Annotated in this window: 70 protein-coding genes, 8 tRNA genes and 1 riboswitch (2 of these 79 cut by a window edge); of the genes, 72 read left to right on the top strand and 6 right to left on the bottom strand. The window is 38.4% G+C overall.

The genetic code is table 11. The features are described 5' to 3' along the window. The 8 genes from coaA to RZ79_RS05285 all read left to right on the top strand — a co-directional run. A protein-coding gene (coaA, locus tag RZ79_RS05320) for a type I pantothenate kinase (protein ID WP_054450383.1) crosses the window boundary here: on the top strand, positions 1-48 show its 3' portion. The gene continues 876 nt to the left of window position 1, outside the view; only the last 48 of its 924 coding nucleotides appear in the window; its start codon lies off the left edge, out of view; its stop codon occupies positions 46-48. A 77-nt stretch (positions 49-125) separates the two neighbouring features. Then, positions 126-1673: a glutamine-hydrolyzing GMP synthase gene (guaA, locus tag RZ79_RS05315; protein WP_080997482.1), complete on the top strand. Its 1548-nt coding sequence runs from the start codon at positions 126-128 to the stop codon at positions 1671-1673. A 180-nt stretch (positions 1674-1853) separates the two neighbouring features. Then, on the top strand, positions 1854-2306 hold the full coding sequence (locus RZ79_RS05310; protein WP_054450382.1) for a hypothetical protein: 453 nt from the start codon (positions 1854-1856) through the stop codon (positions 2304-2306). 11 nt (positions 2307-2317) lie between these two features. Further along, a complete protein-coding gene (locus tag RZ79_RS05305) occupies positions 2318-2716 on the top strand; it encodes a lipocalin family protein (RefSeq protein ID WP_054450379.1) in 399 nt (132 codons plus the stop codon). 17 nt (positions 2717-2733) lie between these two features. Then, positions 2734-3456: a hypothetical protein gene (locus RZ79_RS05300; RefSeq protein ID WP_054450377.1), complete on the top strand. Its 723-nt coding sequence runs from the start codon at positions 2734-2736 to the stop codon at positions 3454-3456. 266 nt (positions 3457-3722) lie between these two features. Further along, positions 3723-4739 (top strand): alcohol dehydrogenase AdhP, encoded by a 1017-nt coding sequence (gene adhP, locus RZ79_RS05295; protein ID WP_034535094.1) that lies wholly within the window; start codon positions 3723-3725, stop codon positions 4737-4739. Between the two features lie 76 nt (positions 4740-4815). Beyond that, positions 4816-6204 carry a flavocytochrome c gene (locus RZ79_RS05290; RefSeq protein ID WP_054450374.1) on the top strand — a complete coding sequence of 463 codons (1389 nt, stop codon included), beginning with the start codon at positions 4816-4818 and terminating at the stop codon, positions 6202-6204. Between the two features lie 22 nt (positions 6205-6226). Beyond that, on the top strand, positions 6227-6580 hold the full coding sequence (locus tag RZ79_RS05285) for a hypothetical protein (RefSeq protein WP_054450372.1): 354 nt from the start codon (positions 6227-6229) through the stop codon (positions 6578-6580). Between the two features lie 27 nt (positions 6581-6607). On the opposite strand, the gene RZ79_RS05280 is transcribed toward RZ79_RS05285, so the two are convergent. Continuing rightward, a complete protein-coding gene (locus RZ79_RS05280; RefSeq protein ID WP_054450370.1) occupies positions 6608-7240 on the bottom strand; it encodes a carbonic anhydrase family protein in 633 nt (210 codons plus the stop codon). A 97-nt stretch (positions 7241-7337) separates the two neighbouring features. On the opposite strand from RZ79_RS05280, the gene RZ79_RS05275 reads away from it, so the two are divergent. The 5 genes from RZ79_RS05275 to RZ79_RS05255 all read left to right on the top strand — a co-directional run bounded on the left by RZ79_RS05275 (position 7338) and on the right by RZ79_RS05255 (position 11087). Next, complete coding sequence (locus RZ79_RS05275) at positions 7338-8228, top strand: RluA family pseudouridine synthase (protein ID WP_054450366.1); 891 nt, start codon at positions 7338-7340, stop codon at positions 8226-8228. Next, a complete protein-coding gene (locus tag RZ79_RS05270) occupies positions 8221-8982 on the top strand; it encodes a DUF1003 domain-containing protein (protein WP_053791948.1) in 762 nt (253 codons plus the stop codon). Before RZ79_RS05275 ends, RZ79_RS05270 begins: the two co-directional genes overlap by 8 nt. Further along, on the top strand, positions 8982-9380 hold the full coding sequence (locus tag RZ79_RS05265; RefSeq protein WP_034535177.1) for a hypothetical protein: 399 nt from the start codon (positions 8982-8984) through the stop codon (positions 9378-9380). The genes RZ79_RS05270 and RZ79_RS05265 overlap by 1 nt, the downstream gene beginning before the upstream one ends. A gap of 175 nt (positions 9381-9555) precedes the next feature. Beyond that, complete coding sequence (locus RZ79_RS05260) at positions 9556-10098, top strand: GNAT family N-acetyltransferase (protein ID WP_034531473.1); 543 nt, start codon at positions 9556-9558, stop codon at positions 10096-10098. Between the two features lie 74 nt (positions 10099-10172). Further along, entirely contained in the window at positions 10173-11087 is a 915-nt protein-coding gene (locus tag RZ79_RS05255; RefSeq protein WP_053795706.1) for a cation diffusion facilitator family transporter, read from the top strand. A gap of 70 nt (positions 11088-11157) precedes the next feature. On the opposite strand, the gene RZ79_RS05250 is transcribed toward RZ79_RS05255, so the two are convergent. After that, entirely contained in the window at positions 11158-11502 is a 345-nt protein-coding gene (locus tag RZ79_RS05250; RefSeq protein WP_054450365.1) for a hypothetical protein, read from the bottom strand. A gap of 157 nt (positions 11503-11659) precedes the next feature. Here RZ79_RS05250 and RZ79_RS05245 point away from each other — a divergent pair, with 157 nt between their 5' ends. The 3 genes from RZ79_RS05245 (at position 11660) to RZ79_RS05235 (ending at position 13634) form a co-directional block, all read left to right on the top strand. Next, a complete protein-coding gene (locus RZ79_RS05245; protein WP_034531476.1) occupies positions 11660-12316 on the top strand; it encodes a metal-dependent transcriptional regulator in 657 nt (218 codons plus the stop codon). Positions 12317-12401: 85 nt separating this feature from the next. Continuing rightward, positions 12402-13166: a threonine/serine exporter family protein gene (locus RZ79_RS05240; protein WP_167540462.1), complete on the top strand. Its 765-nt coding sequence runs from the start codon at positions 12402-12404 to the stop codon at positions 13164-13166. A 6-nt stretch (positions 13167-13172) separates the two neighbouring features. Further along, a complete protein-coding gene (locus tag RZ79_RS05235) occupies positions 13173-13634 on the top strand; it encodes a threonine/serine exporter family protein (protein ID WP_225428487.1) in 462 nt (153 codons plus the stop codon). A 24-nt stretch (positions 13635-13658) separates the two neighbouring features. Here RZ79_RS05235 and RZ79_RS05230 read toward each other — a convergent pair whose 3' ends face one another. After that, positions 13659-14027: a DUF1634 domain-containing protein gene (locus RZ79_RS05230; protein WP_054450361.1), complete on the bottom strand. Its 369-nt coding sequence runs from the start codon at positions 14025-14027 to the stop codon at positions 13659-13661. Positions 14028-14038: 11 nt separating this feature from the next. Then, entirely contained in the window at positions 14039-14872 is an 834-nt protein-coding gene (locus tag RZ79_RS05225; RefSeq protein ID WP_053795701.1) for a sulfite exporter TauE/SafE family protein, read from the bottom strand. Positions 14873-15027: 155 nt separating this feature from the next. Between RZ79_RS05225 and RZ79_RS05220 the strand changes: the two genes are divergently transcribed. Then, on the top strand, positions 15028-15696 hold the full coding sequence (locus RZ79_RS05220) for a phosphatase PAP2 family protein (RefSeq protein WP_054450359.1): 669 nt from the start codon (positions 15028-15030) through the stop codon (positions 15694-15696). A 32-nt stretch (positions 15697-15728) separates the two neighbouring features. On the opposite strand, the gene RZ79_RS05215 is transcribed toward RZ79_RS05220, so the two are convergent. Continuing rightward, positions 15729-16538 carry a lp_1002 family arylesterase gene (locus RZ79_RS05215; protein WP_054450354.1) on the bottom strand — a complete coding sequence of 270 codons (810 nt, stop codon included), beginning with the start codon at positions 16536-16538 and terminating at the stop codon, positions 15729-15731. Between the two features lie 55 nt (positions 16539-16593). Here RZ79_RS05215 and RZ79_RS05210 point away from each other — a divergent pair, with 55 nt between their 5' ends. From RZ79_RS05210 to rpoC, 16 genes are all read left to right on the top strand, one after another. Further along, positions 16594-17091, top strand: coding sequence for a GNAT family N-acetyltransferase (locus RZ79_RS05210; protein ID WP_054450352.1), 498 nt, complete (start codon positions 16594-16596; stop codon positions 17089-17091). Between the two features lie 39 nt (positions 17092-17130). Then, positions 17131-17310: riboswitch (Lysine riboswitch) on the top strand. Positions 17311-17415: 105 nt separating this feature from the next. After that, entirely contained in the window at positions 17416-18873 is a 1458-nt protein-coding gene (locus RZ79_RS05205; RefSeq protein ID WP_054450346.1) for an amino acid permease, read from the top strand. A 117-nt stretch (positions 18874-18990) separates the two neighbouring features. Beyond that, positions 18991-19632 carry a deoxynucleoside kinase gene (locus RZ79_RS05200; RefSeq protein WP_054450344.1) on the top strand — a complete coding sequence of 214 codons (642 nt, stop codon included), beginning with the start codon at positions 18991-18993 and terminating at the stop codon, positions 19630-19632. A gap of 277 nt (positions 19633-19909) precedes the next feature. Continuing rightward, positions 19910-21193: a serine--tRNA ligase gene (gene serS / locus RZ79_RS05195; protein ID WP_054450342.1), complete on the top strand. Its 1284-nt coding sequence runs from the start codon at positions 19910-19912 to the stop codon at positions 21191-21193. Positions 21194-21424: 231 nt separating this feature from the next. Next, positions 21425-21497: transfer RNA gene (locus RZ79_RS05190), tRNA-Val, on the top strand. Between the two features lie 3 nt (positions 21498-21500). After that, a tRNA-Lys gene (locus RZ79_RS05185) sits at positions 21501-21573 on the top strand. A gap of 35 nt (positions 21574-21608) precedes the next feature. After that, positions 21609-21692, top strand: a tRNA-Leu gene (locus tag RZ79_RS05180). 21 nt (positions 21693-21713) lie between these two features. Next, positions 21714-21787, top strand: a tRNA-Thr gene (locus tag RZ79_RS05175). Between the two features lie 4 nt (positions 21788-21791). Beyond that, a tRNA-Gly gene (locus RZ79_RS05170) sits at positions 21792-21863 on the top strand. A gap of 13 nt (positions 21864-21876) precedes the next feature. Then, a tRNA-Leu gene (locus RZ79_RS05165) sits at positions 21877-21962 on the top strand. Positions 21963-21986: 24 nt separating this feature from the next. Further along, positions 21987-22060, top strand: a tRNA-Arg gene (locus RZ79_RS05160). 12 nt (positions 22061-22072) lie between these two features. Beyond that, a tRNA-Pro gene (locus RZ79_RS05155) sits at positions 22073-22146 on the top strand. A 125-nt stretch (positions 22147-22271) separates the two neighbouring features. Next, entirely contained in the window at positions 22272-22739 is a 468-nt protein-coding gene (locus RZ79_RS05150; RefSeq protein ID WP_054450341.1) for a CtsR family transcriptional regulator, read from the top strand. Between the two features lie 15 nt (positions 22740-22754). Next, entirely contained in the window at positions 22755-25253 is a 2499-nt protein-coding gene (locus RZ79_RS05145; RefSeq protein ID WP_054450339.1) for an ATP-dependent Clp protease ATP-binding subunit, read from the top strand. A gap of 266 nt (positions 25254-25519) precedes the next feature. Further along, a complete protein-coding gene (rpoB, locus tag RZ79_RS05140) occupies positions 25520-29128 on the top strand; it encodes a DNA-directed RNA polymerase subunit beta (protein ID WP_054450337.1) in 3609 nt (1202 codons plus the stop codon). A gap of 17 nt (positions 29129-29145) precedes the next feature. After that, a complete protein-coding gene (gene rpoC / locus RZ79_RS05135) occupies positions 29146-32808 on the top strand; it encodes a DNA-directed RNA polymerase subunit beta' (RefSeq protein WP_054450335.1) in 3663 nt (1220 codons plus the stop codon). Positions 32809-32846: 38 nt separating this feature from the next. On the opposite strand, the gene RZ79_RS07355 is transcribed toward rpoC, so the two are convergent. Continuing rightward, entirely contained in the window at positions 32847-33506 is a 660-nt protein-coding gene (locus RZ79_RS07355) for a prepilin peptidase (protein ID WP_054450332.1), read from the bottom strand. Positions 33507-33678: 172 nt separating this feature from the next. Between RZ79_RS07355 and rpsL the strand changes: the two genes are divergently transcribed. The 39 genes from rpsL to RZ79_RS04935 form a co-directional block, all read left to right on the top strand. Further along, a complete protein-coding gene (gene rpsL / locus RZ79_RS05125; protein WP_034531492.1) occupies positions 33679-34092 on the top strand; it encodes a 30S ribosomal protein S12 in 414 nt (137 codons plus the stop codon). A 40-nt stretch (positions 34093-34132) separates the two neighbouring features. Beyond that, the gene (gene rpsG, locus RZ79_RS05120) at positions 34133-34603 is read left to right on the top strand and encodes a 30S ribosomal protein S7 (RefSeq protein WP_034531493.1); all 471 of its coding nucleotides are present in this window, start codon (positions 34133-34135) and stop codon (positions 34601-34603) included. A 107-nt stretch (positions 34604-34710) separates the two neighbouring features. Continuing rightward, positions 34711-36801, top strand: a complete 2091-nt coding sequence (gene fusA, locus RZ79_RS05115) for an elongation factor G (RefSeq protein WP_041152918.1) — start codon at positions 34711-34713, stop codon at positions 36799-36801. A gap of 400 nt (positions 36802-37201) precedes the next feature. After that, positions 37202-37510: a 30S ribosomal protein S10 gene (gene rpsJ, locus RZ79_RS05110; RefSeq protein ID WP_034531495.1), complete on the top strand. Its 309-nt coding sequence runs from the start codon at positions 37202-37204 to the stop codon at positions 37508-37510. Between the two features lie 34 nt (positions 37511-37544). Then, positions 37545-38180: a 50S ribosomal protein L3 gene (gene rplC, locus RZ79_RS05105; protein WP_034531496.1), complete on the top strand. Its 636-nt coding sequence runs from the start codon at positions 37545-37547 to the stop codon at positions 38178-38180. Positions 38181-38197: 17 nt separating this feature from the next. Continuing rightward, positions 38198-38821 (top strand): 50S ribosomal protein L4, encoded by a 624-nt coding sequence (rplD, locus tag RZ79_RS05100; RefSeq protein WP_034531497.1) that lies wholly within the window; start codon positions 38198-38200, stop codon positions 38819-38821. Then, positions 38821-39108: a 50S ribosomal protein L23 gene (gene rplW, locus RZ79_RS05095; RefSeq protein WP_034531498.1), complete on the top strand. Its 288-nt coding sequence runs from the start codon at positions 38821-38823 to the stop codon at positions 39106-39108. Before rplD ends, rplW begins: the two co-directional genes overlap by 1 nt. A 25-nt stretch (positions 39109-39133) precedes the next feature. Next, positions 39134-39973, top strand: coding sequence for a 50S ribosomal protein L2 (rplB, locus tag RZ79_RS05090; RefSeq protein ID WP_054450330.1), 840 nt, complete (start codon positions 39134-39136; stop codon positions 39971-39973). A 63-nt stretch (positions 39974-40036) separates the two neighbouring features. Beyond that, a complete protein-coding gene (gene rpsS / locus RZ79_RS05085) occupies positions 40037-40312 on the top strand; it encodes a 30S ribosomal protein S19 (RefSeq protein ID WP_034531502.1) in 276 nt (91 codons plus the stop codon). A gap of 16 nt (positions 40313-40328) precedes the next feature. Then, a complete protein-coding gene (rplV, locus tag RZ79_RS05080; RefSeq protein WP_034531503.1) occupies positions 40329-40676 on the top strand; it encodes a 50S ribosomal protein L22 in 348 nt (115 codons plus the stop codon). A 12-nt stretch (positions 40677-40688) separates the two neighbouring features. After that, entirely contained in the window at positions 40689-41360 is a 672-nt protein-coding gene (gene rpsC, locus RZ79_RS05075; protein ID WP_034531504.1) for a 30S ribosomal protein S3, read from the top strand. A gap of 2 nt (positions 41361-41362) precedes the next feature. Next, positions 41363-41797 (top strand): 50S ribosomal protein L16, encoded by a 435-nt coding sequence (rplP, locus tag RZ79_RS05070; RefSeq protein ID WP_034531505.1) that lies wholly within the window; start codon positions 41363-41365, stop codon positions 41795-41797. Further along, complete coding sequence (gene rpmC, locus RZ79_RS05065) at positions 41787-41981, top strand: 50S ribosomal protein L29 (RefSeq protein WP_034531506.1); 195 nt, start codon at positions 41787-41789, stop codon at positions 41979-41981. The genes rplP and rpmC overlap by 11 nt, the downstream gene beginning before the upstream one ends. 24 nt (positions 41982-42005) lie before the next feature. Beyond that, positions 42006-42266 carry a 30S ribosomal protein S17 gene (gene rpsQ, locus RZ79_RS05060; RefSeq protein WP_034531507.1) on the top strand — a complete coding sequence of 87 codons (261 nt, stop codon included), beginning with the start codon at positions 42006-42008 and terminating at the stop codon, positions 42264-42266. A gap of 52 nt (positions 42267-42318) precedes the next feature. Next, positions 42319-42687: a 50S ribosomal protein L14 gene (gene rplN / locus RZ79_RS05055; RefSeq protein ID WP_054450328.1), complete on the top strand. Its 369-nt coding sequence runs from the start codon at positions 42319-42321 to the stop codon at positions 42685-42687. 32 nt (positions 42688-42719) lie between these two features. After that, positions 42720-43028: a 50S ribosomal protein L24 gene (gene rplX / locus RZ79_RS05050; protein ID WP_034531511.1), complete on the top strand. Its 309-nt coding sequence runs from the start codon at positions 42720-42722 to the stop codon at positions 43026-43028. Positions 43029-43056: 28 nt separating this feature from the next. Continuing rightward, positions 43057-43599 (top strand): 50S ribosomal protein L5, encoded by a 543-nt coding sequence (rplE, locus tag RZ79_RS05045; RefSeq protein WP_034531513.1) that lies wholly within the window; start codon positions 43057-43059, stop codon positions 43597-43599. Positions 43600-43617: 18 nt separating this feature from the next. Beyond that, complete coding sequence (locus RZ79_RS05040; protein WP_034531514.1) at positions 43618-43803, top strand: type Z 30S ribosomal protein S14; 186 nt, start codon at positions 43618-43620, stop codon at positions 43801-43803. A gap of 33 nt (positions 43804-43836) precedes the next feature. Further along, complete coding sequence (rpsH, locus tag RZ79_RS05035) at positions 43837-44235, top strand: 30S ribosomal protein S8 (protein WP_034531516.1); 399 nt, start codon at positions 43837-43839, stop codon at positions 44233-44235. 31 nt (positions 44236-44266) lie between these two features. After that, entirely contained in the window at positions 44267-44806 is a 540-nt protein-coding gene (rplF, locus tag RZ79_RS05030) for a 50S ribosomal protein L6 (RefSeq protein WP_034531517.1), read from the top strand. 54 nt (positions 44807-44860) lie between these two features. After that, positions 44861-45217 carry a 50S ribosomal protein L18 gene (rplR, locus tag RZ79_RS05025; protein ID WP_080695536.1) on the top strand — a complete coding sequence of 119 codons (357 nt, stop codon included), beginning with the start codon at positions 44861-44863 and terminating at the stop codon, positions 45215-45217. 20 nt (positions 45218-45237) lie between these two features. Continuing rightward, positions 45238-45741 carry a 30S ribosomal protein S5 gene (gene rpsE / locus RZ79_RS05020; RefSeq protein ID WP_034531520.1) on the top strand — a complete coding sequence of 168 codons (504 nt, stop codon included), beginning with the start codon at positions 45238-45240 and terminating at the stop codon, positions 45739-45741. Between the two features lie 14 nt (positions 45742-45755). Continuing rightward, the gene (rpmD, locus tag RZ79_RS05015) at positions 45756-45938 is read left to right on the top strand and encodes a 50S ribosomal protein L30 (protein WP_034531522.1); all 183 of its coding nucleotides are present in this window, start codon (positions 45756-45758) and stop codon (positions 45936-45938) included. A gap of 25 nt (positions 45939-45963) precedes the next feature. Beyond that, positions 45964-46395: a 50S ribosomal protein L15 gene (gene rplO / locus RZ79_RS05010; protein ID WP_034531523.1), complete on the top strand. Its 432-nt coding sequence runs from the start codon at positions 45964-45966 to the stop codon at positions 46393-46395. Beyond that, entirely contained in the window at positions 46396-47712 is a 1317-nt protein-coding gene (secY, locus tag RZ79_RS05005; RefSeq protein WP_034531525.1) for a preprotein translocase subunit SecY, read from the top strand. 30 nt (positions 47713-47742) lie between these two features. Further along, the gene (locus tag RZ79_RS05000) at positions 47743-48393 is read left to right on the top strand and encodes an adenylate kinase (RefSeq protein WP_280635893.1); all 651 of its coding nucleotides are present in this window, start codon (positions 47743-47745) and stop codon (positions 48391-48393) included. Between the two features lie 159 nt (positions 48394-48552). Next, on the top strand, positions 48553-48771 hold the full coding sequence (gene infA / locus RZ79_RS04995; protein ID WP_034531529.1) for a translation initiation factor IF-1: 219 nt from the start codon (positions 48553-48555) through the stop codon (positions 48769-48771). 33 nt (positions 48772-48804) lie between these two features. Beyond that, positions 48805-48921, top strand: a complete 117-nt coding sequence (gene rpmJ / locus RZ79_RS04990) for a 50S ribosomal protein L36 (RefSeq protein WP_034531530.1) — start codon at positions 48805-48807, stop codon at positions 48919-48921. A 27-nt stretch (positions 48922-48948) separates the two neighbouring features. After that, positions 48949-49314 (top strand): 30S ribosomal protein S13, encoded by a 366-nt coding sequence (gene rpsM / locus RZ79_RS04985; protein ID WP_034531532.1) that lies wholly within the window; start codon positions 48949-48951, stop codon positions 49312-49314. Positions 49315-49337: 23 nt separating this feature from the next. Further along, positions 49338-49727: a 30S ribosomal protein S11 gene (gene rpsK / locus RZ79_RS04980; RefSeq protein WP_034531534.1), complete on the top strand. Its 390-nt coding sequence runs from the start codon at positions 49338-49340 to the stop codon at positions 49725-49727. A 73-nt stretch (positions 49728-49800) separates the two neighbouring features. Continuing rightward, positions 49801-50751 (top strand): DNA-directed RNA polymerase subunit alpha, encoded by a 951-nt coding sequence (locus RZ79_RS04975; RefSeq protein ID WP_034531535.1) that lies wholly within the window; start codon positions 49801-49803, stop codon positions 50749-50751. Positions 50752-50772: 21 nt separating this feature from the next. Continuing rightward, positions 50773-51156, top strand: a complete 384-nt coding sequence (gene rplQ, locus RZ79_RS04970) for a 50S ribosomal protein L17 (RefSeq protein WP_034531537.1) — start codon at positions 50773-50775, stop codon at positions 51154-51156. A 176-nt stretch (positions 51157-51332) separates the two neighbouring features. Beyond that, positions 51333-52160, top strand: coding sequence for an energy-coupling factor transporter ATPase (locus RZ79_RS04965; protein ID WP_054450605.1), 828 nt, complete (start codon positions 51333-51335; stop codon positions 52158-52160). After that, on the top strand, positions 52130-53005 hold the full coding sequence (locus tag RZ79_RS04960) for an energy-coupling factor transporter ATPase (protein WP_054450326.1): 876 nt from the start codon (positions 52130-52132) through the stop codon (positions 53003-53005). Before RZ79_RS04965 ends, RZ79_RS04960 begins: the two co-directional genes overlap by 31 nt. Then, positions 52998-53792 carry an energy-coupling factor transporter transmembrane component T family protein gene (locus RZ79_RS04955; protein WP_054450325.1) on the top strand — a complete coding sequence of 265 codons (795 nt, stop codon included), beginning with the start codon at positions 52998-53000 and terminating at the stop codon, positions 53790-53792. Before RZ79_RS04960 ends, RZ79_RS04955 begins: the two co-directional genes overlap by 8 nt. Positions 53793-53801: 9 nt before the next feature. Next, positions 53802-54602, top strand: coding sequence for a tRNA pseudouridine(38-40) synthase TruA (gene truA, locus RZ79_RS04950; protein ID WP_054450324.1), 801 nt, complete (start codon positions 53802-53804; stop codon positions 54600-54602). A 121-nt stretch (positions 54603-54723) separates the two neighbouring features. Then, positions 54724-55167, top strand: a complete 444-nt coding sequence (gene rplM, locus RZ79_RS04945; protein WP_034534424.1) for a 50S ribosomal protein L13 — start codon at positions 54724-54726, stop codon at positions 55165-55167. A 13-nt stretch (positions 55168-55180) separates the two neighbouring features. Continuing rightward, positions 55181-55573, top strand: coding sequence for a 30S ribosomal protein S9 (gene rpsI / locus RZ79_RS04940; RefSeq protein WP_034531546.1), 393 nt, complete (start codon positions 55181-55183; stop codon positions 55571-55573). Positions 55574-55712: 139 nt separating this feature from the next. Then, positions 55713-55982: the start of an ECF transporter S component gene (locus tag RZ79_RS04935; RefSeq protein ID WP_054450323.1), read on the top strand. 327 nt of this gene lie beyond the right edge of the window; 270 of the gene's 597 nt are visible here — the first part of the coding sequence; the start codon lies at positions 55713-55715; its stop codon lies beyond the right edge, outside the window.

Raw genomic sequence — 55982 nt, 5'->3', positions numbered from 1 at the left:
AAAACAGACAACCATCGTATCGATAAAATTTTGCTTAGAAAGTACTAGATTTAATTTGACGCCATTCATTTTTCTATGTATGATAAATACAATTTAATGATTGGAGAGTGAATGGTTTGGCTGAAATGGATTTATCATCGTTTGATAAAATCTTGGTGCTTGACTTTGGAAGTCAATACAATCAATTAATCACCCGTCGTATCCGTGATTTTGGTGTGTATTCTGAATTAAAGCCCCATGATATGACCATCGACGAAATCAAGGCTTTTAACCCTAAAGGGATTATCTTCTCTGGAGGTCCTAACAGTGTTTATGCTGAAGATGCATTGACTGTTGATCCTAAAATTTTCGAAATGAATATTCCAATTCTAGGTATTTGCTATGGTATGCAACTAATGGCATATAACCTAGGTGGAGGACAAGTTGATGGAGAAGACCATGGACAATATGGTCACGCTGACATCGACATTACGTCTGATAATGCGGAACTATTCAAAGATTTGCCTAAGGAAGAACCAGTTTGGATGAGTCATGGAGACCTTGTACGTAAGGTTCCAGATGGCTTTGAAAATGTGGCAACTGCTGACGGTTGCCCAATTACTGCAATGCAAGATACCGCTAGAAAGTTCTATGGGATTCAATTCCATGCGGAAGTTAGAAATACCAAGTACGGTACTGACATCCTAAAGAACTTCGTGTTTAACGTTTGTGGCGCAGAAGCTAACTGGTCAATGAATGACTTTATTGACTTACAAATCAAGCAAATCAGAGAAGAAGTTGGCGACAAGAAAGTTATCTTAGGTCTATCCGGTGGGGTAGATTCAAGTGTAACTGGTGTGTTATTGAACAAGGCCATTGGTGATCAACTAACTTGTATCTTTGTTGACCATGGTTTACTTCGTAAGAACGAAGTGAAGGAAGTAATGGATAGTCTAGAAGGTAAGTTTGGTCTAAACATCATCCAAGTTGATGCAAGTAAACGTTTCTTAGACAAGTTATCCGGTGTTACTGATCCTGAACAAAAGAGAAAGATTATCGGTAATGAATTTATCGAAGTCTTCAATGAAGAAGCTTTGAAGCTTAAGGATGTTGATTTCTTAGCTCAAGGTACCCTATACACTGACGTTATTGAAAGTGGTACTAACACCGCTGAAACTATCAAGTCACACCATAACGTTGGTGGTCTACCAGAAGACCTACAATTCAAACTAATCGAACCAGTTCGTTCATTATTCAAGGACGAAACTAGACGCTTGGGTGAAGAAATGGGAATGCCAGACTACTTAGTATGGCGTCAACCATTCCCAGGTCCTGGTCTAGGTATTCGTGTTATCGGTGAAGTTACTGAAGACAAGCTAGAAATTGTTAGAGATAGTGACTACATTTTACGTCGCGAAATTGCCGCTGCTGGATTAGATAAGGATATTTGGCAATACTTCACCATTTTACCTGGCTTTAGAAGTGTTGGTGTAATGGGTGATGGTCGTACTTATGACTACACCATCGCAATCCGTGCAGTTAATTCCATTGATGGAATGACTGCTGATTTTGCTAAGATTCCTTGGGATGTCTTGTCAGAAATTTCAACTAAGATCACAAACGAAGTAGAAGGGGTAAACCGTGTAGTATACGATATTACTAGTAAGCCACCTTCGACAATTGAATGGGAATAATAAGTTCCTACATGAAAAGAGCTCAACAATTGAAATTGGGCTCTTTTTTTGTATATTAGTGTCTTACTTCCTTAAGAAAAGTTTAATATTCTTATCATTTTCTTATTTTTCTATTTTTTATGGTAATATTTATAATTGATTTATTTATTTCATATACATAAATATTAAGGGGGATGAATTATGAAATTAAATAAAATTATTGCAACGCTTTCCGTTGCAACAATTTTGGGTGGTAGCGCTATTGTTTCTACTCAAATGGTACAACCAGGTGTGACTGCAAATGCAGCTAAGCGCCACAAGAAACATGAGAAGTCTGCCTGGAAACACGGTATGCCAAAGGCACTAAGAGGTAAGTATGAAACAAAGCACTTTGGTGCTGATCTAGTGGAAACATTGGATATGAGAGCCAAGACATTTACTTCATGGGAAGCAGGAATGCCACCATTGGACAACTACCATTTAAGATACAAGGTGGTTGGTCACAACAAGTTTACCATTCTATATGATACTCATGCTGGTAGTAGCTTTAGAGCGTCAAAGAATTCTAAGATTACAATCACCAAGATTAATAAGAACCACTTAAAGGTTCAATATGATCATCACATCTACCGCAAAGTAAAGGAATTAAAATAGGGTGAACAAATATGAATAATCTAAAAGCTAAATTCAAGAATTTAAACAGAGCTCAACAATGCGTATGGATTGGTGGAATCATCGTTGTCGTCCTATTTATTTTCAACGTTGGTAAGAGTACTTTCGCACCAAATCAATTAAGCGGTAGTTATACTGCCACTATCAATGCGGGATTTATGACTTCTAAAGATACAATGAAGTTTGATGGAAACACAGTAACCGAATTAAGAAAGTATGGAAAAGACATTAAGAGTACATACTCTATCGACGGAAACAACATTACTTTCAAGTTTAACGATGGTACTGTAGGTCATGCGAAATTATCAGACGACAGAAAGTCATTTAAAATTACTAGTGCAGAAGGTTTAGCAGCATTAGGTACCGGTATTAAATACACCAAAGATGAGTAATTAAAGGGGATAATAAAATGATTAGTGCAAAAAAAGTATTTGCCACATTTGCTGTAGTGTTTACTTTAGGAGGAGCTGTTAGTTCATTAACTAGTGTTGAAACAAGTAATGTAACTGCACATGCCGCTAAGAAACACGTTAAGAAAGTAAACCATAAGACAAGTAAGGATACTTTCTATCATGTTGCTACAATCTATAATGATGAGATTGGTTCATATTCGATGTGGTCACCAATTGGTGATCCGGCAGTTTATGCTTTAAATCTTCCATACAACAAATATTCAAAGAATCTCTGGCATAGCAATGAAAGACCAGTTAAGGCAAACTACAAAGAATTACAAAAATCTGTGAAAATGAATATCAAAAAGTGGACAACTTTAGATCCGTACATTTATGGAAATCAAAAAAGATTTAGAGATAGGCTATATGATAAAGTAGTCCAAATTAACGGTTATGCATTGTACATTGGCGCAATGCAAAAAAATATCATTCCGTTACTAAAGAATCATATCGATAAAAAGGATTATGATAAATTAGCTTCTATTCAAAGAAAATCAGAAAGTATTAATAAGAGTAAAAAGTATAAAGCATTACTTAAACATACAGATAAGTATTATATTCATGGTAATGAAGTATTAAACAGTGATAAAAAGTCTTATAAAGAATACAGAAGTAGTTGGGAATTGAACAAAGAATATCTAAGAGTTCTTTCTAAAGTATTTGGCTACCTAAAATATTAATAAAAAAGCTTAACCATTTTGGTTAAGCTTTTTTATTTATTTTATTTTTTGACCATCACCATTAATGACATAAAAAAATAAATTAGGATAGAATTTTTGAAAAATGATAGAACCCTTATGAATAGTGATACTTTTCACAATGTTAGAGCTAAATGATAAAAATGTCATTAAAAATTTATTATTTTTAGCTTTATTATCTGACTATAAGGTGTTACATTATATGTGAAAACAATATCAAGTTTGTATTTATGAAGGAGATTTTATCAATGAAAGCTGCAGTAGTAAGAGACAACTCAGATGGATATGTAGATGTTAAAGATGTTGAACTTCGCCCAATTGAAAATGGTGAAGCTCTAGTTCAAGTTGAATACTGTGGTTTATGCCACACCGACTTACACGTTGCCAATGGAGACTTTGGTGACCAAGCTGGCCGTATTATCGGTCACGAGGGTGTAGGTAAAGTTATTCAAGTTGCCGATGATGTAGATAATCTAAAAATTGGTGATCGTGTATCAATCGCTTGGTTCTTCAAGGGATGCGGTCATTGTGAATACTGCCTAAGTGGTAGAGAAACATTATGTCGAGAAGTTAAGAATGCTGGTTTTACTGTTGACGGTGCAATGGCTGAACAAGTAATTGTTGATGCTAAGTACGCTGTTAAGGTTCCAGAAGGTTTAGACCCAATCGAAGCTACTTCATTAACTTGTGCCGGTGTTACTATGTACAAGGCACTAAAAGTTGGTCACACTAAGCCAGGTCAATGGGTTGAAATGGTAGGTGCCGGTGGTTTAGGTAACCTAGGTGTTCAATTCGCCAACAACGTCTTTGGTGCAAACGTTATCGCCGTTGCTCGTGGTAACAACCTAGAAAAGGCCGAAGAACTAGGTGCTAAGAAGGGTATTGACTACCGTTCAGAAAACCTATCAGAAAAGGTTAAGGAAGAAACTAATGGTGGTGCCCACGTTTCAGTTATCACTGCTGTTAACCCAATCGCCTTTGATCAAGCTATCAATGCTTTACGTCCAGACGGTCACCTAGTTGCCGTGGCGCTACCAAAAGGTAACATGGACCTAAACATTGCCCAAACTGTATTGAACGGAATCCACGTTGAAGGTTCACTAGTTGGTACCAGAGAAGATCTACGTGAAACTTTCCAATTCGGTGCTGAAGGTAAGGTTAAGCCAATCGTTCACACTAGAAAGCTATCAGAAATTAACGATGTTATCGACGAAATGAAGAACGGTAAGATTGTTGGTAGAATGGTTATCGATTTTACTAAATAATTTTTAACTAATTAAAGCATTGTCTTTTGGACAATGCTTTTTTTGTACTAAAATAATGACATTAGGAGGTTTGGTTATGGCTAAATATATTTTTCATCCAAATGACATCAAAGAACTAAAGAAACAATATGATGTAGCAATCGTTGGTTCTGGTGCCACAGGATTAATTAGTGCAATTCAAGCTGCAGAACTGGGTCTAAAACCTGTCGTATTAGAAAAGATGGATAAGTTAGGTGGTAACTCGACCAGAGCTTCTTCTGGAATGAATGCTGCTGAAACTTCCGTTCAATTACAACACCACGTGGTAGACAGTTTTCAAGACTTCTACAATGATACATATATTGGTGGTGGCAAACAAAATAATGTTGATTTATTGAAATACTTTACCGAACATGCTGCGTTAACCGTTGATTGGTTAGCTCAACACGACATCAAACTAGATGACTTAACAATTACTGGTGCGATGAATACTAAGCGTACTCATCGTCCAAGTTCACAAGCTCCGATTGGTGCTTATTTAGTAACTAGTTTCCTACAAATCATCGAAAAGATGGGCATCGAAGTTTACAACAATGTTGATGTTACCAAAATTGATAAATCTGGTGCTAACATCTCAGGTGTTGAAGTTAAGGATGCCGATGGCAACGTTCATTCAATCAAGTCCGGTGCGGTCATTCTAGCTACCGGTGGTTTTGGTGCGAACAAGCAACTAATAGGTCAATACCGTGATGACCTGACTCATTACCGTACCACTAACCAAGAAGGAGCAACCGGCGATGGTTTAAAACTAGCCAGTAATGTTGGGGCAGCTTTGGTAGATATGGATAAGATTCAAGTTCATCCAACTGTTCAACAAGATAATGATCATGCCTTCTTAATTGGTGAAGCTATTCGTGGCGAAGGTGCCATTTTGGTAAATACAAAGGGAGAACGCTTCGTTAATGAACTGGACACTAGACAGAAGGTAACTGATGCAATTAACAAACAAGACACTAAGCATGCTTATTTAATTTTAGATGAAGAAGTGGTCAATCATGCTCAAGCAGTGAAGTTTTATGATTCTATGGGTATGGTAATTCATGGAGATACTATTATCGACTTAGCAAGAAAAATTGGTGCTGATGAAAAGAAATTGTCAGATACAATTGCAAAATGGAACCAGGCTGTTGAAGATGGTAAGGATGACCTTGGCCGTACCACCGGAATGAGTCGCCAATTAATTCATCCAGATTATATGGCCATTCACATTGCTCCAGCCGTTCACTACACAATGGGTGGCATTAAAATTAACCACTTCACTCAAGTTCTAGACAAGAACAATGACGTGATTAATGGTTTATTTGCTGCTGGAGAAACGTCTGGAGGTTTGCACGGTAATAACCGAATTGGTGGTAATTCAATAGCGGAAACAGTGGTATTTGGTCGTCAATCCGGACAACAGGTTTATAAGTATTTAACAAAATAATAAAAATTAAGGAGGGTTGTATATGCATAGTGATATGGCCGAGTGGGTCGCTGCGATTGCTGAAGCGTCCTCAGTATTCGTTGCACTTTTTCTACCGTATTATAATCAACACGTGGAAAATAAACGCAAACTAAGAAATGTAAAAATGTTAATTCATAGAATGGGGAAAAGCTCTATGAATGGAGATGAAGATGCAATGGAACATCTTCAAACTATTTTAACAACAGCATATCTAAAAAATATGAATTCTAAGACTGAAGATGTAATCAATGATGGTCAACAAATACTAGATATCATGAATATGTCTGAGGGGAAACCAAATGCGGAACAAAAGAAGCAAATTAGAGAATTGTTAAAAGAAATTGATGAAATATAAAAAAAGAAGCCACTTTAGTGGCTTCTTTTATTTGTTGTAATATTGAACATTTCTTTCATTTAATGGTTGGCAATCACGATTGTTTTTGCCGAATTGAGCAATGAACCAGTCGACTTGTTTTGGGCTTACCGTCAGATTTGAATTATCAATGACTAACCATTCAATACCCTCTGTTAAAGGAGGAGTGGTTAGTGATCCTTGATAGTGGAAACCGGTAGAAAGACTGGAAATCCAGTTGGTTAGTTTTAATGACACACTGTGGCGATTGCCTTCTTCAAAGTTATTGATAATATCTTGTAACTCTGCGTTAGCGTTTCCCAAGGTAGGAAATATTGCCACTACTACAGTTTGGCCAATTTCATTTTCATGAACTAGATGAATTTCAATTGGATTTATCTTACCGTCGACGATATGTTCAGCAGGAGCATGAAAATGCACTTGTTTGAATTTGAAGTCGCGATTAAAGATGGTAGCTTGGCCCATTCCAGTCAAACGAATGGTAGTTTGGTCATCAATTTCTGTATTTAATTGATAGAACTCATTGGCATGAATTGGCAGATAATCAGCAAGATGTTGACTATCATGAGTTGATAACATAATTGGTGATTGGCATTTACCAAATTCATTCTTCCAATTATTTTGTTCACTATAATCTAACATATGATATGTATCTTCTTTCCATTAATAATATGAGTTTGCTTTTCTAGTATGTTAATATAACATACATGGTAATTAATACAACTCGGAGGAAATTATTGTGCAATTCACATGGCAAAATCAAGATGAACAAAATGCTGGTATCAAGAAGTTTTTAGGTGCCCATGGCGTCTCGCATCGGATGTATAATGATGTTAAATCAACTGGGACAATTCTAGTGAATGGTAACGTAGTTGGTTTGGATTATAAGCTTGCTGTGGGCGACGAAGTGACGGTAATCTTTCCACCGGAAACAAGTGACGATGAGGTTGCATTCAGTGATGAGCCCATCGATGTCATCTATGAAGATGATAATTGGTTGGTGGTGAACAAACCAGCTGGCTTAACCAGTGTGCCAGGACCATCTAACCGTGTCGATACGTTGGTCAACCGCATTAAAGGCTATTTGAAAAAACAGGGTAGTACTGATTTGAGGCCCCATCTAATTACGCGATTGGATCGTTTCACATCTGGCATTGTCTTGGTCGCCAAGAACCGTTTAGCCAATAGTCTAGCTAATCAACAGGTCGCGCAACACAAGATTGATAAGATGTACTACGCTGTTGTGGACGGTATCGGTCTAAATGATCATGGGATGATTGATAAACCAATCGGCCGTGTCGGTGACAATTTCAGAAGAGAGGTCACCGAAGATGGTCAAAAAGCCAAGACCGAATACTGGAATGTTAGCGAGTTTGATGATGCCACACTAGTGCGTTTGAAACTCCACACTGGTAGGACCCATCAAATCAGAGTTCACATGACATCACTAGGTCATCCACTATTGGGGGATGAATTATATCAAGGCCCACTTGATAGAGGAATTGAGCGCCAAGCGCTTCATGCTTACTACATACAGTTTAATGATGAGCTAGCAAATCAAGTTCGCACTTTTGAAGTTGAATTACCAGCGGATATGAAGTCTGTGGTGAAGGAGGATTATAATGACTGAAAAAGCCAAATTAGTACATTGCATTGTCGATGATGCACAACTATATTCTGATGAAGGTTTCTACTTAGGAGACTTGGCCCAACCGATTTCTAATGCGGTCAAGGCCGATTATCCAGGAGCTAAGGTCACCAGTTTTATCTGTTCTCACCATCTATTGAAGTATCGAATGTCCAGGGTGGACTCATTAATCAATGCTGACTTGAAACAAAGTCAAAAGATTAACCGTAAGTTAACCAAGGCACTACAAAGCGATAACTATGAAATCAGAGACGTCAACGAAGCACTGCAACAAAGCCTAACATTTGGACAAAAGATTTCCGATGCCGTCGCTAGATTCGGTGGTAGTTGGACCTTTATCTTCATCTTTATCGTCATCTTGATTATTTGGATGGTCATTAATGGTTTGGCACTATTCGGTGTCCACTTTGATCCTTATCCGTACATTCTATTAAATCTATTCTTGAGTTGTTTCTCAGCAATTCAAGCACCCATCATCATGATGAGTCAAAACCGTGCCGCTGAACGTGACCGTTTGCACTCAGAAAATGATTTTCATGTTAACTTAAAGTCTGAACATGAACTAAGAATTATTCACGCTAAGCTAGACCACTTAACCCAAAATCAATTACCTCATGATTTGGAAGTTGAAAAATTACAACTACAAATCTTAGGTGAAGTCAGAAGTGAGTTAGCTAAGTTGCGTGATGAAAACACTAAATTAAAAGAAAAACTAAAACAACAGGAGAATCAATAATGGAAGATAACATTCAATTAGGTGCAGACGTTTTCAATAAGATGATGTTTGTACTTGAAACACCAGTTACACAAGACAACCACAAGTACTACAAATTCATGGATCAAGAAATGCAAGAAATTGCCGACAACATCTGGGCAATGCCAGCATACATGAAGGAAGACGATGACTTCTCAATGTTCTTCATCATCACGGAAATCGAAAGTGGTGAAACAGTCGTTGCTTTCTCAGAAGGTAGTCTACAAGATGGTAACTTCTCATTAGGAGAACCAATGGTTTCTGGAAAGGGACTTAATATTTTAAACGAACATGATGAAAAAAGAGCAGCCTCAGTTCTTCATTTCTTAAACCAAATTTCCAAAGCAGCTGAAGGAAATTGGCGAATGATTGAGGACTAAAATTACTGATTTTTAACATGTTCCAAACGTGCGTCATGATGGGCTTTATGAGAGTTTTCATAAAAGTCCATTTTTTTGTAAAAAAGTCTTTGCTTTTTGGAAAAATGGTGGTAATATTTTCTAGTCGCTAAGATGCTAAATATTTAAATCAAACACAAAAAGGGGGGCTTAGATCATGTTAATGAGAAGAGCACAAATCGAAGATTTTAACGCAATTGAACAAATTATTTTCGAAGGGAAGGAATTGCTTGCCAAACAGGGTGTGAACCAATGGCAAACAGGCTACCCAAATGCAGAATCATTAATGAATGACATCGTAAACGGATGGACTGTTGTACTTGAAGAAGATGGTGAAATCTTAGGCACAGCTGCCGTGATTGACGGACTAGACACTAGTTACGAAAATCTTGATGGTCAATGGTTGACTGACGGCCCTTACCTATCAATTCACCGCGTTGCAGTTTCCAACAGACACCACGGTAGAGGATTAGCTCAAAAGTTATTTGAAGGAATCTTCAATGCAGTGGAAAAAATGGACAACGTTCAAAGTGTTCGTATTGACACAAACCCACTTAACTTGGGCATGCAACATGTCATCAAGAAAGCTGGTTTTGTAGAAACTGGCAGAGTAGTTCCAATCTCTGCAACAGACCCATCAAACGTCGTAATGAACTACGCATACGAAAGAGTAATTAAACAACCAATGTTAATTGCCTAAGCTGATTTTTTTAAATCAGCTTTTTTTGTATTCTGACAAAAGGTATAATGAAATTGAACAGAGGAGGTGGCATCATGCACGAACATGAACATAACGATGTTAACGCCATGTCGCAACGTCGTTTCTTCACGGTGACAATCTTAAACTCATTAATTACTTTAATTGAGTTTTTAGGGGGAGTTTTTTCAGGAAGTTTGTCACTATTATCAGATGCTTTTCATAATTTCGCGGATTCTGCATCAGTAGTAGGTAGTTATTATGCACACCGAATTAGTCAAAGACCCCAAAATCAATTGAATACCTTTGGTTACAAGCGAGCTCAGATTATCTCAGCGTTTCTAAATTCACTATTTCTAGTGATTATCTCCGTTGTCCTAATCGTTGAAGGGGTGCAAAAACTATTCAAACCAGAACAGATTAACGGGAACTTAATGCTAATTGTTGCTGTGGTTTCGACAGTTGCTAATTTGGTATCCACACTACTACTAAGTCGTGGTTCAAAGCATAACCTAAACATTCGAGCTACATACCTACATCTATTGAGTGATACTTTAGCTTCACTTGGTGTTATCCTAGGTGGGATTTTAATTAAGTTATTCGATTGGGTGCTAGTGGATCCAATCATCACAATCATTGTGGCACTATACATTTCAGCTGAAGCATACCCAATCATCAAAAAGACCGTTAAGATTTTGATGCAGGGCTCGCCAATGGTGGATTGCTATGCAATTCAAAAGGACATGATGAACATTGAAGGAATTACCGGAGTTCACCACGTCCACATCTGGTCGGTAGATGAAAACAGTATCGTATTCTCAGCCCACATTAACATGCGAGACATGCTAATTTCTGAGGCTGAAAAGATTTATGATCCTGTTGCCAAACTTTTACATGATAAGTACGGCATCGAACACGTCACACTTCAAGCCGAAGTGGAACGCGGGAAGAAAGAGGATTTATATCTCGATTCCAGAAACGATATTGATTAATGGATAAAATAAAAAAGGCGCTTTTCAAAACGAAAAGAGTCTTTTTTGTTTTGAAAAACGTCCTTTTAAATTATACCCCGTGAGGAGCAGCAACAAATTGTTTGTCATACCACTCATCCCAAGTGATTTCGCTACTACCATTGGCGAAGTATTGCATATCCAATTCTCCCAATAACTTGGCATAGCTATGACTACAATAAATGATGGTGTCCTTGGCAGCATGTTCTACTGATTCGAACTTGTTGCGGTAGACCTCCTGATTGATTTGCCATAACATCGATTGGTCAGGAACCTGACTTAAAATCTCCATGTTTTGGCTTCTGTAACAGCGAACATAAAATCCGCTGAATGACTTGATACTAGTAACTTTGGCTTGTTCGCTAAGCTCATCGAAATGGAATAACTTTTCTCCCATAAAAACGCCTCACTTTCGTATCGTAGATATTAATATTTAATATCTCGCCCTAATTATATAATTTTCCCCGAAAAATAGAAATAAAAATGGTAAAATAATATATAAAGTTGTAAGATACTCTTTAGTAGATTTGAATTTAGGAGACATGGATATAAAAATGACCCCAAAAAAAGAGGACTATTTAAAAATTATTTTTGAGCTAGGTGGAACCAAAGAAAAGGTATCCAACAAGAGGATTGCCATTAGTTTGGACATTGCACCAGGATCAGTTACTGAAATGGTTAACAAGCTATTAGATGAAGGATTAGTTGAACACGAACCATACTCTGGAGTGTCCTTAACTGACGACGGAATCAAGTTAGCTGAAGTCCTAGTTAGAAAACACCGTATTTGGGAAAGTTTTTTAGTAAACGAACTAGGATATCCACTTCCAGATGTTGATAAAGAAGCTGAAGTGTTGGAACATTCTACCAGTGGTAGATTGCTAGAAGCAATGTACAAAAAATTGGGGAACCCATCTCACTGTCCACATGGAGGAGTTATTCCAAACATGTCAGGACACTATAAAGAAGATAGCCATCGCCTATTAAACGATGCCGATGACGGCGAAACAGTAGTAGTTGATCGTTTCATCGATAATCATGACCTACTAACTTACTTAGGCGACATTCAATTAGATATTGGCGACAAGCTTAAGGTAATTAAGCATTCACCGTTCGAAGGACCTGTAACAGTCCAAAATCTAACTGATAATCAAGAAAGTGATATTAGCTACAAGGCTTCTCACTACGTATTTATAAGAAATGCTGATTAATTAAAAGACTGAATTGAAAAATTCAGTCTTTTTTATTATCATCATAATCAATGTTATAATTAGAAAAACATTAGATGACACGGAGGTGAGATGGTTGAACGAAAGACAAAGAAGTAAGTTAGTCGTTGAGACCTGTCTACTTGCTGGAAAGATTATGATTGAAAATGGATCTGAAATGGTCAGAGTTACCGATACCATTGATCGAATTTCAAGAAATGCCGGGGCCACCGAGGCCAGGGCGTACGTTACTTTGACCGGGATTATCATGTCGGCAACTCCTGACATGGGTTCACAGGTCACAGCAATTGATAAAAGAACGTTTGATTTGGAGAAGGTATCAACGGTTAATGATTACTCTCGTCAGTTCGCTGATAAGAAAATCTCACTTGGTGAATTCTATCGCCGCTTAAAGAAAATGGACAAGGATGTTAGACCATTCCCATTCTGGCTTCAAATGATTGGTGCATTTATGGTTAGTTCCACTCTGGAAGTGGTATTTAGAAGTAATTACACCGATTTCTGGGCGGCCGGATTCGTTGGGATGATGGGTTGGTGCATCTATTGTTTGACCGATCACTACACGGACATTCGTTTCTTAAATGAATTTATTGCGGCTATTTGTATCGGCTTTATGTCGATTCTGATTATTCGAGCCGGTATTGCCAAGAGTGCCGATGATTTAATCATCGGGGGCTTGATGCCACTAGTTCCGGGAGTACCAATTACCAATGCGGTAAGAGATACGTTATCCGGTAACTTGGTATCGGGTCCATCAAGAGGAATTGAAGCGATTATGAGCGCCTGTGCACTAGGCTTTGGTGTGGCAATGGCAATTAAGATTTTGGGGTGATTTATATTGGTAACCGTAATTATTTATAGTGTGTGCGTTTATTTCGCCACCATCGGATTTGGTTTATTAATTAATCTACCCAGAAAAGCATTGAACATGGCCGGAATCGTTAGTTTGATTGGCTGGTTAGTCTTTCATATCGTTAACATTCACATGGGCGGATACTTAGCCGCAGATATTTTAGGAACCTTCACTGTTGGGATATTGAGTATCTTTGCATCGCGCTACAAGAAGATGCCGGTCATTATCTTCAATATTCCTGCGTTGGTGCCATTAGTTCCTGGGGGTCAAGCTTACCAAGTTATGAAGTGCCTAGCAATTGGTAACTATGCGCTGGCCAAGTCCAACTTGATCCAAGTCATCTTCATTGCTGGTGGAATCGCATCTGGTTTTTTGTTTGCGGAATTTTTAAATCAACTATACTTAAGATTGAAAAAATATTTCATAACAAAAAAAGCAACGAGATAATCTCGTTGCTTTTTATTTTGCGTTTTATCCGAAGAAAAAACTGATGATTAAAATGATTAGAACGAATGTGGTAATCCAGACGTATAGCATATCCTTTTCCTTGTAGAAGGAATAGATTGATACGATTACTCGTAATACGGGAGTAAGGATTAGACAGAAGATTCCAAGCATCATAATCGCGTATGGTTTTAATGTCGCAATGCCACTAAAGATGGCTTTAAAAGTTGTAGGAAAGGCGTCGTGAGCATATCCAGACTTACCAGTGATTAGGAGTAGTAATAATCCAATAATCATGATTGTAGCTGAGATGACAACACCGACACGTAAAATCTTTCCGATTACTAATTCGATACGATTCATTTCTTCTTTAGTTGCTGGTTGTTGTGTATTCATGATCTAACCTCCTAGAATCCTTTGTATAACATGCTACATGCGATGTAGAACATGATAGGGACGAAGATAATACGAATCCATCTAGCAGGAAGCACTTGCATGATACGAGAACCGATTGTCGCGCCGACTAGAATTCCTAGTGCTAATGGCACGGCAACTTGTGGCAAGATTGAACCGTTGAAGAAGTAAACAGTTGCAGAAGCTGCTGCAGTAACTCCCATCATTAGGTTACTAGTTGCACTTGATGGTTTTAAAGGCATCTTCATGAAGGTATCCATAGCGATTACCTTGAAGGCACCTGAACCAATTCCTAGTAGACCGGAAGCAAGGCCAGCACCAAACATTACGGATAGACCGCCGGGGATGTTTTCCACCTTGTAGTCGATTTGTTTCTTTTCAGCCTTATCGTAGTAACTTGAGTTAAGACGAAGTTTTTCAGCTAATTTATCATCTTTGGTGCTTAGATTGGACTTGTTTTTGTTCAATAATTTCTTGACCATGTTAAATGCGGAGAATAGTAGTAATAGTCCAAATAGTATGTAAAGGTATTTAGGCTCTAGAATTCCTGTAAGTAAGGCCCCAGATAGTGCACCAATAGTAGTGGCAATTTCTAAAAACATTGCAACACGTAGGTTTAATACTTCATCTTTTAGATAAGCGATAGTAGAACCAGAACTAGTGGCGATGACCACAACGATACTGGCCCCGATGGCATATTTAATATCTAAATGGAAGAAGAGTGTTAGGACAGGGGTGACGATAATTCCACCACCCAATCCTAGGACAGCGCCACCGATACCCGCTAAGACACCGATGACAATCATTAGAATGACTGTTTCAATCATTTGTAGCTCCTCCTAAAATTATAAATTACTTAATATTATAACAATTATTAGTTTCATTGCACTTATTCAAAGTTCCAAAATTAGAAAATACCCTTAAGAATAGCGTTAGCTGTGGTATAATGACATTAAAAAGTGATTAGGAGGATCGATGCATTATGATCATCGATAAGGATTACACCCGCGGTATTAGGCTTTTCGTTGGGTTAGTTTTATCATTATTTATTACTGCATCGGTAATGATTGACTCAGGCTACCTAAGATTTCTTGACTCAATTTTTATCGGTCAAATCCAAAAAACTACTGGCGGATTCAAGGACACAATCATGCACATGGTTACCACTTTAGCTAGTCCCAAGATGGATATCATCTGGATTTTCGTTTTGGCATTCTTTATGTGGGGATTCAAGTTTAAGCTTCAAGCTTTATGGGGAATCTTTACTTTAGCTGGTGCTGACGTAATTGGATTCATCGTTAAAAACATTGTTAGACGTGATCGTCCAGTGTTCCACAGCGCATCTGATACTGGATTTAGTTTCCCAAGTGGACACGTATTAGGTATCTTTATCGTCATTGCGGTTGTATGGATTGTTATTCTTCCACATATCCAAAGTAACTTAATCAGAAGATTACTATATGTACTAACATTCCTATTTGTCCTATTGGTAATGGTATCTAGAATTTATCTAAATGCCCACTTCCCAACAGACACTGTTGGTGCCGTAGTAATCGGCTACACTTGGGTACAAGTATCTGAAATGTTATATGTAAGATATGCGCCAAGATTAAAACAACACTGGCGTCCAGTTTTACATTCATATCTATAATAAAAAAGAACTGATGAATGTCATCAGTTCTTTTATTTTGCCCAAATCTCGTCTAACCAGGTAATAGCAAGGTCAAACCACTTGGCGACACGGGCGTTATTGGAGTCTTCATTCCAGGATGTAATGTTATTAGCGAGTCCCATTCCGTGAGGACCATGGTGGAAGATGTGGAGTTCGTTATCTACATTGTATTCATTTAACTTGATGGAATACTTAAGCGCGTTTTCCACAGGAACGAATGGATCGTCGGCGGTGTGCCAGATAAATGTTGGCATGTTTTTAGATGAAACGTGTTCGTCAGCTTTTACTTGTTGGTCATCTGATACCCAATTTAGGATACTTTCCTTATCCTTGGGGAAACCACAAGTTAAGTTAGTCACAGGGTAGCTTAAGATAACCGCGTTTGGTTTTAAAATATCTGCGTTATCCACACCGGCTAGTTTTTGCATCCAATCGGTGTGGTAAAAGTCATTATAGAGACTACAAATATGACCTCCAATGGAGAAGCCGGCAATTACGATGCGGTTTTCATCGACATTGAATTCATTGGCATGTTCTCGAATGTATTTAATGCTGTTGGCCAATTCCTCTAGTGGATTTGGCATTAGTGGCATTGCTTCTTGTTCGAATGTGTATCTTAGATAGAAACTTTGGTAACCGTTGGCACTAAAATTAAGTGCGAAACTTTCCGCTTGGTGGAGTGAAATGTGGGTGTAAGATCCACCGGGAACGACGATTACGGCAGGATATTTGTATTGATTAGTTTGCACATCTGCAGATTTAAGATATCCTTGAAGAAAAGCGTTTGAGTTTTGACGAATCGATTCTCTTATGATTCTCATGTAAGCACCTCTCAAATATGTTTTACATACATTTTAACGCAAGGAGATAATGATTGTGGATGAAAAGAACAATTCACCAAAAAAAGAAGTGGCAGTCACTGAGTTACGCACAGATGACTTTTCCGACTATTATGAAATGATGCGAGACGAAAAACTAGCAAAAAAGACCGGTTTTGAGCCAGTTAACGATGAAAGAAAGGCCCACATGTTATTTGAATCTGAAAATGATACCAATAAAACATATGCAATTCGACTTATCAACGGTGGAAAACTAATTGGAATTATCAATATTTTTCCGGAAATTGGGGATAACTTTGAACCAGATTACGAAAATATCGAATTAGGTTACTTTATTAACACAAGTTATCAACAGCGTGGATACATGACATATGCATTGGGCGAAGTTTTAAATCATCTAAAGGCACCTGTAAAGGTAGTTGAAGCAACGGTTGAAGCTCGCAATTTACCTTCACAAAAGGTTTTGCACAGTTTAGGTTTTTCACAGGTGGATGAATACGATGACAATCTCGTTTTTGAAATGAAAGTAAAATAGTATTGTAATCAAGTCCACATTAATATATAATATTATAGAAATCTAAGAAGAGGCGCAGCTGACAAGAGTAATCATCATGAGTCGATAAAGCGACTATGATTGAAGGTGAAAGGGGATGCCTGCCGAAACGACCGTTTCCTTTATGAGACGAGTTCGTTGGGTTCTAGCTTAAGAGGCTAGAGACTGTCGTGGTTCATTCCACGGAGTGCTTTGTGATCAATAATTAAAAGAAATTATTATGGTCTCTTCTTGTGTTTACAGGAAGGGACTTTTTTAGTTATTATCGGCACCTCTTAGAAATACTTATAGAGGGTGAAATACATCATGAGTGAAAACTCAAATAATCATGTAAAGAGAGGCTTAAAGACTAGACACGTTTCTATGATTGCCTTAGGTGGTTCAATCGGTACCGGTCTATTCGTTGCCTCTGGTTCAGTTATTAGTCAAGCTGGACCTGGTGGAGCATTAGTTGCTTATTTATTAATGGGACTGATGGTTTACTTTTTAATGACCAGTTTAGGTGAAATGGCAACCAACACACCTGTCTCTGGTTCATTCGCGGCTTACGCAGGTAAGTACGTCGACCCAGCTCTTGGATTTGCGATGGGTTGGAACTACTGGTTCAACTGGGCCATTACCGTTGCCGTTGATATCTCAACTGCAGCATTAGTAATGAAGTTCTGGTTACCACACATGCCAGGTTGGATTTTCAGTGCGATTACCTTAGCACTAATCCTTTGTGTGAACGCATTATCAGTTAAGTCATTCGGTGAAACAGAATTCTGGATGTCATTGATTAAGGTTATTACAATCTTTATCTTCTTAGCTGTTGGTGTTTTGACTATTTTTGGTATTATGGGTGGCCACTACATTGGTCTATCTAACTTCACATATAAACAAGCCCCATTTGTTGGTGGTATTCCAATGATTTTAGCGGTATTCGTTGTCGCTGGTTTCTCATTCCAAGGAACTGAATTGGTTGGTATTACTGCTGGTGAATCAGATAACCCAAGAGAAGCCGTTCCACGTGCCATCAAGGATGTTTTCTGGAGAATTATCTTATTCTACATCCTAGCAATCTTCATAATTGGTGCAATTATCCCTTATACTAGTCCTGATCTATTGGGATCAAGTGCCACCGATGTTGCAATTAGTCCATTTACAATCGTATTTAAGCGTGCCGGTTTAGCTGCCGCTGCTTCTGTTATGAACGCTGTTATCTTAACTTCAGTTATTTCATCAGCTAACTCAGGAATGTATGCTTCAACTAGAATGCTTTACTCAATGGCTCACCAAGGATTCGCTCCTAAGGCTATGGGTAAGACTAATCGTCGCGGTATTCCTGTTGGTGCTTTAGCTGTAACTACTGTGATTGCCTTACTTACTTTCATTACAAGTATTGAAGGTCCACAAATTTACCTATGGTTAGTTGCTGCTTCTGGTCTTACTGGTTTTATCGCCTGGGTCGGAATTGCACTATCACATTACCGTTTCAGAAGAGCCTTCATCAAGCAAGGTCATTCACTAGACGAATTGAAGTATCATGCTACTTGGTTCCCAATTGGACCAATCATTACTTTAATTCTATGTATCCTGGTTATCTGTGGTCAAAACGTAACCTCATTTGCTAACTGGGATTGGGAACAAATCGGAATTACTTACATCTCAGTACCACTTGTATTAATCCTATACATTGGTTACAAGATTAAGTACAAGACTCATCTAATTCCGCTAGACAAGGTTGATGTATCTCCTTCTGATTTAAGAGATGAAGAAAAATAATATAATGAAGATGCTGTTTTAACGGCATCTTTTTTGTTTGCCATCAATTTCTTCATATTCAAAACGACTTGAATGTATTAAAATAGTATATTAGAAAACGAAATTAAGGAGATTATTATGATAGTACTTGCTGGAACCATTGGAGCCGGAAAAACCTCTTTAACTAAGATCCTATCTGCTCATCTTGATTCAACAGGATATTACGAATCAGTGGACGATAACGAAATTCTTCCTTTGTTTTATAAGGATCCTAAGAAGTATGCATTTTTATTGCAAATCTACTTCTTAAATACTCGTCTAAACAATATTGAAAAGGCCCACAACGAAAAGTTAAGCGTTATGGACCGTTCTATCTACGAAGATTCATTACTATTTAGATTGAATGCTGATATGAAACGTGCTACTTCAACTGAAGCTGATATCTACGATTCATTGTTGGAAAATATGATGGAAGAAATTCCTGGTTCATTGAACCAAAAAAATCCTGACTTATTAATCCACATCAACATTTCATTCGATACCATGTTAAAACGAATTAAAAAACGTGGTAGAAGTTATGAACAAGTTGATAAAGATCCAGAACTATACAACTATTACCAAGACTTAAATAGTCGTTATAACGACTGGTATGACAACTACGACTTATCTTCTAAGATGCAAATTGACGGTGACAAGTTTGACTTTATCGAAAACGATGAAGACTTAGCAGCAGTTCTAAAACAAATTGACGAAAAAATTGCTGAATTGAACTTAAAATAGTTGCCAATCACATTTTTTTATAATATTATTGAGTCAACAAATAAACGCAAGGTATGTTTTTAAGTAGACAGTAAAGAGATGCAATGGTCGGTGTGAATTGCAAGTCGAAATTCCGGCATACGCAAAAGCGGGTAGGTAATGCTACACGGCAGGTGACCGTTATCTCCAAACGAGTGTTTAGCACATGCTAAGAACTTGGGTGGTACCGCGAAAAGAAGACCTTCGTCCCAATGGATGGAGGTCTTCTTTTTTATTTGCAAAATTGGAGGTATTTACTATGTTAGATATGAAAATGATTCGTCAAAACGCTGACTGGGTAAAAGAAAAGTTAGCTACTAGAAATATCAAAGCTGAAACAATCGATGAACTATTAGGTTACGATGGAAAGCGTCGTGAACTAATCGTAAAAAGTGAAGGATTAAAAGCTAAGAAAAACGATGTATCAAAGAAAATTGCGGAAGCAAAGCGTAATAAGGAAGACGCTTCTGACGCAATCGCTGAAATGCAACAAGTAGGTAAGGAAGTTAAGGAATTAGATGAACAACTTGAAAAGGTTGAACAAGATCAACAAGACCTAGCTGCACACTTACCAAATATTCCAGCTGATGATGTTCCAGTTAGTTTGACTGAAGAAGGCGCCGTTGAACTAAGAAAATACGGTGAACCTCGTAAGTTTGACTTCGAACCAAAACACCACTGGGACCTAGGTGAAAAATTAGGTATCTTAGACTTTGAAGCAAGTGCTAAGGTTGCCGGTAGCCGTTTTGTTTACTACATGGGTGCAGGTGCACAACTAGAACGTGCCATCTACAACTTCTACTTAGACCAAAATGCTAAGGCCGGTTACAAAGAAGTATTACCACCATACATGGTAAATTCAGCATCAATGTTTGGTACTGGTCAATTTCCTAAGTTTAAGGAAACAAAGGCTGGTTTCGAAATCGCTGACAGTGATTTAACAATGATTCCTACTGCCGAAGTACCATTGGTTAACTACTACAGAGATGAAGTAATGGATGCAGACAAACTACCAGTTAAGTTCACAGCATTATCACCAGCATTTAGATCAGAAGCTGGTAGTGCCGGAAGAGATACTAGAGGTCTAATCCGTTTACACCAATTCAATAAGGTAGAAATGGTTCAATTCACTAAACCTGAACAATCATGGGATGCACTAGAAAGCATCACTGCCCATGCCGAAGACCTATTGAAGATGTTAGGTATTCCTTACCACGTAATTACACTAACTACTAGTGACATGAGTTTCACTGCTGCAATGACCCATGACATTGAAGTATGGATGCCAGCTCAAGGTCGTTACCGTGAAATCTCAAGTTGTTCAAACACAACTGATTTTCAAGCGCGTCGTGCACATATCCAATACAGGGATGAAAATGGTAAGCTACAATACGTTCACACGCTAAATGGTTCTGGTTTAGCTGTTGGTAGAACTGTAGCTGCTATCTTAGAAAACTTCCAAAATGAAGATGGATCAATTAACATTCCAGAAGTACTACAACCATACATGGGTGGTAAGACTAAGATCGAAAAAGAAGACTAATTGAATAGTTATAACTAAAGCGATAATCGAAAGATTGTCGCTTTTTTATTTTTTTGAAAAAAGGGGTAGACAGACAGAATAAATTTAGATATAATATTTTTTGTTGAGTTAAAGAGAACGGCTCAGAAGTAAGTCATATCAACATTAAGTAAAATTTCTTGTTGACATTGATTGCTAGAAATGATATTATTAAATAGTTGTCTTGTTAAGAGATAACTCGAAAGACCTCATGGAGGATTAGCTCAGTTGGGAGAGCATCTGCCTTACAAGCAGGAGGTCACAGGTTCGAGCCCTGTATCCTCCATATGAGCCGTTAGCTCAGCCGGTAGAGCATCTGACTTTTAATCAGAGGGTCGGCAGTTCGAACCTGCCACGGCTCATTGGCTCTATGCCATATACATTTTAATATAATCATGCGGGCGTGGCGGAACTGGCAGACGCGCTAGATTTAGGTTCTAGTTTCCTTATGGAAGTGGGGGTTCGAATCCCTTCGCCCGCATTTGCAATTTGCATAATTGCTGCCGACTTAGCTCAGTTGGCTAGAGCGCTTCACTAGTAATGAAGAGGTCGGGTGTTCGAATCATCTAGTCGGCATTATGCGGAAGTAGTTCAGTGGTAGAACATCACCTTGCCATGGTGGGGGTCGCGGGTTCGAATCCCGTCTTCCGCTTTTGCATAGTTCTGCCGGGGTGGCGGAATTGGCAGACGCACAGGACTTAAAATCCTGCGGTTAGTGATAACCGTACCGGTTCGATCCCGGTCCTCGGCATTTCAAATAATTTAATACTATTATGCACCCATAGCGCAACTGGATAGAGTGTCTGACTACGAATCAGAAGGTTGTAGGTTCGACTCCTACTGGGTGCATTTTTTTATTTTCGGGAAGTAGCTCAGCTTGGTAGAGCACCTGGTTTGGGACCAGGGGGTCGCAGGTTCGAATCCTGTCTTCCCGATAATATAACCAAAAGAGAAAGCATTAATTTGTTTTCTCTTTTTTGTTTTTCGTTAAAAATCTTTGCATTTTCAATATAAGTCCGTATAATTATAGTCAGAATTAGTCAAAGAAAGAGGTGGTATTATGCAGGGTAAGAATATTTCAGATATTATTGAGAAGTATTTAAAGGAAATGATTGCTGAAGACGAGAGAGTCGAAATAAGTAGATCTGATATTGCTAGCCATTTCGATGTGGTTCCATCACAAATTAATTACGTTATTAAGACTAGGTTTACCATTCAAAATGGATACGTAGTCGAAAGTAAGCGTGGTGGCGGTGGATACATTCGCATTGAAAAGGTGAAGCTGCTTGATAATATAGATATTTTAGATACGCTGATTAATGCCATTGGCGATGGTTTAACGCAACGTGAAGGTAAGGCAATTATCAACACTTTGGTGTTAAATGATCTAATTACTGACAATGAAGCCGATTTAGTGTTAGCATCTATTAACAAGCAGACACTATCCATTGGCAACAAACTACTTGAAAATGAGATTAGAGCGAATATAATGGTCGCAATATTGGATCATTTAAGATACAAAAGCTAGAAAGCGAGGCACGATATGGATAACATTTTTACTCCAAGCGCAAAGAACGTATTGATTTTGGCACAAGAACAAGCCAAAGTGTTTGGCCACCAAGGAATTGGGACGGAACACTTATTACTAGCTTTATCAATGGAAGATAACGGCATCGCAAAGTCAGCTTTAAAGCAATGCGATGTGCACGAAGATGATATTAAAGGCGAAATGGAAATATTGGTTGGATACGGTAACCTTACCGATTCAGACAAGGACACATACCTACCATACTCTCCTAAGGCTGAAGCAATTTTGACCTTATCTGGCCAAATTGCGAAGAAATACGGTGCAATTAAGATAGGAACAGAACACTTATTACTTGCTATCCTAGATACTCCAGACACTTTAGCTGCTAGAATTCTAGTGGCATTAAACGTGGTCGAAGTAAACGATGTAAAGAAGGTACTATTACGTAAGATGGGATTCCCAGGTGATTCAAGTTCAAACTCAAAGAATATTCCACTACCAGGAAGCAGAGCAGCTCGTAACAACGGAACTACACCTACATTAGACTCACTTGCGACTGACCTAACTAAGTCAGCTAAGGATGGTCTAATCGATCCTACCATTGGTAGAGACGATGTTATCAAACGTGTAATTCAAATTCTTAGTCGTCGTACTAAGAATAACCCAGTGTTAATCGGGGAAGCAGGGGTAGGTAAGACTGCCGTTGTTGAAGGTTTAGCATTAAAGGTTGCTCACAGACAAGTTCCAGAAGACATGCAAAACAAGCGTATCATGATGCTTGAAATGGGAACTCTAGTCGCTGGTACTAAGTACCGTGGTGAGTTTGAAAAGCGTCTAATGAAGATTATCAGTGAAATCAAGTCAGTGGGTAACGTAATCCTATTCATTGATGAACTACACACTCTAATGGGTGCCGGTGGTGCTGAAGGAGCTATAGATGCTTCTAACATCCTAAAACCAGCACTTGCTAGAGGAGACCTTCAAACAATCGGTGCTACTACTTTGGATGAATACCAAAAGTACATCGAAAAAGATGGCGCATTAGCTAGAAGATTCGCAACTGTTTCAGTTGATGAACCTACTAGAGATGAAGCTGTCGAAATCCTAAAGGGAATTCGTCCTAAGTACGAAAGCCACCATCAAGTAAAGATTACTGATGACGCTATCGAAAAGGCCGTTGATTTATCAAGCAGATACATTAGCAACCGTTTTCTACCTGATAAGGCAATCGACTTGATGGATGAAGCTGCCGCAATGGTTAGAATTAACAACTTAGACGAAAACAATCCATTAGAAGAACTAGAAAACAAGATTAACGAATACAGTGCTCAAATGGAAAGTGCCATCGAAGAACAACGCTTCGAAGATGCCGTTTCACTTCGTCAAAAGGAACAAGAACTACAAGAAGAACTAAAGACTAAGCGTCAAGAAACCGCTGATATCAGAAAGCAACGTCAAGAAGACCACAACTTTGATATCGAAGAAACTGGTGAAGATGTCGCTAAGGTTGTCTCAGAATGGACTGGTGTGCCAGTAACTAAGATGACTAAGGCTGACAGCAAGCGTTTGGTTAACCTAGAATCAATCCTACACAAGAAGATTATTGGTCAAAACGAAGCCGTTTCTGCCGTATCACGTGCAATCAGACGTGCTAGAAGTGGTATCAAGGATCCAAACAGACCAATCGGTTCATTCATTTTCTTAGGACCTACCGGTGTTGGTAAGACTGAATTAGCTAAGGACTTAGCTGAAGAAATGTTTGGTTCAAAGGACGACATTATCAGAATTGATATGTCAGAATACATGCAAAAAGAATCCGCTTCTCGAATGGTTGGTTCAGCTCCAGGATACGTTGGATACGATGAAGGTGGCCAATTGACCGAAAAGGTAAGACAACATCCATACTCAGTTGTTCTATTCGATGAAGTAGAAAAGGCTCATCCAGATGTCTTCAACTTGCTACTACAAGTATTAGATGATGGATACCTAACAGATTCTAAGGGTAGACATGTCGACTTTAGAAACACTGTCTTGATTATGACTTCTAACTTAGGTGCTAGAACACTACGTGATAAGAAGACCGTTGGTTTTGGTGCTGAACTAGATCATGACGATGAAAACTACAAGCTAATGAGAAAGACAGTCGAAGAACAAATGAAGAGATTCTTCAGACCAGAATTTTTAAACCGTATCGATGAAACAATCATCTTCCACGAACTAAACGAAAAACAAGTTCAAGAAATTGTTAAATTAATGTCTAACGATTTGTTGAAACGAGTTCACGACTTAGGCATCAACGTGAAGATGACCCCAGCAGCAATCGAATTGATTGCTAAGAATGGTTTCAATCCTGAATACGGTGCTCGTCCAATTCGTCGCGCATTGCAAAATGATGTCGAAGATAAAGTTTCTGAAGAAATTCTTTCTGGTGAAATTAAACCAGGGGATGACGTTTCAATCGGAGCATCTAAAGGCAAGATTACAATCACTAAAAAAGAAGCCGTTAAGGCATAATAAAAAAGAGGGAATTATCCCTCTTTTTTTATTGTCTAAATCTTGACTTTATATACCTTCGAGAGTATCATACAAATATATAACTACGAAGTGAAATGTGTGTCGGCGATCTATTGTCCGTCAGACACGCCTATATTAACCAAAAATAAGCTTCAATTTGAATTGCTTATTTTGGTTTTTTTTTGCTCATTTTTAGATAAAAAGGGTAAAAAAATGCATTTGTAACACAATTGTAATATTTCACTTGCGTAGAAATTTTTGGAGGGGTGAAGAACTTGGCAGGACATTTAGTTAAATATGGTAAACACCGTATTCGTAGAAGTTACTCTCAAATCAAGGAAGTTCTTGATTTACCTAATTTAATTGAAATTCAAACCGATTCATACAAGTGGTTCTTAGATGAAGGTTTGCGTGAAATGTTTAACAGCATTATGCCAATTGATGATTTCCAAGGAAAACTATCCTTAGAATTCGTTGATTACCAATTATTAGAACCTAAGTACACTGTTAATGAAGCAAGAGATCATGAGGCTAACTACTCAGCTCCACTTCATATCACATTGAAATTGACCAATCATGAAACTGGTGAAATTAAGACCCAAGATGTATTCTTTGGCGATTTCCCATTGATGACTGATCAAGGTACTTTCATTATTAACGGGGCAGAACGTGTAATTGTTTCACAATTAGTTCGTTCTCCTGGTGTATTCTTCCACAAAGAAGAAGACAAGAATGGACGTATCAGCTATGGTACTACTGTAATTCCTAACCGTGGTGCCTGGATGGAATTCGAAACTGACGCAAAGAACTTATCATACGTTCGTATTGATAGAACTAGAAAGCTACCAATTACTGAACTAGTTCGTGCATTAGGTTTCGGTTCAGATGACGAAATTACTCAAATTTTGGGTAGCAATGATAGTCTTTCATTGACTCTTGAAAAAGATGTCCACAAAGACACAGAAGATTCACGTGTTGAAGAAGCATTAAAGGACATTTACGAACGTCTACGTCCGGGTGAACCTAAGACTGCTGATTCATCTCGTAGCCTATTGACTACTCGTTTCTTCGATCCAAAACGTTACGACATGGCTCCTGTTGGTAGATACAAGACTAACAACAAGTTAAGCCTAAAGACTCGTTTACTAGGATTAACCCTTGCTGAAACTTTAGCTGATCCAGATACTGGAGAAATTATTGCTAAGAAGGGTACTGTAATTGATAAGAATGTCATGAAGGAATTAGCTCCATACTTGGACCGCGAAGACTTTAAGGCATACACTTTCAACCCTTCAGAACAATCAGTTGTTCCAGAACCAATGACTGTACAAATCATCAAAGTACAATCAGAAAAAGACCCAGATCATGTTGTTAACATGATTGGAAACGACAACATCTCATTGGATTACCATCACATCACTCCAGCAGATATTATTTCTGCTATCAACTACTTCTTCAACTTGCAAGAAGGAATTGGTGAACCTGATGATATTGACCATTTAGGTAACCGTCGTATCCGTTCTGTTGGTGAATTACTACAAAACCAATTCAGAATTGGTCTAGCAAGAATGGAACGTGTAGTAAGAGAACGTATGTCAATTCAAGACACTACTACTGTTACTCCACAACAATTAATCAACATTCGTCCTGTAGTAGCTTCAATTAAGGAATTCTTTGGTTCATCACAATTGTCACAATTCATGGACCAAACTAACCCATTGGGTGAATTAACTCATAAACGTCGTCTATCTGCATTAGGACCTGGTGGTTTGACCAGAGACCGTGCCGGATACGAAGTTCGTGATGTTCACTACACTCACTATGGTCGTATTTGTCCTATTGAAACTCCTGAAGGTCCTAACATTGGTTTGATTAACTCACTTTCAAGTTATTCTAAGGTTAACAAGTACGGTTTCGTTGAAACACCTTACCGTCGTGTATCATGGGATACTCACAAAGTAACTGATAAGATTGATTACTTATCAGCTGACGAAGAAGATAACTTCGTAGTTGCTCAAGCTAACTCTCCATTAAATGAAGACGGATCATTCAAGAACGATGTTGTTATGGCTAGATACAAGTCAAATAATATTGAAACTAAGATTGAAAACGTTGACTACATGGACGTTTCTCCTAAGCAAGTAGTTTCAGTTGCCACTGCATGTATTCCTTTCTTGGAAAATGATGACTCCAACCGTGCCTTGATGGGTGCCAACATGCAACGTCAAGCTGTTCCTTTGGTTAACCCACATGCACCACTAGTTGGTACTGGTATCGAATACAAGGCGGCTCATGACTCTGGTGTTGCTTTAATCTGTAAACATCCAGGTACTGTTGAATACGTTGATGCTGATGAAGTACGTGTTAGAAGAGAAGACGGTTCATTAGATACTTACAAACTAATGAAGTTCCAACGTTCCAATGGTGGTAAGAACTACAACCAACGTCCAATCGTTCGTGTAAACGACAAGGTTGACGCTGATGAAATTCTAGCTGACGGTCCTTCAATGGAAAACGGAGAACTTGCTTTAGGTCAAAACCCAGTTGTTGCGTTCATGACTTGGCAAGGTTACAACTTCGAAGATGCCATCGGTATTTCAGAAAGATTAGTTAGAGAAGATGTATACACTTCAATTCATATTGAAGAATACGAATCAGAAACTAGAGATACCAAACTTGGACCTGAAGAAATGACTAGAGAAATTCCTAACGTTGGGGAAGACGCTTTAAGAAACCTTGACGAAGAAGGAACTATCAGAATTGGTGCTGAAGTACATGATGGTGACATTTTAGTTGGTAAGGTTACTCCTAAGGGTGTAACAGAATTATCAGCTGAAGAACGTTTACTACATGCTATCTTCGGTGAAAAGTCTAGAGAAGTCCGTGATACTTCACTACGTGTACCTCACGGTGGTGGCGGTATCGTTCAAGACGTTAAGGTCTTCACTAGAGAAAATGGTGATGAATTAGCACCAGGTGTAAACAAGATGGTTCGAGTTTACATTGCTCAAAAACGTAAGATCCAAGTAGGGGACAAGATGTCTGGTCGTCACGGTAACAAGGGTACTGTTTCCATTGTTATTCCTGAAGAAGATATGCCTTACTTACCAGATGGTACTCCAATTGATATTCTATTGAGTCCCATGGGTGTGCCTTCACGTATGAACATTGGACAAGTTCTTGAATTACACTTAGGTATGGCTGCTAGAAAACTAGGTATCCACGTAAGTACACCGGTATTCGACGGTGCTCGTGATTCAGATATCTGGGATGCTGTTAAGGAAGCCGGTATGGCTTCAGATGGTAAGTCAATTGTATACGATGGTAGAACCGGTGAACCATTTGATAAACGTGTTGCAGTTGGTGTAATGCACTACTTGAAACTTGCTCACATGGTTGACGATAAGATCCATGCTCGTTCAATTGGACCTTACTCACTAGTTACTCAACAACCACTTGGTGGTAAAGCACAATTTGGTGGACAACGTTTTGGTGAAATGGAAGTTTGGGCCCTAGAAGCTTATGGTGCCGCATACACACTACAAGAAATCTTGACTTACAAGTCAGATGACGTTGTTGGTCGTGTTAAGACATACGAAGCTATTGTTAAGGGTGAACCAATTCCTAAGCCAGGTGTTCCTGAATCATTCCGTGTTCTTGTAAAAGAACTTCAAGCTCTAGGATTAGACATGAAGGTTCTTAACGAAGACAACAAAGAAATCGAACTTCGTGATTTAGACAGTGAAGAAGACGACGGTGTTGTTAACGTTGATGCTTTAAGCAAACTAGCTGAAAAGCAAAAGAAAGAACAAGAAGATAAAGATGAAGAAAAGTCTGAACAAGACGACAAAGCAAACACCAACTTTAAGGAATAAAGAAAGGGGACTATCCATTGGTCGATGTAAACAAATTTTCAAGCATGCAAATTGGATTAGCTTCTTCTGATAAAATTCGTAGTTGGTCATTTGGTGAAGTTAAAAAGCCAGAAACTATCAACTACAGAACTTTAAAACCAGAAAAAGATGGTCTATTCGACGAAAGAATTTTCGGTCCTACAAAGGATTGGGAATGTGCTTGTGGTAAATATAAACGTATTAGATACAAGGGTATCGTCTGTGATCGTTGTGGAGTAGAAGTTACACGTGCTAAAGTACGTCGTGAACGTATGGGTCACATTGAATTAGCTGCTCCAGTAACTCACATTTGGTACTTTAAAGGAATTCCAAGTCGTATGGGTCTTGTATTAGACATGAGCCCACGTGCCTTGGAAGAAATTATCTACTTTGCTTCATACGTTGTTACAGATCCTGGTGATACTCCACTAGAAAACAAGCAACTAATCTCAGAACAAGATTACCGTGAAAAGAAACTTGAATATGGTAACCGTTTCGAAGCTAAGATTGGTGCTGAAGCAATTAGAACTTTATTGAACAATGTTGATATCAATAAAGAAGTTGCTGAATTAAAAGATGAACTAAAGAAGGCTACTGGTCAAAAGCGTGTTAGAGCGGTTAGACGTCTAGATATTCTAGAAGCCTTCCTACAATCAGGTAATGACTTGTCATGGATGGTAATGGAAGCAATTCCAGTTATTCCACCTGACTTAAGACCAATGGTACAACTAGAAGGTGGCCGTTTCGCCACTTCTGACTTAAATGACTTGTACCGTCGTGTTATTAACAGAAATAACCGTCTAAAGAGATTATTAGATTTACATGCTCCTGGTATCATTGTTCAAAATGAAAAACGTATGCTACAAGAAGCTGTTGATGCTTTAATCGATAACGGTCGTCGTGGTCGTCCTGTTGCCGGTCCTGGTAACCGTCCACTTAAGTCACTATCACACATGCTTAAAGGTAAGCAAGGTCGTTTCAGACAAAACTTACTTGGTAAGCGTGTTGATTACTCTGGTCGTTCTGTTATTGATGTTGGACCATTCTTGAAGTTCAACCAAATGGGACTTCCAGTTCCAATGGCCATGGAATTATTCAAGCCTTTCATTATGAAAGAACTTGTAAAACGTGGTAGTGCTTCAAACATTAAGTCTGCTAAACGTCAAATCGAACGTAAAGATGAAGAAGTATTCGATGTATTGGATGACGTAATTAAGGAACATCCAGTATTACTTAACCGTGCGCCTACATTGCATAGATTAGGTATTCAAGCATTCGAACCAGTATTGGTTTCAGGTAAATCAATGCGTCTTCACCCATTAGCTTGTGAAGCTTATAACGCCGATTTTGATGGTGATCAAATGGCCATCCACGTTCCTTTATCAGACGAAGCTCAAGCTGAATCAAGACTATTGATGCTAGCTGCTACTCATATTCTTGCTCCTCGTGATGGAAACCCAATCGTTGCTCCTTCTCAAGATATGGTTATTGGTAACTACTACCTAACTATGGAAGAAGAAGGCCGCGAAGGTGAAGGTATGATCTTCAACACACCTGAAGAAGCAAGACTTTCATACCAAAGTGGTTTAACTCACTGGCATACTCGTGTTGGTATTGCTGCTTCATCAATGAGTGAAAAACCATTCACTGATGAACAAAAGGACAAGATTTTGGTAACAACTATTGGTAAGATTATCTTTAACGGTATTCTTCCAAAGACATTCCAATACTTGAACGAACCAACTGATACTAACCTACATGGTCACTTATCTGACAGTTTCTTCCTAGAACCTGGTGAAGATATCCATGAACACTTGAAGAATGCTCCTCTAAACGGTGCCTTCAAGAAAGGTTTCTTATCAGACATCATTGCTGAAGTTTACAAGCAATACAAGGTAACTGAAACTTCACAACTACTAGATAGAATGAAGGACTTAGGTTACAACGAATCAACTAAGTCAGGTTTAACTGTTGGTATCACTGATGTTACTGACCTTAAGTCAAAACCTCAAATTATTGCTGATTCACACAAAAAAGTTGAAAACGTTACAAAACAATTCCGTCGTGGTTTAATTACTGACCAAGAACGTTACGAAAGAGTTATCGGTATCTGGAGTGATGCTAAGGATGAAATTCAAAACGACTTGTTGAAGAACTTCGATCCTCAAAACCCTATCTTTATGATGAGTGACTCCGGTGCCCGTGGTAACATCTCTAACTTTACTCAATTAGCTGGTATGCGTGGTTTGATGGCTGCACCTAATGGTGAAATCATGGAATTACCTATCACTGCTAACTTCTGTGAAGGTCTATCAGTTCTTGAAATGTTCATTTCAACCCACGGTGCCCGTAAGGGTATGACTGATACTGCCTTGAAGACTGCCAACTCAGGTTACTTAACTCGTCGTCTAGTTGATGTGGCTCAAGATGTTATTATCAGAGAAGAAGATTGTAACACTGATCGTGGAGTTATCGTAGCTGCATTGAAGCAAGGTAACGAAATGATTGAACCTCTATACGACAGAATCATTGGTAGATATGCTATGAAGACAGTTAAGAACCCAGAAACTGGTGAAGTAATTGTTAAGCATAACCAAATGATTAACGAACCTGAAGCTGAAGCAATTGAAGCTGCTGGAATTGAAGAAGTTGAAATTCGTTCAGCATTCACTTGTAATACAGTTCACGGGGTTTGTGAAAAATGTTACGGTCGTAATTTAGCTACTGGTTCACCTGTAGAAGTTGGTGAAGCAGTTGGTACTGTTGCTGCTCAATCAATTGGTGAACCTGGTACTCAATTAACTATGCGTAACTTCCATACCGGTGGGGTTGCTGGTAACGCCGATATCACACAAGGTCTTCCTCGTGTTCAAGAAATCTTCGAAGCTAGAAACCCTAAAGGTAAAGCAGAAATTACTGAAGTTACAGGTACTGTATCTCTAATTGAAGAAAACCCTGCTGAAAGAGTGAAGGAAGTTACTGTTAAGGGTGACGCCGACACTAGAACTTACAAGGTTCCAATTAATGCTCGTATGAACGTGGCTGAAGGTGACTTCATCCGTCGTGGACAAGCTATTAACGAAGGTTCAATTGATCCTAAGGAACTAATCAAAGTTCGTGATTCACTATCAACTGAAGTATACTTGCTAAGTGAAGTTCAAAAGACTTACCGTATGCAAGGGATAGAAGTTAGTGATAAGCATGCTGAAATCATGGTTCGTCAAATGCTACGTAAGGTAAGAATCATGGACTCAGGTGACACTGAAGTTCTACCAGGTACTTTAATGGATATTAATGACTTTAAGGAAGCTAATGCTGACGCAGTTATTTCTGGTAAGATTCCAGCAACTGCACGTCCAGTTATCTTAGGTATTACCAAGGCTGCCCTAGAAACTAACAGTTTCTTATCAGCTGCATCATTCCAAGAAACTACTCGTGTTCTAACAGATGCTGCTATCCGTGGAAAGAACGATCCATTAGTTGGTCTTAAGGAAAATGTTATTATTGGTAAGCTAATTCCAGCTGGTACTGGAATGAAGACTTACGGTGAAATCAACGCTAAAGTTGAAGAACAAGAATCACCAAAAGTTGATTCAAACGACGTTTACTCAATTAGCCAAATTGAAAAACGTATGAATGAAGAAGACGTAAATAACCAATAATTTACAAATTAAAAATAGCAATCGCTGAATAGCGGTTGCTATTTTTTTATACATAGAAACATCAAATAGGATAAATATATAAATGGAATAAACGGGATTTTACCACTGATTTGTTTAATAAACGGATAGGCAAATAGTGCGAAGAGACTTGCAACAAAGATAATTAATAGAATGTGGTTACCGATTAATAGAAACAAAATCGCAAACAGATCAATATCTGCTTCACCGATAAAGTGGAAGTTGTAGTTTAAAAGATAGAAGAAAAAATAAATCGGCATTAATATCAAAATTCTAGAGAATGGGAGAGCAAAAATAAAAACAATTAATAACAGTGAGTGTAAAATAATACTTGAAACCATTTGCTTGTGCATATCTTCTAGACTTAAGTAGAAAAGATAGACAATGATAAGCAATGGCAGCATACTTCTGGTTTCAATAAATATTAATGGAAAGATTGTTCCTAAGAAGACTTCGTTTACAAACGAGAAGCTCGAGTAGGTATTATGACAGTACCTGCATCTACCATTATTGAGTAGATAAGAGAAGATAGGGACTAAATCAATCACTTCTAGTCGATGTTTGCAGACATCACAATGGGAAAATCCGACCAAACTTTCTTGATGTTCTAGTCGATAGAATAGGGCAGTGAGAAATGATCCAAAGGAAGAGCCCAGGATAAATAAAATGAATAAAAACATATTTAAAACCTCCAATAATATTCACGAAAGAATTCTTAAGTTTCATTGACACAAATATGACGTCGTGATAATATTATTAAGTGCTTATTCATCCGGTGAACTTTTACATAAAAAAGAACCACCTGGATGTGTGGACTTAAAAATAAATTTTTTTGGAAGGAGGAATTTTTAGATGCCTACTATTAACCAATTAGTACGTAAAGGTCGTCATTCTAGAAGTTCTAAATCAAAAGCCCCAGCTTTAAACCATGGGTACAACAGTTACAAGAAGAAGCAAACTAACAACCCTGCTCCTCAAAAACGTGGAGTAGCTACCCGTGTTGGTACTATGACTCCAAAGAAGCCTAACTCAGCTCTACGTAAGTACGCCCGTGTTAGACTTTCAAACTTGATTGAAGTTACTGCATACATTCCTGGTATTGGTCACAACCTTCAAGAACATAGTGTTGTTTTAATTCGTGGTGGTCGTGTTAAGGATTTACCTGGGGTACGTTACCACATCGTTCGTGGTGCTCTAGATACTGCCGGTGTTGCTGACCGTCGTCAAGGTCGTTCAAAATACGGTACTAAGAAGCCTAAAGACTAAAACATTTATTCCGCTATAAGAAAACAAGGAGGATTTTTAAATGCCAAGAAAAGGAAATGTTCAAAAACGTGAAGTTCTTCCTGATCCAATCTACAACTCAAAATTGGTTTCAAGCTTAATTAACCGTTTGATGTTAGATGGTAAGAGAGGAACTGCATCAGAAATTTTATATGGTGCATTTGATCTTATTAAGAAAGAAACTGGAAATGACCCAGTTGACGTATTCGAAGAAGCTATGAACAACGTTATGCCTGTACTAGAAGTTAAGGCTCGTCGTGTTGGTGGATCAAACTACCAAGTTCCTATCGAAGTACGTCCTGACCGTCGTGTTACTCTAGGTTTACGTTGGATTGTAAACTACGCACGTCTACGTGGTGAACACACAATGGTTGAACGCCTAGGTCGTGAACTTATGGATGCTGCTAACAACACAGGTGCTTCAGTTAAGAAACGTGAAGACACTCATAAGATGGCAGAAGCTAACCGTGCATTTGCTCACTACCGTTGGTAAAATAAACGTACAAACTTATTTGTACATTTAATGAGTGGCTAATGTGTTATTATATTAGCCACTTTTTTACAAAAGAGATTTATTTTTGAGAGGAGAAACTTTTTATAATGGCTAACAAACGTGAATTCCCATTAGAAAAAACTCGTAATATCGGTATCACTGCTCATATTGATGCCGGTAAGACTACTGCTACTGAACGTATTTTGTACTACACTGGTAGAATCCACAAAATTGGTGAAACTCATGATGGTGCTTCACAAATGGACTGGATGGTACAAGAACAAGAACGTGGTATCACTATCACTTCAGCTGCTACTACTGCACGTTGGAAAGATACTCGTATCAACATCATCGATACTCCAGGACACGTGGACTTCACTGCCGAAGTTGAACGTTCACTACGTGTTCTAGATGGTTCAATTACTATCTTGGATGCTGCTGCTGGGGTTGAACCTCAAACAGAAACTGTTTGGCGTCAAGCTTCAGAATACGAAGTTCCTCGTATCGTATTCGCTAACAAGATGGATAAGCTAGGTGCTGACTTCGAAGCTTCTGTAGAATCTCTACACGAACGTCTAGATGCTAACGCACACGCTATCCAAATTCCTATCGGTAAGGAAGATACTTTCCAAGGTGTTATCGACTTAGTAGAAATGAAAGCATACATCTACGATCTAGATGAAAATGGTTCAAACTATGATATCGTTGATATTCCTGATGAATACAAAGAAAAAGCTGATGAAGCACGTGCTAACTTAATCGAATCACTTGCTGACATCAACGACGGAATCATGGAAAAATACCTTGAAGGTGAAGAAATCTCTGTGCCTGAAATCAAGGCTGCCATCCGTCAAGGTACTCTTAACCTAGAATACTACCCAGTATTAGCTGGTTCAGCATTTAAGAACAAGGGTATCCAAATGTTAATGGACGCCGTATTGGACTTCTTACCATCACCACTTGATGTTCGTCCATACAAGGCTACTGATCCTGAATCAGGTGAAGATATTGAACTTAAAGCTGATGACAACAAGCCATTTGCTGCCCTAGCATTTAAGGTCGCAACTGACCCATTCGTTGGTCGTTTAACTTTCATTCGTGTATACCAAGGTACTCTAGAATCAGGTTCATACGTTCTTAACGCAACTAAGGACAAACGTGAACGTGTTGGTCGTTTACTACAAATGCACTCAAATGATAGAACTGAAATCCCAGAAGTATTCTCTGGTGATATCGCTGCCGCTATTGGTTTGAAGAACACCACTACTGGTGACTCACTAACTGATCAAAAGCACCCATTACACCTAGAATCAATGGTATTCCCAGATCCAGTTATTTCTGTGTCTGTTGAACCTAAGACTAAGGCTGACCAAGATAAGATGAACATTGCCCTACAAAAGCTATCAGAAGAAGATCCTACATTTAAGGCTGAAACTGATAACGAAACTGGTGAAACTATTATCGCCGGAATGGGTGAACTTCACTTGAACATCATCGTTGACCGTATGAAACGTGAATTCAAGGTTGAAGCTACTATTGGTCAACCACAAGTTGCCTACAGAGAAGCATTTACTAAGCCAACTAAGGCTCAAGGTAAATTCGTTCGTCAATCTGGTGGTAAAGGTCAATATGGTGACGTTTGGATTGAATTTACTCCAAATGAAACTGGTAAAGGTTTCGAATTCGAAAATGCTATCGTTGGTGGGGTTGTTCCTCGTGAATACATTCCTTCAGTTGAACAAGGTCTAAAAGAATCAATGGAAAACGGTGTTCTAGCTGGTTACCCATTGATTGACGTTAAGGCTAAGTTATATGATGGTAGTTACCATGATGTCGATTCATCAGAAGCTGCATTTAAGGTTGCTGCATCATTAGCATTAAGAAATGCTGCTAAGTCAGCTGGCCCAGTTATCCTAGAACCAATCATGAAAGTTGATATCGTGGTTCCAGAAGAATACATGGGTGATGTTATGGGACAAGTTACTGCACGTCGTGGTAACGTTGATGGTATGGAAGTTAGAAACAAAGCTCAACTAATCCATGCTATGGTTCCACTATCAGAAATGTTTGGTTACGCAACTACATTGCGTTCAGCATCTCAAGGTAGAGGTACTTTCTCAATGACATTCGATCACTATTCACCAGTTCCAGCCGCAGTTCAAGAAGAAATTATTGAAAAGAACGGTGGAAGCAAGTAATTAGTGTTTCTAAATTAAGAAGTGTTGATTAATTTCAACGCTTCTTTTTTTACATAGAAAATTTAGTTATTAAAAACAATTTAATTCAATAATTTAGTTAAATGATCATATAAACATAATTATTGCAGAAAAAATAAAAAATTTTCAAATTTTTTAAAAAAGTTTTATTGAGAAAAAACGAAAATATTTTTAATAAAATGAGTGAAAACCCTTGAAACACCGCAGAAAATCTAGTATTATATACAAGTACCTGTTCGAGGGGTTAGTATGCTCTCAAGCAGATATGAGAAAAGCGTTGATGTGGGAGGTTGCGACACACCCGGCCACTTTGTCATGAAGGGTGCGCCGGTAATTTCCACGGAGTTAGTCGTATTTAAAATACAGACGAGGAGGGAAAATAATGGCAAAGCAAAAGATTCGTATCCGTTTAAAGGCATATGAACATCGTACTTTAGATCAATCAGCTGAAAAGATTGTGGCTACTGCGCAAAGAACTGGTGCTAGTGTTTCTGGTCCAATTCCATTGCCAACAGATAGAACTGTTTATACTGTTCTAGCTTCACCACATAAGTTTAAGAAGTCACGTGAACAATTTGAAATGTTGACTCACAAACGTCTTATCGACATCTTAAACCCAACACCAAAAACAGTTGATTCACTAATGAAGCTTGATTTACCAAGCGGTGTTGATATCGAAATTAAACTATAATTAATCAAAATTACAATATATCGGAGGTGTACTCATGACCAGAAAAGGAATCTTAGGTAGAAAAGTCGGAATGACTCAAGTTTTCACTGAAAACGGTGAATTAGTACCAGTTACTGTTGTAGATGTAACTCCAAACGTTGTTCTACAAACTAAATCAACTGAAACTGATGGATACAACGCTATCCAACTTGGTTACGAAGACAAACGTGATGTTTTAAGTAACAAACCAGAAAAAGGTCATGTAGCAAAAGCAAATACAAATCCTAAGCGCTTCATTAAAGAAATCAGAGATGTTGAGCTTAGCGATTACAATGTAGCAGACGAAATCAAGGCAGACATTTTTGAAGCCGGTGACATCGTAGATGTAACAGGTATTACAAAGGGTCATGGTTACCAAGGTAACATTCATAAAGATGGTCAAGCTAGAGGTCCTGAAACTCACGGTTCTAGATACCACCGTCGTCCTGGTTCACTTGGTGTAATTATCAACCGTGTTACTAAGGGTATGAAATTACCAGGTAGAATGGGTAACAAACAAGTTACTATTCAAAATCTTGAAGTAGTTAAGGCTGATGTTGACAACAACGTAATCCTAATTAAGGGTAACGTTCCTGGTGCCAACAAGTCATTCCTAACTGTTAAATCTGCAGCTCGCGGATCACAAAAATAAGAAAGGAGGAACCATAAATGACAAGCGTAGCATTATACAAACAAGATGGTAGTAAGAACGGAAATGTTGAATTAAACGATGAAATTTTTGCTATCGAACAAAACGACAGTGTTGTATTTGACGTTGTTTTGATGCAAAGAGCATCAATGCGCCAAGGTACACACGCTGTAAAGAACAGAAGCGCTGTTAGAGGTGGTGGTAAGAAGCCATGGCGTCAAAAGGGTACTGGACGTGCTCGTCAAGGTTCAATCCGTTCACCACAATGGCGTGGGGGTGGAATTGTCTTCGGACCAACTCCTCGTTCATACAGCTACCACTTACCAAAGAAGGTTAGCCGTCTAGCTATCAAATCTGTTCTATCAGAAAAGGTTGCTAACGACAACTTCGTAGTTGTTGACTCATTAAGCTTTGATGCTCCTAAGACTAAAGACTTCTCAGAAGCACTAAACAAGCTAAATGCTTCAACTAAGACATTAGTAGTCTTGGAAGAAGACAACAAGAACGCTGTATTATCAGCTCGTAACCTAAAGAACGTTGAAATTGTTTCAGCTAAAGGTTTAAACACATTGAGCGTTGTAAACAGTGACAAGATTGTCATCACAAAGGCTGCTCTTTCTCAAGTAGAGGAGGTGCTCGCATAATGGAATCACGTGATATTATCCTACGTCCCGTTATTACAGAACAATCAACTGCTATGATGGACGAAAAGAAATACACTTTTGATGTTGACTTACGAGCAACTAAAACACAAGTGAAGAACGCAATTCAAGACATCTTTGATGTTAAAGTTGCAAACGTAAATATTATGAATCTTAAAGGTAAGCTAAAGCGCCAAGGTCGTTTCTCAGGTTACACTAAGAAGCGTCGTAAGGCGATCGTTACTTTATCAAACGATTCAAAAGAAATTAACTTATTTAGCAATAAATAAAATATCAATTTAGGAGGAAAACACCGTGGCTATTAAAAAATACAAGGCAACCAGTAATGGTCGTCGTAACATGACTAGCATTGACTACAGTGTTTTGACTACTTCAAAACCTGAAAAGTCATTATTGGCTCCTAAGTCACACACTGCTGGTCGTAACAACTATGGTCATATGACTGTTCGTCACCGTGGTGGTGGTAACAAGAATCAATACCGTATTATTGATTTCAAGCGTAACCATGACGACGTTGATGGTATCGTTAAGACTATTGAATACGATCCAAACCGTACTGCTAACATTGCGTTAGTTGTTTACACTGACGGTATCAAGTCATACATTCTAGCACCTAAGGGTCTAAAAGTTGGCGACAAGGTTCAATCAGGACCAAACGCTGATATCAAACCAGGTAATGCATTAGCATTGAAGGATATCCCTGTAGGTACTGTTATTCACAATATCGAATTAAAACCAGGTAAGGGTGGACAATTAGTTCGTTCTGCTGGTACTTCAGCTCAACTATTGGGTAAGGAAGGAAAATACGCACTAGTTCGTCTAGCATCAGGTGAAGTTCGTATGATTCTTTCAGTTAACCGTGCAACTGTTGGTAGCATTGGTAACGAAGAACACTCATTAGTTAACATTGGTAAAGCTGGTCGTAACCGTTACAAGGGCCAACGTCCACACGTTCGTGGTTCTGTAATGAACCCTAATGATCACCCTCATGGTGGTGGTGAAGGTAAAGCTCCAGTTGGTTACCCATCACCATTATCACCATGGCACAAGAAGACTGTTGGTAAGAAGACTCGTAGTAAGAAGGCTCGTTCCAACAAGTTCATCGTTCGCCGTCGTAAGGGATCAAAGATGTAATAAATTAAGTTATACCTTCGGGTATACACTTCCCTATACTGATTTTGAAGAGGAGGTTTCATAATGTCTCGTAGTTTAAAAAAGGGACCTTTTGCCGATAAGCATCTTTTAAAGAAAATCGATGCTCAAAAAGACCAAGACAAGAAAGACGTAATCAAGACATGGTCACGTCGTTCAACAATCTTCCCTAGTTTCATTGGCTACACTATCGCTGTTTATGATGGAAGAAAGAACGTTCCAGTTTATATTCAAGAAGATATGGTAGGTCACAAACTAGGTGAATTCGTACCAACTCGTACTTTCCATGGACATGGAAACGACGATAAGAAAACTGTTTAAGCAAGGAGGATAACAAATGGCTGAACAAGTTACATCAGCAAAAGCTACTGCTAGAACTGTTCGCATTGCCGCACGTAAGGTCCGCCTTGTAGTTGATCTTATTAGAGGTAAAAGCGTTTCAGAAGCAGCTGCAATCTTGAAGTTCACTCCAAGAGGAGCTTCACCAGTTGTTTCAAAAGTTTTAATGTCAGCTGTAGCAAATGCAGAAAATAATTTTGATTTAGATCGTGAAGACTTGGTAGTAAGCGAAGTTTTTGTTAATGAAGGACCAACTTTAAAACGTTTCCGTCCAAGAGCAAAAGGTTCTGCTTCTCCAATCAACAAACGTACTAGTCATATCACAGTTGTAGTATCAGAAAAATAGGAGGGATTAGCCGTGGGTCAAAAAGTAAATCCTACTGGATTACGTGTCGGAGTTATTCGCGATTGGGACGCAAAATGGTACGCTGAAAAAGCTGACTTTGCTAACGATCTTAACGAAGACCTAAAAATCCGTGAATACATTAGTAAGAGACTCGCTGACGCTTCCGTATCAAGAGTTGTTATCGAACGTGCTGCAAAGCGTGTTAACGTTTCAATTCACACTGCTAAACCAGGTATGGTTATCGGTAAAGGCGGATCAGAAGTCGAAAATCTTCGTAAAGAATTAAACAATTTAACAGGTAAGAGAGTTCACATCAACATCATCGAAATCAAGAAACCTGATTTAGATGCAAAACTTGTTGGTGAAAACATTGCTCGTCAATTGGAAGGCCGTGTAGCATTCCGTCGCGCAATGCGTCAATCAATGCAACGCTCTCGTCGTGCCGGTGCTAAGGGTATCAAAACTCAAGTTGCTGGTCGTCTAAATGGTGCAGATATGTCACGTGTGGAAGCATACGCTGAAGGAACTGTTCCATTGCATACACTAAGAGCAGACATCGATTACGCTTGGGAAGAAGCTCACACTACTTACGGATCAATTGGTGTAAAAACTTGGATCTACCGTGGTGAAGTTTTACCACAAGCAGTTAACGATGCTCAAGAAAACGATAAAGGAGGGAAATAAACATGCTAGTACCAAAACGTGTTAAGTTCCGTCGTGAACACCGTGGTAAGTTACGTGGTCATTCAAAGGGTGGAAACACTGTTTCATTCGGTGAATTTGGTTTACAATCAATCGATTCACATTGGATCACTAACCGTCAAATCGAAGCTTGTCGTATTGCTATGACAAGACATATGAAGCGTGGTGGGAAAGTTTGGATTAAGATTTTCCCTCACAAGTCATACACTGAAAAAGGTGTAGGGGTTCGTATGGGTAATGGTAAAGGTTCTCCAGCAGGATGGGTTGCTCCAGTTAAACGTGGAAAAGTCCTATTCGAAGTTGGTGGAGTTTCTGAAGAAGTAGCTCTAGAAGCTTTACGTTTAGCTTCAGCTAAACTTCCTGTTCGAACAAAGATTATTAAACGTGAGGAAGTAGGTGGCGAATCAAATGAAGGCTAAAGAAATTAATGAACTAACCACTGCTCAAATGCATGAAAAAGAACAAAGCTATAAAGAAGAACTATTCAACCTTCGTTTTCAATTAGCTACTGGTCAATTGGAAAACACTGCAAGATTGAAGCAAGTTCGCAAGAACATTGCACGTATCAAAACTGCTTTGCGTCAACAAGAACTAAACAAATAGAATACGATAGGAGGTCAATGTAATATGGAACGTAATATGCGTAAGGTCTACAGAGGCCGTGTTGTTTCAGACAAGATGGACAAAACCATCACTGTTGTTGTTGAAACTTACAAAACACATCCTACTTACGGAAAACGTGTTAAGTACTCAAAGAAGTACAAGGCTCATGATGAAAACAATGAAGCTAAAATGGGCGATGTTGTAGAAATTATGGAAACACGTAAGCTATCAGCTACTAAGAATTTCCGTCTAGTTAATATCGTTGAAAAAGCTGTTATTATCTAACATAAGAATTTTATCGTATTCTGAGTAAATACCGGAAGGAGGGTATTAGCTAATGATTCAACAAGAAAGTCGTTTGAAAGTTGCTGATAACTCAGGTGCTCGTGAACTTTTAACTATTAAAGTTTTAGGTGGATCAAGCAGAAGATATGCAGGTATCGGTGATATCGTTGTTGCTACTGTTAAACAAGCAACACCAGGTGGCGTTGTCAAAAAGGGTGACGTTGTTAAGGCTGTAATCGTAAGAACTAAGTCAGTATCACGTCGTGCAGATGGTTCATACATCCGTTTCGATGAAAATGCTGCCGTACTTGTTCAAGATGATAAAAGTCCAAAGGGAACTCGTATTTTCGGACCAGTTGCACGTGAACTACGTGACAACGAATTCATGAAGATCGTTTCTCTAGCCCCTGAAGTACTTTAATTAATCAATGTCAACCAAGGAGGTGCCAAGAAATGTTTATTAAAACCGGTGACAAAGTTCGCGTTATTAGTGGTAAGGATAAAGGTAAAGAAGGTACTGTTACCAAGACTATCGCTTCAAAAGATCGCGTAATCGTTGAAGGCATTAACATTGTTAAGAAACATCAAAAAGCTTCACAAGCTAACCCACAAGGTGGCATTAATGAAGTTGAAGCTCCTATTCATGTTTCAAACGTTATGTTAATTGATCCATCAACTAACGAACCAACTAAGGTTGGATTCAAAATTGAAAATGGTAAGAAAGTTCGTATTTCTAAAAAATCAAACAAATCAATCGATTAAAATTTAATTGAAAGGAGGATACCTTTCCATGTCAAACCGTTTACAAGAAAAGTACAAAAATGAAATTACAAAAGCATTAGTTGAAAAGTTTAACTACTCTTCAGTTATGCAAGCTCCAAAAATTGAAAAGATCGTTCTAAACATGGGTGTTGGTGACGCTGTTACTAACGCTAAGAACTTAGACGAAGCTGTTTCAGAATTAACTCTAATTTCTGGTCAAAAACCTCTAGTAACTAAGGCTAAGAAATCAATCGCCGGCTTCCGTTTACGTGAAGGTATGTCAATTGGTGCCAAAGTTACTCTACGTGGTGAACGTATGTATGACTTCTTAGACAAGTTAGTTAACGTTTCATTACCACGTGTTCGTGATTTCCATGGTGTTAACAACCGTTCATTCGACGGTCGTGGTAACTACACTCTAGGTGTTCGTGAACAATTAATTTTCCCAGAAATTAACTACGATAACGTTAACCGTGTACGTGGATTAGATATCGTTATTGTTACAACTGCTAACACTGACGAAGAATCCAAAGAATTGTTAACTCAATTCGGTATGCCATTTGCAAAATAATAGGAGGGTATAAATAATATGGCTAGAAAAGCATTAGTTGTAAAAAGTGAACGTCCTGCTAAATTCTCAACAAGAAATTACACTCGTTGCGAACGCTGTGGTAGACCTCATTCAGTTTACAAGAAGTTTCATTTATGCCGTCTATGCATCAGAGATCTTGCGCACAAAGGCCAAATCCCTGGTATGAAGAAGGCAAGTTGGTAAAATTAACTATAATTAGATAGGAGGTCTACGTTAATGTCCATGACAGATCCAATCGCTGACTTATTAACTAGAATTCGTAACGCCAACATGGCTCGTCACGATTCAGTTGAAGTTCCAGCTTCAAAAATCAAAAACAACATTGCTGAAATCTTAAAACGTGAAGGTTTTGTTCGCGATGTTGAATACGTTGAAGACGACAAACAAGGCGTTATCCGCGTATTCCTAAAATATGGTAAGAACAATGAACGTGTTATCACTGGTTTGAAGCGTATTTCAAAACCTGGTCTACGTTCATACGTAAAATCTGATTCAATTCCTAAGGTATTAAATGGTTTAGGTATTGCAATTATCTCAACTTCTGAAGGTGTTATCACTGATAAAGAAGCTCGTGCTAAAAAAATTGGTGGAGAAGTATTAGCTTACATTTGGTAATACTTTTTGCTTGAATTGGAGGTGTAATGAAATGAGTCGTATTGGTTACAGAAAGATTGTTTTACCTGAAGGTGTTGAATTATCAACTGAAGGTAACAACGTAACTGTTAAAGGTGCTAAGGGTTCACTAACTCGTGAATTCTCACCAATTATCAAGATGAACGTTAATGATAACGTTGTAACTTTTGAACCAGCAGTTAGATACGATAACAAGACCCGTGCAATGCACGGTACTATGCGTGCTAACTTAAACAACATGGTTGAAGGTGTATCAAATGGTTTTACTAAGACACTTAAGCTAGTCGGTGTTGGTTACCGTGCTCAAGCTAAAGGTTCTGTCCTAGAATTAAACGTTGGTTACTCCAACCCTGTTGAAATGGAAATCAATGATGATCTTAAGGTTGAAACTCCAGATAGTTTAACTATTACTATCAGCGGTATCAACAAGGAACACGTTGGTGACTTTGCAGCTCGTGTTCGTGCTGTTCGTTCACCTGAACCTTACAAAGGTAAAGGTATTCGTTACGAAAACGAAGTTGTTCGTCGTAAGGAAGGTAAGACAGGTAAGTAATGAGTTACATCTCATTGCTTAACTATTTTAATTAATATTTAAGAGGTGACTATTTTGATTAATAAACCAGATAAAAACAAGACACGTCAACGTCGTCACTTGCGTGTCCGTAACAAAATCTCTGGTACTGCTGTGTGCCCACGTTTGAACGTTTACCGTTCTAACAAAAACATCTACGCTCAAGTTATTGATGACGTAGCGGGTGTTACGCTTGCTAGTGCCTCAACTCTAGACAAAGAAGTTAACGGTTCAAACAAGACTGAACAAGCATCATCTGTTGGTGCTTTAGTTGCCAAACGTGCCGTTGAAAAAAATGTTAAAAATGTTGTTTTCGACCGTGGTGGTTACTTATACCATGGACGTGTACAAGCTCTTGCTGAAGCTGCACGTGAAAACGGACTAGAATTTTAATAAAAGGAGGAATAACCGCAATGGCTGAATTTATTGATCCAAATAAATTAGAACTTGAAGATACTGTCGTATCAATCAACCGTATTACTAAGGTTGTTAAAGGTGGACGTCGTCTACGTTTTGCTGCTTTAGTTGTTGTTGGTGATAGAAATGGTCACGTCGGATTTGGTACTGGTAAAGCTCAAGAAGTTCCAGATGCTATCCGTAAGGCTGTTGAAGATGGTCGTAAGAACTTAATTAGTGTTCCTAAGGTTGGTACTACTATTCCTCATGAAATTATCGGTACTTATGGTGGTGGTAAGATCATGTTAAAACCTGCTGAAGAAGGTTCTGGTGTTGCCGCTGGTGGTGCCGTTCGTTCAGTTATGGAATTAGCTGGTATTGACGATGTTACAAGTAAGCGTTTAGGTTCAGATACTCCAATCAATGCTATTCGTGCTACTTTTGAAGGACTAAAAGCATTGAAGAGTGCAGAAAAAGTTGCTACTTTACGTGGCGTTTCTGCTCAACATTTAGCAGAATAAGGAGGGGTTAGAAGATGGCTCAATTAAAGATTACTTTAACTCACAGTGCAGAACACCGTCTCCCCAAACAACGTAAAATTGTTAAGGCGCTAGGTTTAGGTCGTATTAACAGTACTGTTGTTAAACCTGACAACGAAGCAACTCGTGGAGCATTGTTCCATATCGCACACTTAGTTAAAGTTGAACAAGTTAAGTAATAAATAACAAGGAGGTGCACTTCAAATGAAATTACATGAATTAAAAGCTGCCGAAGGTTCACGTTCATCAAGACAACGTCTAGGTCGTGGATTAGGAAGTAAAGGTAAGACTTCTGGTCGTGGACAAAAGGGTCAAAAGGCTCGTAGTAAGACACGTGTTGGATTCGAAGGGGGCCAAATGCCTTTCTACCGTAGAATTCCTAAGCGTGGTTTCACTAACATTAACCGTAAGGAATACGCTATCGTTAACTTATCTACTTTAGATCAATTTGACGACGGTGTTGAAGTTACACCAGAAACTTTAATGGAAGCTGGTATTGTTAAGAGTGCCAAGGACGGAATTAAGATTCTAGGTAACGGTGAACTTAACAAGAAGCTAACTGTTAAGGCTAACAAATTTTCTGATGCTGCTAAATCAGCCATCGAAAATGCTGGCGGTAAGATCGAGGTGATCTAAATGCTATCAGCCTTGAAAAACGCTTTTAAGGTAAAAGATATTAGAAATAAAATCATGTTTACTTTGGGAGTATTGATTGTTTTTAGATTAGGTGCTTATATTACAGTTCCTGGTATAAATGCTAAAGCACTCCAAAGCGTTGCTTCATCTGGCTTGGTTAGCATTTTAAACACCTTTAGTGGTGGTGGATTAACTAACTATTCACTATTTGCTATGGGTGTTTCACCATATATTACTGCGCAAATCATCGTTCAACTATTACAAATGGACATCGTTCCTCGTTTTGTTGAATGGAGCAAACAAGGTGACGTGGGTAGACGTAAGTTGAACCAAGTTACCAGAATACTTACAGTATTTCTTGCTTTCGTGCAGTCTATTGGAATTACAGCCGGATTTAACACTTTAAGCAGTTTGAACCTTGTTCAAAATCCTGGTCCTGCTACTTATTTGAGTATCGGTTTAATTTTAACCGGTGGTTCAATGTTAACAACTTGGATGGGTGACATGATTACTGATCGTGGTATCGGTCAAGGTGTTTCAATGATCATCTTCGCCGGTATTATCGCAAGAATTCCTACAGGAGTTCAACAATTATATAAGGAATACATCGTTGGAGATACTTCTTCACAATTATGGCCTTCTATCTTATTCTTAGCTGCGCTATTCGTTGTAATTCTAATAATTGTTACTTTTGTTACCTGGTTCCAACAAGCTGAACGTAGGATTCCAATTCAATATACTAGAAGAGAAACAGGCGCGGGTGACAATAGTTACCTACCTTTAAAGGTTAACGTTGCCGGTGTTATCCCTGTTATCTTCGCCAGTTCGTTTATCTCAACACCACAAGCAATCTTGCTTTTCTTTGCAGGTAAACATTCTGGTGATGGTTGGTACCAAGTATTGAGTAACGTATTTAATATGCAAACTCTTTCAGGTGCTACCTTATACACTGTATTAATTGTTGTCTTTACATTCTTTTACGCTTTTGTTCAAGTTAACCCTGAAAAACTTTCAGAAAACTTGCAAAAACAAGGAAGCTATATTCCAGGTGTTTGGCCAGGAAATGGAACTCAAACTTACGTATCAAAAGTCTTAATGAGACTTAGCGTAGTTGGAGCCCTATTCCTAGGAATTGTTGCTTTAATTCCTTTAATTGCACAAAACGTTTGGAGCTTAGACGAATCCATCGGTTTAGGTGGTACTAGTTTACTAATTGTTGTTGGTGTTGCCATCGAAACAATTAGACAAATTCGTGGTTTAATGATGAAACAAGAATATGTTGGATTCATTCAATCACCTCGTCCAAATGATTTATAAAAGTGTGAATGGAGGTAATTAAATATGTCAATGAACTTAATCTTAATGGGGCTTCCTGGAGCTGGTAAAGGTACACAAGCTGAATCCATTATTGAAAATTATGGTATTCCACATATCTCTACTGGAGATATCTTTCGTGCCGCTATAAAAGACCAAACTGAAATGGGATTAAAGGCAAAACAATATATTGACAAAGGGAACTTGGTTCCTGATGATGTAACATGTGGAATTGTTAAAGATCGTCTTTCACAAGATGATACTAAAAAAGGATATATGTTAGACGGTTTTCCTAGAACTATCGAACAAGCAAATGCTTTACAAGAAATTTGTAAAGAGCTTGATCGTCCATTGGATGCTGTTATAAATATTGACGTTGACCCTAAAGTTCTTGTTGATCGACTTTCTGGTAGATTTATTTGTAAGAACTGTGGTGCCACTTACCACAAGCTATACAAAATGCCAAAAGTTGAAGATACTTGTGATATTTGTGGTGGCCATGAATTTTATCAACGTAGTGATGACAAGCCTGAAACAGTTAAGAATCGTTTAGATGTAAACATCAAGATGAATACACCATTAATTGATTTTTACAAAGAACGTGATTTATTATTCACTGTTGATGGTGGTCAAGATATTGATGATGTTACTAAAGACATTGACAAAATACTTAAGCAATTCTAGTAATTGCTTCTGCGGCTAGCATTTGTTGCTGGAAGTATGTTTGTGTGATAAACTAACCCATGTGTATTTGCGATTAGCTACATGGCGGTCTTTGTCGATAATATCTTGGCATTTGGCTACCTTTATGTAGTAATCGTATTTTTCGAGGAGGAAAATTCTTTGTCTAAAGATAATGTTATTGAAATTGAAGGTAAGGTTAGCGAAACCTTACCAAATGCTATGTTTCGTGTAGAACTAGAAAATGGTCACGAAATTTTAGCTCACGTTTCCGGTAAAATCAGAATGCATTACATTCGTATTTTACCTGGTGATCGTGTCACAGTTGAAATGTCACCATATGATTTAAGCAAGGGACGTATTACTTACCGTTATAAGTAAGGATACTGTCTTGAAGTATAGGAGGGTTATATAATGAAGGTTCGTCCATCAGTAAAACCAATGTGTGAAAATTGTAAAGTAATTAAGAGAAAAGGCCGTGTTATGGTCATTTGCTCAAATCCAAAACATAAACAAAGACAAGGTAAGTAATTTTATATAAACAGGAGGTGTGTTTGAATGGCTCGTATCGCCGGAATTGATTTACCACGTGATAAGCGTATCGTTATTGGTCTAACTAGCATCTTTGGAATCGGTCAAAGCAGAGCTGCTGAAATCCTTTCAAAGGCTGGCGTTTCAGAAGATGTTCGTGTTCGTGATCTAACTCCAGACCAAGAAGATAAAATCCGTGAAGTTGTTGACAATTACAAAATTGAAGGTGACTTACGTCGTGAAGTAAGAATGAATATCAAGAAGCTTCAAGAAATTGGTTCTTACCGTGGAATGCGTCACCGTCGTGGTTTACCTGTTAGAGGTCAACACACAAAGAACAACGCCCGTACTCGTAAGGGTAAAAAAGTAACTATTGCTGGTAAGAAAAAATAATAAATAAAGGAGGTTAGTAAATCATGGTTCAAAAGAAAGGTTCTCGTAAGCGTAGAGTAAAGAAGAACATCGAATCTGGTGTTGCTCACATTCACTCTACTTTTAATAACACATTAGTTATGATTACCGACATGCAAGGTAATGCAATTGCTTGGTCATCTGCTGGTGCTTTAGGATTCCGTGGAAGTCGTAAATCAACTCCATTTGCTGCTCAAATGGCTTCAGAAGCCGCTGCTAAGACAGCTATGGAACATGGTATGAAGACTGTTGAAGTTGCTGTTAAAGGTCCTGGTTCAGGTCGTGAATCAGCTATCCGTGCACTTCAATCAACTGGTTTAGAAGTTGCTGCTATTCGTGATGTTACTCCAGTTCCACATAATGGATCTCGTCCTCCAAAGCGTCGTAGAGTTTAATTTATTCTCATCTCTGTATGATGGACTAATTAATATTTAACTCAGAGCGTTTTGAAAGGGGTAGAAGATAAGAATGATTGAATTTGAAAAACCTAATATTCATAAGATTGATGAAACTGATAATTATGGAGAAGTTGTTGTTGAACCACTAGAACGTGGATACGGAACAACTCTTGGAAACTCGTTGCGTAGAATTTTACTTTCATCTTTACCTGGTGCAGCCGTAACTAGCATTCAAATTGATGATGTTTTACATGAATTTTCTACAGTACCTGGTGTTGTAGAAGACGTAACTCAAATTATTTTAAATGTTAAGAAGATTTCATTGAAGTTGGATGCCGAAGATGGCGAAGACAAAGAAATGGAAATCAATGTTACAGGTCCAGCTCAAGTAACTGCTGGAGACATTCAGGCTGATGGTGATGTAACTGTCTTAAATCCAGACTTACACATCGCTACAGTTGCTGAAGGTTCTACATTCCACATGAGAATGACTGCAAACAAGGGTCGCGGATATGTTTCTGCTGATGAGAATAAGGCTCGTAATGATGGAATGCCAATCGGTGTCTTACCAGTTGATTCCATTTATACCCCAATCGAACGTGTTAATTATCAAGTTGAAAACGCACGTGTTGGTCAAAGATCTGACTTTGATAAGCTAACTCTTGATGTTTGGACTGATGGTTCCATCACTCCTAGTGAAGCAATTAGTTTAGCAGCCAAGATTCTAAACGACCATCTTGCTATGTTTGTTGATCTTACCGATGAAGCCAAGAACACTGAAGTTATGGTTGAAAAGGAAGAAACACACAAAGAAAAGATGCTTGAAATGACAATTGAAGAATTGGACTTATCAGTTCGTTCATACAACTGTTTGAAGCGTGCAGGAATCAACACTGTTCAAGAATTAACCAACAAAAGCGAAGCAGACATGATGAAGGTTCGTAACTTAGGACGTAAGTCACTTGTTGAAGTAAAGAATAAGTTAGAAGCCCTTGGATTGTCATTGCGTAAAGAAGATTAGTATAAAGGAGGATATCCATTTATGAGTTACCGTAAATTACAACGTACTAGTGCACACCGTCGTTCATTACTACGTAACCTAACTACTGACTTGTTAGTAAACGGTGAAATTAAGACCACTGAAGCTCGTGCTAAAGAAGTACGCTCAACTGCTGAAAAGATGATTACTCTTGGTAAGCGTGGAGATCTTCATGCTCGTCGTCAAGCTGCAGCATTCCTACAAAACGTAGTTGCTGACGCTAAAGAAGATGGTGATGACGTAACTGTTACTACTGCATTACAAAAGCTATTTGATGAAATTGCTCCTAAGTATGCAGAACGTAACGGTGGTTACACTCGTATTCTAAAGACTATGCCTCGTCGTGGTGACGGTGCATCAATGGTTATTTTACAATTAGTTGATTAATTAATCGTAAACTTAATTAAATAGTAACAACAAATCACTAGGGCTATTGATATAAAGCGTTATGATGATGGGCAAGCCCCAAGTCTAGCTTGAATGGAGCTTTGCTTCGCATCAATAGCCTATTAGTGATTTTTTTATACATAATTTTAAACGGGGTGAATGAAGTGTCTAGTAAGATTATCAATGTATCAAACCTAAAATTTAAATATACTGATTCAACCAACTTTGCTGTAAATGATTTATCTTTTGATATTAATGAGGGTGAATGGGTATCCATTATCGGAAAAAACGGTAGTGGAAAATCGACACTAATTAGCTTACTAGATGGATTATTAAAGGCACAAAGCGGCAGTATCAAGGTTGATGGGATTGCACTAAACGAAGATACTGTTAATGACATAAGAGATAGAATCGGGATTGTTTTCCAAGATCCTAACAACCAGTTCGTTGCATCAACGGTTCAAGACGATATCGCATTTGGTTTAGAAAACAGAAACATGTCACAGGATAAGATGAAGGCTGCCGTTGAAAAGGCATTAACTGACGTTGATATGCTGGAATATGCTGAAAAGGACCCCACTAGATTATCAGGTGGACAAAAGCAACGTGTTGCCATAGCAGGAATCCTAGCCATGAATCCAAAGATTATTATCTTGGATGAAGCCACTAGCATGTTAGATCCGAAAGCAAAATACCTAATAACAAATTTGATTAATGAGGTTAGGGCAAAGTATAATCTAACTGTATTATCGATTTCACATGATATTAACGAAATCGAAAAATCAGATCGTACTATTCTAATTCGTGATGGTAAGATGGTACTAGATACCACTCCACAAAAACTATTCACTGAATTAGATAATGTCGAGGAATATGGTTTAAAGCTACCTTTCTCAGAACAATTACGTTTGGGATTGAAGGAAGAGGGCTTTGATATTTCTGATGACTATTTGAACGACGAGGAGATTGTAGAATGGATAACGCAATATTATTCAAAAATGTAAGCCACGTATATCAAGAAAACACGCCATTAGAATTTCATGCTCTAGAAGATGTCTCATTGAAGATAAAGAGTGGTTCTTTTGTTTCAATTATCGGGAAGACTGGTAGTGGAAAATCGACATTGATTAAACACATTAATGCCTTATTAAAACCAACTAGTGGTAGTGTCACAATCGGTGATAAGAAAATCACAAGTCATACCAATAACAAGCACCTAAAGCCACTCCGTCAAAAGATTGGCATGGTATTTCAGTTTCCAGAGCAACAATTGTTTGCGGAAACAGTGGAGGAAGACATTGCCTTTGGTCCAAGTAACTTCGGCGTAACCGGAGACGAACTAAACGATACTGTGATGCATGCAGCCAACCTGGTGCATTTAGACCACGACCTATTGAAGAAGTCACCGTTTGATTTATCGGGTGGTCAAAAGAGAAGGGTAGCGATTGCTGGAGTTTTAGCAATGAACCCAGAAATCCTGGTGTTGGATGAACCAACTGCTGGTTTAGATTTAGAGGGACAACAATATATCCTCGACTTGATTAGAAGACTTAATCGAGAAGAAAACATGACAATCGTTTTAGTCAGTCACCAAATGGATGACGTCGCCAAATATTCTGATCGAGTAGTCGTGATGAGTGGCGGTAAGGTTGTTAAAAAATGTTATCCTGACGAGCTATTCACTGACGTGAATTTCTTGAACAAGTATGATTTACAAGTGCCTGAGACTGTTAAGATTACCAAGGATTTGGCTGATAAAGGTGTAACACTAGATAAGTTATCTTTAGACGCGGACGAATTAATTAACGGCATCATTAATAAATTAAGGAATGAAGATAAGGATGAATAACTTTATATTTGGAAGATACCTTCCTGGTAACTCACTAATTCATAAAATGAATCCAGCCGCCAAGATGTTAATCGCATTTGCCTATATCATCATGGTTTTCTTTGCCAACAATTTAATTACATACATCGTGATGGCAGCCACTGTGTTGTTATTCGTTTTGTTATCAAAGTGTTCTTTTGGGTACTTCATCGAGGGATTAATGCCAATGCTGTGGGTGATTATTTTCACAGTCATGATTCAGGTATTCTTTGGATCAGGTGGTCACGTTTACTTTTCATGGGGAATTGTTAAACTAACAAGCTATGGAATTTTAAACGCGATTGTATTAACGATTCGTTTTATGTTAATTATTGCGATGTCGACGGTGTTAACACTAACGACATCACCACTTGAGATATCACAAGGCATTAGTGCGCTATTAAAGCCGCTAAAGCGATTTAATTTCCCGGTTGAAACTTTCTCTTTGATGATCTCAATCTCATTAAGATTCGTGCCGACCTTAACAGATGAAACTAAATTAATCATGGATGCACAACGTTCTCGTGGTGTCGACTTCGGTGATGGTGGACTAATCAAACGTGTTAAGGCGTTTGTCCCATTATTGATACCTTTGTTTGTCAGTGCCTTTAAGCATGCCGATGATTTAAGTATCGCAATGGAAGCAAGGGGATACCAGACTAACAGGGAACGTTCTCATTTCCATACATTTAAATGGAAACCAAATGATTTTGTATGCATGCTATTAATTTTAGTCATGGCGATTGTTATATTTATATATAGGAGTTAGATAATAGAAATGTCATATCGTTATAAAATCACGATGGCTTATGATGGAACCGACTTTTACGGTTTTCAACGTCAGCCAAAGAAAAGAACCATCGAAGGAATCTTAACCAAGATTGTTAATAAGATGGCCAAAAATCCGGACCCAGCAATTACTGTGTATGGATCAGGTAGAACAGACGCAGGGGTTCATGCATTAGGACAGGTTGCTCATTTTGACTTTCCATACGACCTTCCTGAAGAAAACATGCTAAAGGCATTGAATAGCATTTTACCTTTGGATGTTCAAATTAAAAAGGTAGAAAAGGTACCAAGTGACTTTCATGCTAGATACGACGTATCAGGGAAGAGATACATGTATCGAATGGATATGGGTGAATTCCGTAATCCGTTTAAACGCAGATATACAGCGCAATGGAGATTCCCGGTTGATATTGACAAGATAAACGTTGCGCTAAAGGACTTGATTGGTGAACACGACTTTACTAGTTTTGTGGCCTCAGGTTCATCAGCTAGAACCAATGTCAGAACCATCTACGAAGCAAAATGTCGAATCGATGAAAAAGAAAACGAATTGATATTCGAATTTTACGGTAATGGTTTCCTATATAACATGGTCAGAATCATGGTAGGGGTCTTAGTTGAAATTGGTTCAGGTTCAAGGGATGTACATGATATTTTAAGACTATACGAAGTTAAGGATCGTACCGAAGCAAGAAGAACGGTTCCAGCTAGCGGACTATACTTAAAACATGTATACTATGAGGGAGATGATCCTGCTCATCCTACAAAACTACCTCACCATCAAAGATGATTTTAGGTTGACTTTATAATTAAAAAATTGTAGTATAAAGCATGGTATTGTTTGCCCCACAATAAGCCCCGGAAACTTATATTGGTGTCGAACAAACACAGAAACATGGAGGAAGATTAAAGTGCGTACAACATATATGGCAAAACCAGGTGAAGTAGAACGCAAATGGTACATCATTGACGCAACTGATATCAGTTTAGGTCGTCTATCAACTGTCGTTGCTTCTATTTTACGAGGAAAAAACAAGCCAACATTTACACCTCATGTAGATACTGGCGATAACGTTATTGTTATTAATGCTTCAAAAGTTGCATTAACAGGTCGTAAAGCTAGCGATAAGCTATACTCCCACCACACAGGTTATTTAGGTGGTCTAAAACAAAAAACTGCTGGTCAAATGTTAAATGATACTCCAGACAAGTTAGTTGAAACATCAGTTAAAGGTATGCTACCAAGTGGTACATTAGCTCACAAGCAATTACTACACTTACACGTATACGCTGATGCTAACCATGCTCACCAAGCACAAAACCCTGAAGTATTAGACATTAATAACCTAATTTAAGGAGGAAACTTAATTGGCTCAAGTACAATATCGCGGCACAGGCCGTCGTAAAGACTCAGTAGCCCGAGTAATTTTAGTACCCGGTACTGGTAAAGTTGTTATGAACAAAAAGGATATTGAAGATTACATTCCATTCCCTAACTTAAGAGCAGTGGTAATGCAACCATTCAATGTTACTGAAACATCAGGTAACTACGATGCTTTAATCAATGTTAACGGTGGTGGTTTCTCAGGACAAGCTGGTGCAGCTCGTCACGGAATCGCTCGTGCATTGCTAGAAGTTGATCCTGACTTCCGTGCTTCATTAAAGAGTGCCGGTTTATTAACTCGTGACGCTCGTATGAAAGAACGTAAGAAACCAGGTCTTAAGAAAGCTCGTAAAGCTGGTCAATTCTCAAAACGTTAAGATACACTTATCTTTCTGTTTTCAAAAAGAACTTCCCGTGTGGAAGTTCTTTTTTTATACATAAGTGGACTTATTAATTAAAATAGTGTTTAATATTCAATGTTGTTTTATATGAAAGTAAAATCTCAAAGAGGAGATGATGATCATTAGAAATAAGACTTATAAGATGAACATCTTATCCGTGTTTATCGCCATAATTATCGTACAAACAAGTATCCCTGGATTGGGAAATATTCCAATTGGACCACTTAGCGTTACTATTATTCCAATCACCGTTGTATTAGCAGCAATTGTATTAGGAACTAAAGATGGGGCAATCGTTGGTGGTGTTTGGGGATTAATTACTTTTGTCCGTGCATTCTGGTGGCCAACTAGTCCATTGGCAATTTATGTATTTACAAATCCATTA

Source organism: Apilactobacillus kunkeei DSM 12361 = ATCC 700308, from assembly GCF_001281265.1.
Classification (GTDB): domain Bacteria; phylum Bacillota; class Bacilli; order Lactobacillales; family Lactobacillaceae; genus Apilactobacillus; species Apilactobacillus kunkeei.
Note: the sequence above shows the minus strand (reverse complement) of the source record. Positions and strands in the feature narration are given on the sequence as shown.

What these genes read in the sequence shown, in the direction of transcription:
- RZ79_RS05290 (WP_054450374.1), top strand. Translation starts at nt 4,816, where the DNA reads ATGGCTAAATATATTTTTCATCCAAATGACATCAAAGAACTAAAGAAA.
- rplC (WP_034531496.1), top strand. Translation starts at nt 37,545, where the DNA reads ATGACCAGAAAAGGAATCTTAGGTAGAAAAGTCGGAATGACTCAAGTT.
- rplW (WP_034531498.1), top strand. Translation starts at nt 38,821, where the DNA reads ATGGAATCACGTGATATTATCCTACGTCCCGTTATTACAGAACAATCA.
- rplV (WP_034531503.1), top strand. Translation starts at nt 40,329, where the DNA reads ATGGCTGAACAAGTTACATCAGCAAAAGCTACTGCTAGAACTGTTCGC.
- adhP (WP_034535094.1), top strand. Translation starts at nt 3,723, where the DNA reads ATGAAAGCTGCAGTAGTAAGAGACAACTCAGATGGATATGTAGATGTT.
- secY (WP_034531525.1), top strand. Translation starts at nt 46,396, where the DNA reads ATGCTATCAGCCTTGAAAAACGCTTTTAAGGTAAAAGATATTAGAAAT.
- rplD (WP_034531497.1), top strand. Translation starts at nt 38,198, where the DNA reads ATGACAAGCGTAGCATTATACAAACAAGATGGTAGTAAGAACGGAAAT.
- RZ79_RS04960 (WP_054450326.1), top strand. Translation starts at nt 52,130, where the DNA reads ATGGATAACGCAATATTATTCAAAAATGTAAGCCACGTATATCAAGAA.
- rpmJ (WP_034531530.1), top strand. Translation starts at nt 48,805, where the DNA reads ATGAAGGTTCGTCCATCAGTAAAACCAATGTGTGAAAATTGTAAAGTA.
- RZ79_RS04955 (WP_054450325.1), top strand. Translation starts at nt 52,998, where the DNA reads ATGAATAACTTTATATTTGGAAGATACCTTCCTGGTAACTCACTAATT.
- rplE (WP_034531513.1), top strand. Translation starts at nt 43,057, where the DNA reads ATGTCAAACCGTTTACAAGAAAAGTACAAAAATGAAATTACAAAAGCA.
- RZ79_RS05285 (WP_054450372.1), top strand. Translation starts at nt 6,227, where the DNA reads ATGCATAGTGATATGGCCGAGTGGGTCGCTGCGATTGCTGAAGCGTCC.
- guaA (WP_080997482.1), top strand. Translation starts at nt 126, where the DNA reads ATGGATTTATCATCGTTTGATAAAATCTTGGTGCTTGACTTTGGAAGT.
- RZ79_RS05265 (WP_034535177.1), top strand. Translation starts at nt 8,982, where the DNA reads ATGGAAGATAACATTCAATTAGGTGCAGACGTTTTCAATAAGATGATG.
- fusA (WP_041152918.1), top strand. Translation starts at nt 34,711, where the DNA reads ATGGCTAACAAACGTGAATTCCCATTAGAAAAAACTCGTAATATCGGT.
- rpsJ (WP_034531495.1), top strand. Translation starts at nt 37,202, where the DNA reads ATGGCAAAGCAAAAGATTCGTATCCGTTTAAAGGCATATGAACATCGT.
- RZ79_RS05205 (WP_054450346.1), top strand. Translation starts at nt 17,416, where the DNA reads ATGAGTGAAAACTCAAATAATCATGTAAAGAGAGGCTTAAAGACTAGA.
- RZ79_RS05225 (WP_053795701.1), bottom strand. Translation starts at nt 14,872, where the DNA reads ATGATTGAAACAGTCATTCTAATGATTGTCATCGGTGTCTTAGCGGGT.
- RZ79_RS05230 (WP_054450361.1), bottom strand. Translation starts at nt 14,027, where the DNA reads ATGAATACACAACAACCAGCAACTAAAGAAGAAATGAATCGTATCGAA.
- rpsK (WP_034531534.1), top strand. Translation starts at nt 49,338, where the DNA reads ATGGTTCAAAAGAAAGGTTCTCGTAAGCGTAGAGTAAAGAAGAACATC.
- rpsH (WP_034531516.1), top strand. Translation starts at nt 43,837, where the DNA reads ATGTCCATGACAGATCCAATCGCTGACTTATTAACTAGAATTCGTAAC.
- rpsG (WP_034531493.1), top strand. Translation starts at nt 34,133, where the DNA reads ATGCCAAGAAAAGGAAATGTTCAAAAACGTGAAGTTCTTCCTGATCCA.
- rpsM (WP_034531532.1), top strand. Translation starts at nt 48,949, where the DNA reads ATGGCTCGTATCGCCGGAATTGATTTACCACGTGATAAGCGTATCGTT.
- rplF (WP_034531517.1), top strand. Translation starts at nt 44,267, where the DNA reads ATGAGTCGTATTGGTTACAGAAAGATTGTTTTACCTGAAGGTGTTGAA.
- RZ79_RS05280 (WP_054450370.1), bottom strand. Translation starts at nt 7,240, where the DNA reads ATGTTAGATTATAGTGAACAAAATAATTGGAAGAATGAATTTGGTAAA.
- RZ79_RS04975 (WP_034531535.1), top strand. Translation starts at nt 49,801, where the DNA reads ATGATTGAATTTGAAAAACCTAATATTCATAAGATTGATGAAACTGAT.
- rpsE (WP_034531520.1), top strand. Translation starts at nt 45,238, where the DNA reads ATGGCTGAATTTATTGATCCAAATAAATTAGAACTTGAAGATACTGTC.
- rplN (WP_054450328.1), top strand. Translation starts at nt 42,319, where the DNA reads ATGATTCAACAAGAAAGTCGTTTGAAAGTTGCTGATAACTCAGGTGCT.
- rplP (WP_034531505.1), top strand. Translation starts at nt 41,363, where the DNA reads ATGCTAGTACCAAAACGTGTTAAGTTCCGTCGTGAACACCGTGGTAAG.
- RZ79_RS05040 (WP_034531514.1), top strand. Translation starts at nt 43,618, where the DNA reads ATGGCTAGAAAAGCATTAGTTGTAAAAAGTGAACGTCCTGCTAAATTC.
- RZ79_RS05260 (WP_034531473.1), top strand. Translation starts at nt 9,556, where the DNA reads ATGTTAATGAGAAGAGCACAAATCGAAGATTTTAACGCAATTGAACAA.
- RZ79_RS05000 (WP_280635893.1), top strand. Translation starts at nt 47,743, where the DNA reads ATGAACTTAATCTTAATGGGGCTTCCTGGAGCTGGTAAAGGTACACAA.
- RZ79_RS05255 (WP_053795706.1), top strand. Translation starts at nt 10,173, where the DNA reads ATGCACGAACATGAACATAACGATGTTAACGCCATGTCGCAACGTCGT.
- RZ79_RS05145 (WP_054450339.1), top strand. Translation starts at nt 22,755, where the DNA reads ATGGATAACATTTTTACTCCAAGCGCAAAGAACGTATTGATTTTGGCA.
- RZ79_RS05250 (WP_054450365.1), bottom strand. Translation starts at nt 11,502, where the DNA reads ATGGGAGAAAAGTTATTCCATTTCGATGAGCTTAGCGAACAAGCCAAA.
- RZ79_RS05200 (WP_054450344.1), top strand. Translation starts at nt 18,991, where the DNA reads ATGATAGTACTTGCTGGAACCATTGGAGCCGGAAAAACCTCTTTAACT.
- rpsL (WP_034531492.1), top strand. Translation starts at nt 33,679, where the DNA reads ATGCCTACTATTAACCAATTAGTACGTAAAGGTCGTCATTCTAGAAGT.
- RZ79_RS07355 (WP_054450332.1), bottom strand. Translation starts at nt 33,506, where the DNA reads ATGTTTTTATTCATTTTATTTATCCTGGGCTCTTCCTTTGGATCATTT.
- RZ79_RS05310 (WP_054450382.1), top strand. Translation starts at nt 1,854, where the DNA reads ATGAAATTAAATAAAATTATTGCAACGCTTTCCGTTGCAACAATTTTG.
- RZ79_RS05220 (WP_054450359.1), top strand. Translation starts at nt 15,028, where the DNA reads ATGATCATCGATAAGGATTACACCCGCGGTATTAGGCTTTTCGTTGGG.
- rpsQ (WP_034531507.1), top strand. Translation starts at nt 42,006, where the DNA reads ATGGAACGTAATATGCGTAAGGTCTACAGAGGCCGTGTTGTTTCAGAC.
- rpsS (WP_034531502.1), top strand. Translation starts at nt 40,037, where the DNA reads ATGTCTCGTAGTTTAAAAAAGGGACCTTTTGCCGATAAGCATCTTTTA.
- RZ79_RS05245 (WP_034531476.1), top strand. Translation starts at nt 11,660, where the DNA reads ATGACCCCAAAAAAAGAGGACTATTTAAAAATTATTTTTGAGCTAGGT.
- rplQ (WP_034531537.1), top strand. Translation starts at nt 50,773, where the DNA reads ATGAGTTACCGTAAATTACAACGTACTAGTGCACACCGTCGTTCATTA.
- rpmC (WP_034531506.1), top strand. Translation starts at nt 41,787, where the DNA reads ATGAAGGCTAAAGAAATTAATGAACTAACCACTGCTCAAATGCATGAA.
- RZ79_RS05150 (WP_054450341.1), top strand. Translation starts at nt 22,272, where the DNA reads ATGCAGGGTAAGAATATTTCAGATATTATTGAGAAGTATTTAAAGGAA.
- truA (WP_054450324.1), top strand. Translation starts at nt 53,802, where the DNA reads ATGTCATATCGTTATAAAATCACGATGGCTTATGATGGAACCGACTTT.
- serS (WP_054450342.1), top strand. Translation starts at nt 19,910, where the DNA reads ATGTTAGATATGAAAATGATTCGTCAAAACGCTGACTGGGTAAAAGAA.
- RZ79_RS05300 (WP_054450377.1), top strand. Translation starts at nt 2,734, where the DNA reads ATGATTAGTGCAAAAAAAGTATTTGCCACATTTGCTGTAGTGTTTACT.
- RZ79_RS05215 (WP_054450354.1), bottom strand. Translation starts at nt 16,538, where the DNA reads ATGAGAATCATAAGAGAATCGATTCGTCAAAACTCAAACGCTTTTCTT.
- RZ79_RS05305 (WP_054450379.1), top strand. Translation starts at nt 2,318, where the DNA reads ATGAATAATCTAAAAGCTAAATTCAAGAATTTAAACAGAGCTCAACAA.
- RZ79_RS05270 (WP_053791948.1), top strand. Translation starts at nt 8,221, where the DNA reads ATGACTGAAAAAGCCAAATTAGTACATTGCATTGTCGATGATGCACAA.
- rplO (WP_034531523.1), top strand. Translation starts at nt 45,964, where the DNA reads ATGAAATTACATGAATTAAAAGCTGCCGAAGGTTCACGTTCATCAAGA.
- rpmD (WP_034531522.1), top strand. Translation starts at nt 45,756, where the DNA reads ATGGCTCAATTAAAGATTACTTTAACTCACAGTGCAGAACACCGTCTC.
- rplX (WP_034531511.1), top strand. Translation starts at nt 42,720, where the DNA reads ATGTTTATTAAAACCGGTGACAAAGTTCGCGTTATTAGTGGTAAGGAT.